This is a genomic window from Clostridium sp. NSJ-49 (assembly GCF_014287725.1).
Taxonomy (GTDB): domain Bacteria; phylum Bacillota; class Clostridia; order Clostridiales; family Clostridiaceae; genus Clostridium; species Clostridium disporicum_B.
The window spans coordinates 1-57,671 of the sequence record NZ_JACOOP010000010.1 but is presented as its reverse complement, the minus strand read 5'-3'; the positions used below and the strand labels follow the sequence as shown (position 1 = coordinate 57,671).

Below are 57,671 nucleotides of genomic sequence, written 5' to 3'. Positions count from 1 at the left end.
GTATGGTTTATAATAGTAGGTTATAAGTGCCTGAATAGATATAAGATTCAGGCACTGATTTTAACTATTATAAAAGTGAATTTCAAAAATTAATATCATAGATAAATATAAATTACATATTTATACTCACATAGACTAAGAATCTATATGAGGTATATTTTTTTAAATTAATCTCATAAAAACGTCAGGGGTAACAATTCTCACTTTAGAATTTTTGTTTAATTTACTTATTACATCATTAACATTATCCATAGTATTACTCCAAACATGTACGTAAACAAAAGTATATGAATTAGGGTTTTTAATATCGGTATATCCTAAATTTACTCGTGTATTAATGTTATTAATAAGTTCAATTTCATCTTCTAAACCTCCCCAAAGTAAATCACGACAAGAGACTACAGGTTTATTATTTGACCAGACTATTTTTCCTTCATAACTATTGTTCTTATAATAATTAAGGTATAAAAGTCCATTTATATTAGAGTTATTTGTATATTTATCCCATAAATCTTTCTTGTAAAAAGCGTCATCATCAAGTATTAGAAGATAATGTTGATCTACTATAGCCATATACTCGTTTAATCTTTTTGTATAATCATCAAGTTTTTCAAAAGGGAATTTACTAGGGTACATGTAGCCATTACCAGAAGCAGGAACAACAAAATTATCGGAATACTTTGAATGACTAGCAGATTTATAATATTTATCAAAAACTGTAGGAGCTAAATAATAAATTGAAGGACTAATTGACCATCCTAAATTGAAATTACCTCTATATGGAGAGCCGAACCAATTCTTTACACTATAATTGCTACCAAGTAGCCATTGTTGATTATCACCATCAGACATAATGAATGTAACATAGTGAACACCATCTTCATCAATAAACTCAGTATTTGATTTTTGAGTTTTAGGAGTGGAAGGATAAGAACTTAGAACAGAAAGGTTGTAAGACCAGTCTGCAGCTATAATATCTACTCCATACTTTGATGCAATTGATACATTGGTGTATTCATCAGGGCCCCATCCTAAGATATGACCACCATCATCCATAGAATTAAAGATAGTTTCTCTTAATGATGTATCACTTAAATTATCCTCATAAAAAATGAGGGATTTTGACATAATAGCATAATCTCTTAAAGATGTAAATTTATCGGATGGAAGTTCTATTACGATAGAATGATTTAAACCTGAATTCCATAAATTATTATATGCCCAATACTTATCTGTATTTATACAATCTTGTATTAAATTGGTTATTCCGTGTTTATTAATAATAGACTCAATAGATTCTTCAATAGCAACAGAATTTTTTAGCGAGGCTAGTGTACAAGCGTTATTTATTGATGGGGATTTTACATTACTATAAAGTACATATCCATCAATATAAGAGTTAAATATATCTATTAGTTTCCATGGATCCTTGATAGTTTTATATTTTACATTATATATAGTCTTTAAATCTTTTAGCCAAATTTCGTAATCAGGTTCACTTGGACTAAGAATGTAAATTTGTTTTTCAGATTTATTGGATATAAGACCTTGAAGTGTTGCAATCATGGTCTTTTCTTCATTCGTCATATTATCTTCAGATATAACATAAAGGTATTTAGGCATTTTATAATTTTTAATATAAGTATCAGTAATTGAATCATTACAAAAATTATTACCAGAAATATTTAAATTACTTGAGCTATATAAATTTAAATATTTAATATTTTCAATACAACTTATATCACTAGTTTTACGGAAGTTTCTTGGAAGTGTTTTTGTATTTACCGAATCTTCTATAATATTGACATCTGACATAACAGTAGGAGAATATGTAAATAGTGTAAAAGAAAATAGAAAAGATATGAAGAGTAAAAAAGTTTTTTTAAACGACTTTATCATTTGTAAGGCCTCCATATTAATATGTTAACAATTATTATCGTTAATCAATATAGGATAATTTATTCAAAAAATTATAAATAAGTAATAGATACTTCGTGGTTATGCTAAATAGAATGTTTTGATATAAAATAAATATAGTACTCTAAGTAGAGAGATAGTCATATTATATAATGATAATATTTTTAGAAAGAGTTGGAGTATATGGATAAAGAGCATGAAGCAAATCTAAGTTATACTATATGTTATGCTTTGCGACATGAGCCGTGGAGATTTAACTTAGAATTAGATGAAAATGGTTTTTGCGAAGTGAATGATTTATTAAATAGTCTAAAGCTTTATTATGATGACATTACTATTTTAGATATTAAATATGTTGTTGAAAATGATCCTAAGGGAAGATTTGAATTAATAGAAAATAAAATAAGAGCTGTTTATGGACATTCATTTGAAAGAAAAATTATTTATAATGAGATTATTCCACCAGATATTTTATATCATGGAACAACTTTAGAAGTATATAATGAATTTATTTCAAAAGAAGGATTAAAGCATCAAAAAAGACAATACGTACACTTATCATCTACAGTAGAAACAGCTATTATGGTAGCGAGACGTAGAAAGAATAAAACTCATATAGTTTTAGAAATAAATGCTAGGGAAGCATATAAAGATGGAGTGAAATTTTATAAAGCAAGTGATGATATATATCTTTCAAATGATATTCCAGCTATATATTTAAAAATTAAAAATATATAAAATGAAGCCAATAGAATTTTTAGGAGTTTTATTGGCTTTAATTATAATATAATTTTATCATTATACTGTGGTTTAGGATTGCAATAAAAACAAAATAATATAAAACACATATAATATATAAGATTAATTATTTTAGGAACTATTATATGAAAAAGTCTAAAAGAGTTAAAAATAATTGTAAAGATAGTAGAAATTTAAATAGAAAATTAGCTAATGAAAAGAATGATTATAGTAAAGAAAAATCTTCCAGTAGTGACACCTCATCAAGTTCTACAGAAAGTAAAGTGAATTATGAAGAGTTAATTGCACAAATAAATCAATTAAACTTATCATTTGATACATTATTAATTATATTAACAGCTATATTGTTAAATATATATTATGTTTATTATACTAGAACACAAGCTTTAGATACGCTTAATAATACTAAATACGCAGATTTGTTGATAGATGGTACAAAGTTACCAAGAATAACTAATGCGATGTTTCTGTATGCAACAGCAATTTTTTTAGAAATTAATTATAGTAATTATGAAAACTTAAATTCAGTACAAGGTGAAGAAAGAAATTGCAAGGAAATAAATAAAGCATATAGAACATTTTTTTCGACACTTCTAGTTCTTATAGCAACAGCAATGAGCAGAAGTAATTTAGAGGTTTAAAAAACCTCTATTTTTAATTTATATACGTAATGTAAATAATGTTAAAGAATATTTAAGATATTTACTATACTTAAGCTCATTAATTTAGATTAATATGATTTAATTTGATGTTTTAAGGAATAATTATTATAGAGAGGATTTACTTGGAGGTTTTATATGGAATGGAATAATATTAAGACAAAGGATGATATATATAAGTTAATGAATGTGTTTGGAAACTTTCATGATAGCTGTATAAAGGAAATACATTATGTTAGTGGAGCTTATGTAAATGAAAATTTAGAGATGAATCCTATAAATAAAAGGCGCAATGTTACTGTAGTATTTCAGAGACAATTAAGTAACCCATCAGAAATTGAGGTTGTTTTTGAGAAAATAAGCAAGCTAAATTTGGCACCTGTAAATGAAAGATATGATTGTATAATTTTAGATTCATTCATGGATATTTTTGAAGGGGAAATATATTGGGCTGATAGTAAAAGTTTTGATATACATGATATAAGAGATTATGATGATTTTACATGGATATGTTCAGAAAATGTTAAATGGAGATGTATAAATTAGAGTATTTATATTAAAGAATTAATTTATATAAATAAATAAGTTTTTTATGAATAAGATTACTACAAAGAAATATGACTTATGCAAAGATTACGAATAAATGCAGAAGTCATATTTTTTATTTTTATGAAGGAATATTTTAAAATAAACTAAGTCTATAGACTAAAAATCTTTCTCTAGAGTCCTTAATAAAAAGTTCATCTATTTTAACTTCTTTAATAAGTGTGAAAGCTGTACAGCTTTCTAAGTAATATATGTAATCATCAGAAGGATAATATAAAACTATATCTACTACTCTATTACATTTTTCAATAGACTCTAAAATATTATCAACTATTTTCATAAATATTTGTATTGAAAAAGGGTTAAAGAAGTAAAATTTATTATCTTTTTCAGACACTATATAGTTTTCAGCAAAATCATTTACAAAATTAATTTTACCTATAGATTTTTTGTGATTAAGTAAATAAGAGTTTGTATTTGATAAACAATCATTATAGAAATTCTTATCCATTTCTACACCTGTAACATTAGAATTAAAAAAATGATTTATATAAAATAATAATCTGCCTTTTCCACAACCATAATCAACAATATAATCAGAGTCACATACTTTATACTCTTTAAATAAAAGTTCAAGTGCTGAATATGGTGTTGCCTCGTATCTATTATAGTGAAGTGATTGGTGAAAATTCTTTTGTTCTTTCTTTGTTTCGATATTTAATAATCTTTCGTAATCCTGTTCTATCATAGTATTTCCTTTCGTAATAGTAGTTTTTCTACTGTTTATATAATGAAAATAACCATATATATAATAACATTAGAATAAGGTAAATATAAATAGTATATTTAATTCTGTGAATATAATTTGAAAAATATGAATTACTAGATATACAATAATTTATTATATATTGCAATATAATTTCAGTAATGGAAAATTAAATAAAAAACAAACAATATTAAGGTTATGTGGTATAATTTATAAGATAAGAACTCAAAAGGAGAAAGATATGAGAAGTGAAAAATCTTATAAATGGACAATTATAGCTTGTTATATAGGATATTTTGTACAAGCTACAGTAATAAATTTAGTACCAATATTGTTTGTAACGTTAAGAGAAGGTTATGGGTTATCTTATTCTCAGTTAGGTGCGTTAGTACTTATAAATTTTGTTACCCAAGTAATATTTGATGTAGTATTTAGTAGGCCTGTTGATAAATATGGGTTTAGACCATTTGTTGTAGTTGCTCATGGAATATGTGCATTAGGGTTAATATTATTTTCTATAACTCCAAGGGTATTTAGTGAAAATATTTTCGCAGGCTTTGTGCTTTCTACTATAATATTTTCAGGAGGGGGAGGACTTTTAGAACTAGTTATTAGTCCGATTATTGATTCTATACCATCAGATGATAAGGCAACGGCAATGAGTTTGTTACATTCATTCTATGCATGGGGACAAGTAACGGTTGTTGTTATAACATCTATTTTTTTATTTTCTTTTGGAAAAGAAAAATGGTGGATTATTATGATGATTTGGGCAATAGTTCCTATAGTAAATTTCTTTATATTTATGAGAGTGCCATTAACTCAAAAATTACACGAATCTAAAATTATGAAGATAAGAGAACTTATAAAAAATCCTATTTTTATAGTTGCTTTTTTTGCAATAATGTTAGGTGCTGCATCAGAAGTTAGTATGAATCAGTGGGCAGCGACTTATATGGAAAGAGGACTTTTAATACCTAAGTTTGTAGGAGATATGTTAGGTATGTGCTTCTTTGCAATTATGTTAGGAATAGGTAGAGCTATATATGGAGTATATGGTTCTAGAATAAATATAAATAAGGTGATGATTTGGGGATCGCTAGGAGCAGCGATATGTTATTTAGTAGTAGCTATATCACCGTATAATTGGTTATCTATTATAGCCTGTGGAATTTGTGGAATATTTGTAAGTTTATTATGGCCAGGAACATTAGTAGTGGCATCAAGTAGGTTACCATTAGCTGGAGCTTCCATGTTTGCATTACTTGCTGCGGCAGGAGATGTTGGAGCAGCTATAGGGCCTTGGCTTATTGGTAGAGTTACTGATTTTACAACTAGTAATTGGACATCTTTTGCTAGTTATTCAATTAATTCTGAACAATTTGGATTAAGAGTAGCTATACTTTTAGCTGCAGTGTTTCCAATATTGACAATGATTTTTCACAGTATATTAAAGAATATTAAAGTAAAACAGAAAAGTTATGAATGTGAGAAGATAAGTTACGGAGAATAAATGAGCGATTAAGCTAAAAAGCTACAAATAATAATTTAATGTGATTTAAAACACTCTAAATATGATATTTAAAAAGTTATCTTATTAGTTCAAGATAACTTTTTATTTTTAAAAATAAAATATTTGATTATCAAAATAAATTTTGATATTATATCTGTATTGTAATTTTTACATAAGCTATAAAGAACCTCATTAATGGGGTTACTTATATTGAAGGGTGGTAAAAAAGATGAGAAACAAAGGAATTATTTTATTTTTATCAATTATTTTATCAATTGTCTTAGGAATTACTTCGTTATATACTCCAAGACCTAAAAGTGAAGATAGTGGATTTTCTACAGAAATTGCAAAGGAGCATATAAAAGAGATTTCTAAGGAAGTTCATAGTATACAAGAACCAGAGGCCCTAGGAAGAGTTAGGGAGTATATATTAAATGAGTTAAAAGAATTGGGATTAGAACCAGAAGTATTTACATATGAAGATGTAGAAAGTTCTAAAGGTGGTATATATGATATAAATAATATATATGCTAAAATTGATGGAAAAAATGGAGAAGATGGAAGTTATATTATGCTAGCATCTCACTATGATTCATCGCCTAAGAAGAGGTCAGGAGAGGATGGAGAGTCAAAAGGAGCAGCAGATGCCGGATATGGTGTATCTACTATCTTAGAAATAGTTAGAATTATAAAAGAAAGTGGACAAGAATTAGAAAATGGTATAAAGATATTAATTACTGATGGTGAAGAAATGGGGCTTATGGGGGCAAAGGAAGAGATGAATAATAACTTTGACCTATATGAGAATGTTAACTTTGTAGTTAATTTAGAAGCACGTGGAATTAAAGGACCAGCTTTGATGTTTGAAACTAGTAACAATAATAAAAAGGTTATAGATTTATACAAGAAGGCTAATTTACCAGTATCATACTCTTTAGCTGCTGATGTATATAATAAGATGCCTAACGGTTCAGACTTTACAGAGTTTAAAGATGCAGGTTTACCTGGAATAAATTTTGCTGTATTGAATGACTTAGATTATTATCATACAAAGAATGATAATTACGATAATATAAGTGATACATCTATCCAACATTATGGAGAACAAGTACTACCTATAGTACAAGAATATGTATACAACGCAAAATATGGACAAGCTGATTATTTTCAATCTAATCAAAATAGTGTGTTCTTTACCTTATTACCAAATGTATTTATAAATTATACTTCACTTATAGCTACTATACTTGCGGTAATTTCATTAATAGCCTTAGTAGTTATTATGAGAAACTTAAAAGTAAACGCTAAGATGGTAGTAAAATGGATAGCTGTTTGGACAGGATTAGCATTAGCTAGTACAGCAATAGGTATAGCAATATCTTACATAATTTCAATGGTAAGTGGTATTGAATTTAAAATAACGTATATGCCTAGAATTACAGGTTCAGATTTCATTGTTTTAATGGCTGTAATTTTAACTTCTGTTTTAGTGGCACTATTATCAAAGAAATTAGCTAAAAATAGAGAAGATTTAGAGTCTATGCTGTTTGGGGGACTTTGGTTTAATGAGTTTTTATTAGTAATATTTATGATAGCCCTTCCAGGGGGAAGCTACTTGTTCTTATGGCCAGTAATTATGACTCTTATCTCTATAATTTTAACTAAGAAATTTAAAAATCAAAATATGTTATTAATAGCTACTATGTTTACTATAGTTATGTATGTACCTGTAATTTACAATATTTACATTGCGTTAACTATTGGGGCATTAGGAGTAGTCATGTTATTAACATTAATGTCTCTATCAACTATAGTACCGTTAGTTCTTAATGTATCTATGGAGAATGAGAATGTTATTAGAAATATATATAGAAAAGTTGCATAGATAAAATATAGATGGGTATGTATCAAAATAATTTTTGATACATACCCATTAAAATTTAATTTAGCCTACAGAAACTTCATTTTTAGAATCAATATACTTTAAATTATCTGAAGTTTTTAATTTTCTCATTTCAATGTTATATAACATATTTACATCTTAGTATGAAATATATGCAACTTAGTATAAAAGCATTGTAGTGTAATAATAGAAGTCATATACTTAAAATATGGAAAAATTATAGAGGGGGCTTTAAATGAGAATAATTATAAATGAATCGGAAGATATAGAGGAATTAGAAATAGTAGTTAATTGTAAGAGAGTAGATGAAAATTTGCTTAAAATGATAGCTACAATTAGAGCCTTCGATAGAAAGATAACTGGAACAAAGGATGGGAAGTTATTCATTTTAGATGTAGATCACATTTACTATTTTGAATCAGTTGATAAAAAGACTTTTATTTATCTTCATAAAGATGTTTATGAGAGTAGTTTAAGATTATATGAATTATAGGATAAGTTTGCCAATTCGGATTTCTTTAGAGCATCTAAATCAACTATTATAAATCTTTCTAAAATAAAAGTTATTACTACTGTATTTGGAGGAAAGCTAGAAGTGATTTTGGAAAATAACGAAAAATTAGTAGTATCAAGGCAATATGTGCCTTTATTAAAGAGAAAGCTTAATTTTTAAGGAGGTGTATTATTATGAGAACATTCTTCATTAATAGTTATGAGATAAAGAAGTTATGCTGTTTGTTTTTTGCAGGTGAAGTTATAATGTATGCTTTAATAGGACCATTTATTGGTGCTGATAGTATATCGTTTTCTCTTATATGGCAAATGGCTGCAATATCAATATTGTTAACTATGCTGCAATATGTATTATATACTTTTAATTTTATGAATAAGGTAAAAAGGGAAGTTAAAGTATTAATTCATTATCTTATATTAATAGGATTAGGATATGGATTCGCAAAAGTTTTTAATTGGTTTAATTTAAATGATTTAAATAATATCATTATAGCAGTTAGTATTTTTACTGTATGCTTTATAATAACAGCTGGCTCTATTTACATTTATACAAAGCTTACTGGTGAAAGATTTAATGAAAGGTTGAAGGTATATAAGGAATTAAAAAAAAGTAATGAAGGTGAGGGAAATTAGATGTATGCTATTGAAACGAAAAGTTTAACAAAAAGTTATGGGAAAAGTAGAGGTATAGTAGATGTTAATTTAAAAGTTAAAGAAGGAGAAATTTTTGGATTTGTAGGACCTAATGGAGCGGGTAAATCTACTACTATAAGAACATTATTAAATTTTATCTTTCCAACATCAGGAGAAGGTAAAATTTTAGGGAAAGATATTGTAAAGGAAAGTTCAGAAATAAAAAAGATTCTAGGATATGTACCTAGTGAAGTTAAGTTTTATGACGATATAAAGGTTAAAGATATAATAAAGTACTCATCAAGCTTTTATAATTCTTGTAGTAAGGAATAAATAACTAGGCTTTGTGAAAATCTTGAGGTAGAAGTTGAAAAGAAAATGGGAGAGTTAAGTTTAGGCAATAAAAAGAAGGTTGCTATAGTACAAGCTCTTATTCATAACCCTAAATTACTTATATTAGATGAACCGACAAATGGATTAGATCCACTTATTCAAAAAAAGCTATTTGAAATTTTATTAGAACAAAATAAGAAGGGAACTACAGTATTTTTATCTTCTCATAATTTAGTAGAGGTTGAAAACTTCTGTCACCGAGTTGCAGTTATTAAAGAAGGTAGAATTATTGATACTATTGAGATAGATAAGCTAACTAAAAATCTAGGATTGAAAGTTACTATAGAAGCGAAAGAAATAAAGAGAGAAGATATAGAAAGCTTAGGAGGAGAAGTTATATCTTTAAAAGGTACTGAATTTATATTTAATTATTCAAATGGTGCAGATGATCTTATAAAAGCCTTATCAAAATTTTATATAAATAAGATTTTAATTCATGAACAAAGTCTTGAAGATACTTTTATGAACTATTATGAAAATGAAGGGGGAAAATAACCATGAATATTTTTAAATTTGAATTTAAGAGGCAATTTAAATCTCTTATAATTTGGTCTATTGTATGTAGTGCATTAGTTATAATGTTTATGGCTCTTTTTCCTAGTATGAAGGATATGGGAATGCAAGAACTTGTCGGAGATAAGCTAGGTGCGATGCCTTCTACTCTATTGGAAGCTTTTAATATAGATGAAATGATGGATTTTTCAAATATTAAAGATTATATGGGGTATTGTCTTCAATATATAGTGATGGCAGCAGGAATATATGGGTTAATATTAGGAGCATCAGCTTTAAGTAAGGAAGAAAAAGATGGGACAATAGAATTCCTTTATTCAAAACCTATAACTAGAAATAAAATAGTTACCTCAAAGCTTTTAGCATCTATAGTAATTATCTTTATATTCATTTTTATAATTGGATTAGTAACGATGGCAATAGGTATAATAGTAAAACCAGAGGATATAAAGACTATAGATTTATTAATGGATATTAAGATTATGTATATTGGAATGGCTATGCTTTCTTATACATTTATGTCAATAGGATTTTTATTATCAATGATAATAAAAGCAAGAACTAATGTTACAGCAGTAGCTTTAGGAGTGTTTTTTGCAAGTTACTTTGTAGGTGTATTAGGAAAGTTAAAGGAGTCTTTTGAATGGCTAATATATTTTTCTCCTACAGATTATTTTATACCAGCTAAGATATTTAAAGATGGATTTGAACTTAGATATGTAATTGTAGCAACTGTTTTAATATTAGTGAGTATTGTTGGAACTTATATAATTTATAATAAGAAGGATTTAGGCTAAGTAGTAAAATTAATAGCTACGATATAAAATCTAAAAGTTTTTAAAATGTAATAATAAAAATTTAAATATTAACTAAAAAATTATATCCCAATGATATGCAAAAAAATACGTATCATTGGGGTATGTTATTTTAAGGAAATTTTAAGAATTTCGATAGCCTATATTTAAGATTTTATATTTATAATCATTATTATCATGAAAAATGGAGGAAAAGTAATGAAGGTTTTAGAGGTAAATAATTTAAAAAAGACCATTGGCAAGAGAGAAATCATTAAAGGTGTAAGCTTTGAGATAAATTCAGGAGAAATTTTTGGCTTCTTAGGTCCTAATGGGGCTGGTAAGACTACTACAATAAGAATGCTTGTAGGTTTAATTAAACCTACAGATGGAGAAATTAAAATATGTGGATATGATTTAAAAAGGGATACAAGCAAGGCATTAAAAGAAGTTGGAGCTGTAGTTGAAAATCCTGAGTTATATAAATATTTATCAGGAAGAGAAAATTTAATGCAGATAGCAAGAATAAGAAAAATATCTAAGGAGCAAGTAGAGGAAACTATAAAACTTGTTGGACTTGAAAATAGGATAGATGATAAAGTAAGAAAGTATTCATTAGGTATGAAGCAAAGATTAGGATTAGCAGCTTCACTTTTATCAAGACCTAAGCTTCTAATTTTAGATGAGCCTACAAATGGATTAGACCCTTCAGGAATATTAGATTTTAGAGAGGTAGTTCAAAAGGCTGCTAGAGAAATAGATATGGCTGTATTTGTATCTTCTCATATTTTATCTGAAGTTCAGAATCTTTGTGATAAGGTTGCTTTTATTAATGATGGTGTGATTAAAGCTGTAGAGGATATTAATAAAGAAAGCAATACAATGGAAACAGATAGTGATGTAGTATGTTTAGTTTCTAATGATGATAACAATATTTTAGTTAAGGAAATAAGCAAGTTATCTTATATTTCATCATGTAATGAAAGTGATAAAGGATTAAAGATAATAATGGAATGTAACTCCACTCCTAAACTAGTTAAACATTTAGCTATGAATAACTTTAGTATTGAAGAAATTTATAAAGAAAGAAAAGGACTAGAGCAGAGATATATGGAACTAGTAGAGGGAGGTATAAGATAATGTTACTTACACTTATTAAAAATGAACTTATTAAATTATTAAAAAAGGGAAAGACATGGATAGTATTTGTGCTGTTTGCTTTGTTTATAGGAATTACAATCTTTGGGCAATATAGCTCAGATAAGAATATGAGGATGTGGCAGTCTCCAGAGAAACAATTGGAGATGGCAAAAGAGAACTTAGATTACTACAAAGAGGAGCTTGAATTAAATAAAAATTCTGATGTAAATCCAGAGTATATAGCATCTTTAGAGGAATCAATAGAATATTCTAAAGAGCAGATAAAGAGTTATGAAGATATAATTAAAAATGGTGTAAATGAAGATGAATGGAAAAAGCAATTAGATGAAGAAATAGAATATGCCAAAGAATCTATAATAAGATATGAGAAGTATGATGATGAATGGTCAAAACAGTATGCTATGGAATCAAAAGAAAGATTAGAGCAATTAACGTATCTTAGAGATAATAATATTAAACCACTTTATGGATGGGAATATGATGCATATAATTATATGAGTTCACTAATGCAGTTTTTAGGAATGGCTATATTAGTAGCTGGTATAGCTGTATTTATGAGTGATATAGTATCAGGAGAATGTACTCCTGCAACATTAAAGTTTTTACTAATTCAGCCTGTAACTAGAGGAAAAGTGTTATTATCAAAATTTATAGCAGTTACTATAACTGTTCTTACGATGATTTTAGGAGCAGAAATTGTAGGATTCTTATTTGTTAATATAACTAGTGGAGTTAATAATTCTGCATACCCAGTAAGTATTGGAACAGTTTATGAAAAGATAATAAATGCTGATGGAACAACTATATTATCAAAAGTTGTAGGTTCAGGACATATGGGAACAAACTTAGAGTTATTTACAAAAGCTATGTTATTCCAAGCCTTATTTATAATAACAGCGTGTGCAGTTATCTTTATGATTTCTACATTAATAAAAAGTAGTATGATAACTATGGCGATTTCAGTAGTAGTTACAGTATTCTTAACTATAGGAAGTTATAACCTGTCAGCATTAAGAAAAATGGCACATTTAGTATTTTTAAACTTTGGGGACTCAATAAGTGTATTCACAGGAAGCAGTGCTATGATGATGCAAAATCCAAATATGACAGTAACAAATGGAGTAATAGTAATGATAGTAACAACATTAGTTGCATATTTAATAGCACATATTAATTTTAGTAAAAAAGATATATTAATATAGTAATAAGGAGTTGTTTTGAGACAACTCCTTTAGTTTTGGTTAAATGTGGAGTATGTTTGAAATTATTGTGTATATAGTTGAAAATAGGAATTTTTATAGTAGAATAAAATGTAGAGTTTTTTAGGGGTAGGAGGTGAGAAATTATAAGTTTTTTTAGATTTAATAAAAAGATAATAGCGTTGCTATTGGCTTTTTATTTGATTATTAATATTTTTACCAATATACAGTACTCAATATTAAATGAAAATCACAATTGCTTAAGAGGTCACTGTGAAATTTGTATTAATATTGAAAAGAGTGCAGAAAATTTGCAGCATTTTGGATCAGCACTTATAATCTTCTCTCTTATGAAATCTATAGGATTAGATTTTATCCAATATCTTGTAAGAAAAACTAAATATTTTCTTAATAGTATCACATTAATTAGTTTGAAGGTGAGGCTTGATATTTAAATCTCTAGATAATGATTTTAAATATTTAATACATTAAAAGGAGATTATAATGATAGAAATAAGAGACGTTTATAAAGAGTTTTCAAATGAGAGAATTAATTTTAGTAATATAAAATTTGAAGATAATAAATCATATGTTATATTAGGACCTTCTGGATGTGGTAAGTCGACATTACTAAATATTATTAGTGGAAATATAAAAGCTGATGGAGGAACTATTACTATAGATATTGATAATTCTATATATAATTTAGAAAAATTATCAAGTGAAGAACTTCAAAAATATAGACGAGATAATATAAGTTATGTATCTCAAGAATTTAATCTTTTTAATGATTTTACGGTTAAAGATAATTTAAAGTTAATTGAAAAAGTTAAAGGGAAGAGGATATCTATAGAGGAAGCTTTAGATGTTGTAAGTTTAAAAAATAAAGTAAATCAGAAAGTAAAAACTTTGTCTGGAGGAGAAAAGCAAAGAGTTTGTATAGCAAGAGCATTGCTTCAAGAAGGAAAGATACTTTTATGTGATGAGCCAACTGGTTCATTAAATCAAGCTTTAGCTAACGACATTATAAAATCTTTAATAGATGTTCATAAGAAAAATAAAAATATTTTAATAGTAGTTACTCATGATGATAGATTAATAGAGAACTTTGATTGTGTAATAAAATACGATGACTTTATAAAGATGAATATTGGAGGTGCTAATTAATGTTTAGATATTCAATAAAATCTTTATTAAGCAAGAAAACAGTAAGTATATTATTTATTATATCAATATGTATAGCAATTTCTATAAGTATGTTATCTATAAATATTAGTTCACAAATAGATGAAGGATTTTATCAGGTAGATAAAAAATACGATATTATAGTTGGACCTAAAGGTAGTAGTACTCAATTAGTAATGTCTAGTTTGTTTTTCTCAGATGACCCATTAGGAACTATAGATACGGATTATTTAGATAATATAATGGATGAATATGAGGTAACTACTATAGTTCCATTAGCTATGGCTGATTCATATAAAGGAAATAGAATAGTAGGAACTACAACTGATTTGCTAAATGATTATAGCTTGAAATCAGGAGAATTATTTAAAGAAGATTATGAAGTTGTTGTAGGATATAACATTGCTACTAGCTATAATCTTTCTATAGGAGATGAAATTACTACATCTCATGGGACAAGTAACTATGCAGAAGAACACACAAGTTCACCATATATTTTAGTTGGTATCTTAGATAAGACTAATACATCATATGATAACACTCTTTTTACAAGTATAAATAGTGTATGGAATGCACACGATGAAGAACACATTCATTCAGAAGAAGAAGAGTATTCTCATGAAGGGGATGATCATAATATGGGTTATACATCTATACTTGTTAAAACAGGAAGTTTGGCAACAGCAAATAAAATAGAAACTTCTTTAAGTGAAGATGTTGATGTACAAGCTGTAAACACTACAAAGATATTAAGAAAGCTAGTTGGTAATATTGATATGAGTAAGCAGGTTGCTTTATTGCTTTGTGGAATAATAGTAGTGTTAGCATCACTATTAACTTGTGTAATGAGCTTTTTAATGCTTGTTAATTCTAAGAATGATATTAAGTTACTTAAGTTTTTAGGAATGAATAAGAGTAAAATATATAGCTACGTTTTAGGACAAGTAATAATATTAATAGCTGTAAGTATAACTATTTCTTTATTAATTAATAGGGTAGCTTTAAGTCTAGTAAATAATATATCATCATCTTTAGGAATAGTACTTGACTTAACAAAGGTATATCCAACAGAGTTTTATATTGTATTCATATATGTTGGAGTTATTATAGTATCAACCCTTATATATTCTTACATTAGAGTAAAAAAGGAGAAGTAGTAATGAAAAAGCTAGTTTTTATATTATTTATAATACCTATGATAATGATTGGATGTGTGGCATCAGGTGAAAAAGATAATAATGAAATAACAGAAGTAAAATTTAAAGATATGATAGATATAAAGGAATTAGAAAAGTTAGATGGAAAGAAGATAAAAATGGTTGGATTCTTTGCACAGAGCTCTCCGTTAGATGGATCAATGGCGTATTTAATGAATATGCCTTATCAGAATTGTGCATATTGTCTACCTAATACAAATCAACTTATGAATACTATGGCGGTATATCCTAAGAAAGGTAAACAAATAGAATTTACAGACCTACCAGTAGAAATTATAGGAACTATAAAGTTTGAAAATATAACTGATCAAATGGGATATTCATATAATTATAGAATAGTTGATGCTGAAATATCTTTAGCAGATGTTGATTCTATGAGTGATGATGTGAAAATATATACTGATTTAGTTGATAGGGGGTTTCCTGATAAAATAAGCAATATAATATTACTTATAAATAATATACAGTCAATTAGAGTTGAGGGAGAAAATTTAGAGTCTGTAGAATTAATTCCAGATGAATTAGTAGAAGAGGTATATGAATTATTTAACGGATTAGATAAAGATAAGTATATTGATGTCCTAGCAATAGTTGATGAGGTAAAAATATTAGTAGATAAAGTTAATAATTCATTAATAACTAAAGATTATGATAGTATGGATGAGTATATAGATAATGAAGTTGAAATTTTTTATAAAGTATATGAATGGTTAATGAAGCCACAAGTATAATTAAATATATATATTTATATAATATTAAACACATTTTCAAATGTAGAATCAACTAAAAATATAATATTTTATTGTTAATTAAGAAAAGCTTGGACATAAAATGTCCAAGCTTTTAACTTTATATCTGCCATAAGGCATCTTTATATTAAACTAAGTTAAATATGATTCATTTGCCATAAATACAAACCTAGTTTACCATTCTCCTGGATAGGCAAGAATAGTAACTTCTACTTGTCTACGTCCCCAGCTAACACACTCACTATGTGTGTTAAAATATACATCTACTATGTTTCCTTTTATAGCACCACCTGTATCTGATGCTATTGCAACTCCATAACCTGATACATGAACCTTTGAACCTAAAGGAATAACATTTGGATCAACTGCAACGGTACTTATTCCATTTGGATTATGTATTGGCTTTAGCCCAATAGCTGTTATGCCACCACCAGTATAAGCTGTTGATTCCATTTGATATGTTGCTTTACCATCTTCATCTAATGATGGAGGGGCAACAGGTGGAGTGTTTGCCTCTTCAATTATAACATTACCTTGATAAATTCCATCTTGAGCTAGTCCAATTACATAAGAGCTAGTTAATTGAGGGAGTAATCCTTCAAGTGTATTAACTGCATCTTGAATTTGTGATATTGAAGAGGTAGAAGAGTTAATAATTGATAATGGGTGCTCAACAAGAGTTTTTTCATTAGCTTCAATTATTGCAAAAACCTCATTTTTTTGTTCGTTAAGTTCATTTAAAGCTGATTGCTGTTCAGACTTCTTACTTTCAACTTCAGCTAAATCTTTAGATATTTCTTCATTTAGTGAATTCAATTCATCTTCATTCTTTTTTAGTGATTCAGAAGTTTGTTCAAGTTTTTCTTTCTTTTCATCTATATCCTTCATAAGTTCTTTATCAAGAGATATTATTTTTGATACAGAATGTATTCTGTTAAATAAATCTGAAAAACTTTCTGAATTAAGAACAAATAATATAATATTAGAAGTAAGGTTGCTTTTATACAGGGAACGAACTCTAATATTAAGTTTATTTTGTGCTTCATCCATTTCTTTTTCATTTTGGATTAATAGGTTTTTAGTGTTTTCTATCTCTATTTTTGTATCTTCAATTTTTCTGTTATTTTCCTCTAGATTTTGATTTATTTCTTCAATTTCTACATCTAAGCTAGAGATCTTTTCACTTATTTGTTTAATTTCCGTGTTAAGTTCTTGGTACTTAACTTTATGTTGATCAATAGATGTATTTTCAGGAGCTGCCATTACAGGAAAAGAAACATTAAAAGTAACACATAGTGCTAAAGCGCTAGCTATTAATTTTAATTCTTTATTCAAAATATACCTCCTAGTATCTAATGGTTACATATCTAGTATATAACATAAACATAAGAAGATGCAAATTTACTCTAGCAAAAGGAATATATGTAAAAAATACACAGTAATGATATAATGGTTATAGTGCATATATTTTGTTATATAAAGATAAGAATAACATGAATATATATTTAGGAGAATAATAATGAGTAATACAAGTAGTATAAATAAAACAATATCTGAAATAATTAAGGAAAGAACCTCAGTAAGGACATATGAAGAATGTGAAATTGATGAAGATAAGATAGTAAAAATTGAAGAGTATATTAATAATTTGAAGGGGCCCTTTAATGAAAAAGTAAGATTTAAGTTAATAAACTCAAAGGAACCTTTAAAGGGAGAAAAGATAGGTACTTATGGAATTATAAAAGGTGCTAATAATTTTATTTCAGTTGCTTATGAAAATGGTGAAATGGCATTAGAAGAAGTTGGGTATGAAATGGAAAAAGTAATTCTTTATATAACCTCTCTTGGATTAGGAACTTGTTGGATTGGAGGTACTTTTAATAAGGGAGAGTTTTCGAAGTCTATGGAATTAAAGGAAGATGAAGTTTTACCTATAGTAACTCCTTTTGGTAAGAGTGGAGAGAATAAGCGTTTTATAGAAAAGGCTATGAAGTTTTTGACTAAATCAAAAAAGAGAAAAGAATGGTACGAAATTTTTTTCTTAAGAGATTTTTCTGTACCATTGACACCAGTAATTAATTTAGGTTACTTTAAAGAGGTACTTGAAAATGTTAGATTGGCTCCATCGGCACTTAATAAGCAACCTTGGAGAATAGTTAAAGATGGTAATAAATTTCATTTCTATATTAACTCATCTAAGAAGAAAAATGATAAGTTAACATTTGATATTCATAGAATTGATATGGGAATAGCTATGTGTCATTTCGATTTAACATGCAAGGAATTAGGATTAGAAGGAAGGTTTATTAAATGTAATCCAGAGATAACAGATATACCTAAAAATGTTAGTTATATTATTACTTGGGTCCATGAGAGTGTTTAAGTTAGGTATATATAGATACTTTTTATGGATAAATTATTAAATATGTGGATTTCTAATTTTGAAAATATAAGTGTATTATAATTACTTATGAGAAAGTTTGTCTTATGACAATATAATGGAGGAAAAAGTAAATGGAAAAGTTATACTATTTAGATAGATATATTAAGGAGTTTACAGCTGAGGTTGTAGAGGTTAAAGAGATAGATGGAATGTATCATGTAGCTTTAGATAAAAGTGCATTTTTCCCAGGTGGAGGTGGTCAACCTGGAGATACTGGATTTATTGAAAGTAGTAAAGTAATAGATGTATATGAAGATAATGGAGTAGTTTATCATGTTCTTGAAAAGAAACCATTAAAAATACATAGAGTAAAATGTAAAATTGATTGGGAAAAAAGATATGATGGAATGCAACAACATTTAGGACAGCATGTCTTATCAGGGTGCTTTTACTCATTGTTTAATGCTAATACTGTAAGCTTCCATATGGGAAGTGAAAGTAGTACTGTAGATATTGAGGGATTCTTAGAGGAAGATAAAATAAGAGAAGCTGAAAGATTTGCAAATGAAATAATTAATCAAAATATAGAAGTTGAATTTTTTACGCCAAGTAAATCAGAGCTTAAAAAGATAAAAATAAGAAGAGCTTTACCGAAAACTGATGATGCGATTACTATAGTAAAAATAGGAGATCTTGATATAAATGCTTGTTGTGGAGTGCATCCTAAATCAACTTTAGATTTAAGAATGATTAAGATTAAAAGATGGGAAAAACATAAAGGCGCAACTAGAATAGAATTTTTAGCAGGGAAAAGAGCTATAGATGATAGCTTAAGGAGAGATAGTATAATTGCGACTATTTGTAAGTCAATGAAATGTGGAGAAAGTGAAATACTGAACATAATAAGTAAATCAGCAGAGGAAATTAGAGAATATCAAAATGAAAATAGAATGTTAAAATTAGAACTAAGTAAATATGAGATAAAGGAAATGATAGAATCTGCAGATAAGATTGGAGATATATCTATTATTAAGAAGATTTATGAAAAGTCGGATTTAAAGCATATTGGGAAGCTTGCAGAAAAGTTAGTAGAAAATAAAAAAACAATAGCGTTGTTTGCTGTAAAATATGATGATAAGTCAAATCTAATCTTTGCATCGTCAAAAGACAATGATATATCTATGAATGAGTTATTAAAGGATGCAATTACCTTAATTGATGGTAGAGGTGGAGGAAGTAAATTTTTAGCTCAAGGTGGAGGGAAAAAATCAAATAATTTAGAAGCCACTATAGATTACGCCTTTATGAAGATAAAAAATAGCCAAAATTAATATACAAACATTTAACATATTCATCCATAATGCATATAATGTAGTATAAAATTAACTATACAAAGGAGATAGGAATTATGGACAAAAGATGTTTTAATGATTTTGATGATTTTGATGATTTTGATTTGAATGAATTTGATTTGGATGAATTTGACCTTGATGATGAAGAAAATATAGAATGTGACAGAGATAGATTTCGTAGAGAAAGAGAATGTGATGAAAATTTTGTAAGCGAATTTGATGAAGATACTTTTACAGAAGGCATAGAAAATAGTAATTGTAATTCTAGAAATGGACAATGTATTAATGCCATTAATGCAGCTTTTTGTGCTGGAAAAGAGCAAGGATTTAGACAAGGTAGAGCTGTTGGCTTACGAGAAGGTAGAAGAGAAGGCTTTAGAGCTGGATTCAGAAAAGGATTCGAAGAAGGAAGAAGAGTTGGCTTTAGAGAAGGCTGTGAAGCCGGAAAACGTCAAGGATTTAGAAATGGTTTTGAAGAAGGAAGAGAAGTAGGACGTCAAGAAGGTAGAGAGGCAGGAGTAAGACAAGGATTTAGAGAAGGATTCAGAGCTGGGTTTAATGAAGGCTTTAGAAGAGGTAGAGATTGCGTTATAAAGAAAGTATTAGAAAGCTGTAACAATTGTAGAAACATTAGAAACGGTAGAAACTGTTAGTTATTATAGGTTGTATCAAATTTTGATACAACCTTTTTTGTATCTATTACTTCTATTACATATTTATTATTAATTAGAGTGTTATTTATATTTTGTAATAATTAAAGTATTTAGTGAAATAATAAAATTAGCGGTTGTAATAAATATTACAAAATTTAAAATTAGACTTTAGGAGGATAAAATATGAAAACAAAGTCATTAGTATTAGCGTTATTTTTAGGAGTAGCCTTATTAGTTGGTTGTGGCAATAATGGTACTACAAATGATACAACTAATAAAGGAGCAACTACTGAAGAAAAAGAAAATACAAATACAAATAATCCTGGAGATGCAGATGTAGTAAGTTCAGCATCTTTAGCAAGTGATGAAGAAACACTTAAAAAAGCTTTAAAAGATAGTTGGATAGTATTATTAAAGAATGATATAACTACAAGTAAAGATTTAGTAGTAGAAGGAGACTTTACTAAACCGGATAAAAATGATTCTTCAAAGATGGTTCCTGCTGGTCGTACAATAGCTCTTTATGAAAATGATGATAATAATACAACTAAATCTTATACATTAACAACACCAAAAATTACTGTTAAGAGTAAGGATACAAAAATAGAAGGTGGAACAATAATTGGAGATGTATATGTAGAAGCTGAAGGATTTGAACTTGAAAATGCTAAGATTGAAGGTAATGTGTATTTCTCAAAACAAGAATATAAAGATTCATTTGAAATGGATGATAAGAGCACAGTTACTGGAGTTCAAGAAGTAAAGTAAATTAAGAATAAAAGATAAATATTTAAATAATAATAGTTAATAATAATTTATGGGAGGCATTTAATATGCCTCCTTTTATTTTATTAATTATTACTGTAGTTTAATTAAGTTTATAAATAATGGAAGATCAGAATGATTAGAAAGTAGAATATATTAAATTATATTTAAAAGAAGAAAAAATACTTAGAGTCACTTTGTATATTGACAATGAAAAAGATGTAAACTATATTGAATACATAGATAAGTATCTATATAGGAGGAAAGATGAAAGATAAATATGAAGTAAATGCAAAAATATTTAAAGCTCTTAGCGATCAGAATAGATTGAAGATTATTCATATATTATCAGATGGTGAAAGATGTGCTTGTGAGCTATTAAATTATTTTAATTTCACTCAACCAACATTATCACATCATATGAAAGTATTAATCGACTGTGAATTAGTTACTTCAAGGAAAGAAGGCACTTGGAACCATTATAGTTTAGTAGAAGAAAATGCTAAAGAATTAGTTGATTTTTTGAATGAAATAATATATCCAGAGAGAGAGTAATATGTAGTTACAGGTAGTAAATAAATATATAAAAATTAATCATGGAGGAAAAATGAAAAAAGTTGATTTAACTAAAGGTAAAGTTTTAACAGTGCTTACAGCTTTAGCAGTACCTATAATGGGAAGTTCTTTATTACAATTTACATATAACCTTGTTGATATGCTTTGGGTTGGGGGGCTAGGGAGTGATGCGGTAGCAAGCGTTGGTTCATCAAGTTTTTTTATTGGATTAGGATATTCAATAAATTCTTTAGTTGTTATAGGAGCAGGAATAAAGATATCTCATGCTATAGGTGGAAAAGATAATAATAATGTAAAAGAGTATATAAATACAGGAATAGCTATCAACTTTTTTATAGCAATTGTATATGCTCTAATTCTTATTTTTTTAGGAAAGAATTTTATAGGATTTTTAAATCTAGGTAATCCTATAGTAGAAAGGGATTCATATTATTATCTTGCAATAAATGGACCAATATTGTATTTTTCATTTTTTAATTTTCTTTATTCAAGGATTTTTGGAAGCTTTGGAAATAATAGCGATGCTTTAAAGATTAATGCGATAGGGATAGCAGTAAATATAATTTTAGACCCTATATTCATTTATATCTTTAAATTTGGAGTTATTGGAGCAGCATTAGCTACATTGATAGCTAATGTAATAATGTATGTATTGTATAAGGTGAAATCTAAAGGTTTATTAAAGTATGATAGAAGTTTAAATGTAAATTACGAAAAAGTAAAAGAAGTAGCTAAGTTAGGGTTTCCTATGGCATTTCAAAGAGTGTTATTTACTCTGGTAAATATAGTTCTAGCAAGAATTATTGCAATTTTTGGTACCAATGCTATTGCAGCTCAAAAGATAGGATTACAGATTGAATCTATAACATATATGGTTATAGGCGGTTTAAATGGAGCTATATCAAGCTTTACAGGACAAAATTTTGGGGCCAAGAAGTTTAAAAGAATTAATGATGGATATAATACTGCACTAGCAATTGGAATATCGTATTCTATATTAATGTCCTTAATATTTATATTTTTTAAGGAACCAATAATAAAATTATTTATAAGAGATGTAGATACAAGTTTAATAGCTTATGGATATTTACAAGCAGTAGCTTATTCACAAGCTTTTAGTACAATAGAAATGGTATCTAATGGACTTTTTACAGGACTGGGAAAGCCCAAAATACCTGCGACTATAAGTATAATATTTACTGTATTAAGAATTCCAATGGCATTAGTACTTATTAAGTATTATGGAATAAATGGGATATGGTGGAGCATTGCCATATCAAGTGTTTTAAAAGGAGTAGCAGCTTATTTAATATATAAATTGAAGGTAAGCAAGGAGTATAAAATATGTTAGATAAAATTAAAGATATAATTATAAATAATAAATCAATAGGTAGTTATGGTATTGAAAGGGAAGGACTAAGAGTAACTAATGAAGGAAAGCTAGCCTTAACGCCTCATCCAAAGGTTTTTGAGAAAAAGATATGCAATCCGTATATAACAACAGATTTTTCAGAAAGCCAAATTGAGGTAATTACACCAACATTCAATTCAGTAGAAGAATGTTATAATTTTACAAATGTACTTTATGATATTGTAGCTCAAGAAATTGGAGATGAATACTTATGGCCAATTTCAATGCCCTGTATCTTACCAGAAGATAAGGATATTCCAATAGCTGAATTCTGCGAGTGTCCTATGGGAATAAATGCAAGAAGGTATAGAGAGCAATTAATGAAAAAATATGGAGGCAAGAGACAATTAATATCTGGAATTCATTATAATTTTTCATTTCAAGATGACTTTTTAAAGGAGCTTCATAAAAAGGTAGGTGAAGGAACGTCATTTAGGGAGTTTAAGGATAATGTTTATTTAAAACTTGTAAGAAATTATTTAAGATATAGATGGCTTATAATATATCTTTTATGTGGTTCAAATGTTATTCATGATAGTTTTGAAAAAGAATACATAGAAAGCTTAAATAAGATAAATGAAGATACATATCATAATGAAAGTGCTTTATCTTATAGAAACAGTCAATATGGTTATAAAAATAATATAGATCTTTATCCAAATTATGACTCTGTTAAAGCTTATGTAGATAGTATGAACAATTTTGTTAAGGATAAGGTTTTAGAAAGTCATAAAGAATTATATAGTCAAGTAAGATTAAAAGCAGCAGATATAGATAATTTTTTAGAATCTTTAGAGAAAGATGGAATAAAGTATTTAGAATATAGGAGCTTAGATATCAATCCTTTTGAAAAAGGAGGAATCTCTTTAAATGATTTAAAATTCTTAGAAGTATTTAATATTTTCTTATTGGTTAAAGAAGAAAGTGATTATGAAAAGTGGCAAGAGGAAGCATTAGATAATCAAAAGCTAATTGCAGAGCAAGGATTAAGCAATGTAAATTTAAAGAGAGATGGGAAAAATATTTCTAAAGAAGAATGGGGATTAGAATTATTAAGATATATTAAAAATATTAATGATGAATTAAATTTAGTATCCAATGAAATTATTTTAGAGATGATTGATAAAATTAAAGACTTTAAGATTACTTATGCTTATAAGATGCTTAAAAAAGTAAAATCAGAAGGTTTTGTAGAGGCAAATTTAAGCTTAGCTAAGAAATATAAAGAAAGTGCATATAAAAATAGATTTAAGCTTGAAGGATATGAAGAATTAGAATTATCAACTCAAATTTTAATGAAAGAAGCTATTAAAAGAGGTATAAAAGTTGATGTATTAGATAGAAGTGAAAATTTTATATCATTAAAGAAATGTGATAAAAAAGAGTATGTGGTTCAAGCAACAAAAACTTCTAAAGATAATTATGCAACTATACTAATTATGGAAAATAAGGTAGTTACAAAGAAAGTTTTAGAAGATAATAATATTAGAGTACCTAAAGGTGAAGAATATACTTCTATAGAAGAAGCAAAGGTTAAGAGTGATAAATTTATAGGAAAACCAATAGTAATTAAACCTAAGTCAACAAATTTTGGCATAGGTATTAGTATATTCACTGAAGGTGCAAGTAAAGATGATATGATAAAAGCCTTTGAAATAGCTTTTGAGAATGATAAAACTGTTTTAATTGAAGAATTTATAAAAGGAAAAGAGTATAGATTTTTAGTTATAGGAGACAAGGTTGCCGGAATACTTCATAGAGTACCAGCTAATGTTATAGGTGATGGAAAGAGCACTATAGCAGAACTTGTAGAAATTAAAAATCAAGATTCTTTAAGAGGAAAAGGATATAAAACACCGTTAGAAAAGATTATACTTGATAAAAATGCAGAACTTTTCTTAAAACAAAGAGGACTAGATTTTAATTATATTCCTAAATGTGATGAGATAGTTTATTTAAGAGAAAATTCTAATATAAGCACAGGCGGAGATAGTATAGATTATACTGATGATATTCCGCAAAAATTCAAAGATATAGCAGTAAAGGCGACTAAGGCAGTAAAGGCAAAAATATGTGGAGTAGATATGATGATAGAAGATTATAAAGAAGAAAATTCACCATATGCAATAATAGAATTAAACTTTAACCCTGCAATTCATATCCACTCATATCCATATAAAGGTAAAGAACGAAAGATTGCCGTTGAAGTACTTAAGTTATTGAATCTTATTGATTTAGGTGATAATCATAAATAAATATTCATGTGCATAAAAAGAGAACTTTTAATTAGTTAAGTATTATATATAGAATAAAAACTCTGCTAAATTATATATTTAGTGGAGTTTTTTAGTAAGAGTTTACTCTTTTCTATTTTATATTTAGCTAATCAGTTAATAAATGTTGTGCAATCTTCTTTTTAAATTCACTTTAAATGCAGGGTGTAAATGTTTAAAAATATTAGATTTAGGTATTAACTATGAAAAAAAACAATATTATTTAATATAGTAAATAGTTAATTAGAGTGGGAAAGTAATAGGGGTTAAGGAGTTGAGTAAACATTATGGGATTAACATTAAAAGAGGTACTTTATACATTTGAGAAAATAGAAAAGAAAATTACTTATTATAAACAGTTTTTAAATGAGCTTGATGCTATTATTGGAGATGGAGATCATGGAACAAATTTAAGCAAGGGATTTAAAGTTGCAAAAGAAAAAGTTAAAGATAAAGAGTTTAAAGATTGGGGAGATATATTTAGAACAGTAGGTATGGCTATTTTGTCTAATGTTGGAGGAGCGTCAGGACCACTGTATGGAACTGCATTTATGAAAGCATCTATGATTGGAAAAGAAAAAGTTGAAATTAATATTGAAGATTTTAGAGATATATTAAAGGTTTCAATAGATGGAATTAAGATGCGGGGAAAAAGTGAAAAAGGAGATAAGACTATGTTAGATGCATTAATTCCAGCTTATGAAGAAATTAATTATGGAATAGAAAATAAATTATCTGTATTAAATACGCTTAAGAATTCAGTTGAAGCAGCTAGAAATGGTGTTGAATATACTAAGCTTATAGTTGCTAGTAAAGGAAGAGCACTTTATTTAGGGGATAAGAGCATTGGACATCAAGATCCAGGAGCAACTTCGTCTTTAATTATTTTAGAAGTAATATTTGATACAGTAAATGAATTAAGGAATTAAAATTGGGGTTTTAAGAGGACCTTGTGATAGAATATGTGAAAATGTTTTCGGAAAATTGCATTTATTAAAATATAAAAAAGTACGGAAAGATGTATTTAAAGACATTTCGTACTTTTTTATATTTATTAAATTAATTTATTCGATTACTGTAGTTATAGAATTTATCCAATCATTCTTCAAGACATTTATATCTTTTCCTGTAATATCTTTTAAAGCTTCTTTTGTATTTAATGATTTATAGATTTTAATTAAATTATCTTTGCCAATAGAATATTCTAAATACTTAACAAAGGATGCAGAGTAGATATAAAAGATTGGTTCACTATTATAATCAATATAATTAGGTACACCATTTTCTCCAACTAAATCAAAAGCTGTTAAACTTTCTAACGTTCCACTATTATAAAATTCAAGAGAGAGTTTATCAATGTCACAGCCATTATTAGGATAAGTAGGATCTCCATTAAGTTTATCATTTAAATATACAGCCAAACCTTCTTTAATCCATAAGGAACTACAATCCCAAGCTATTATATGAGTTAATTCATGGATATAGGAGCTAGTGTTTTCCATTACATTATCTACTGATATTAAAGCAGTATGTTCTATATTAATATTTTCATTGTTAAACTCAGGATCGTCCATAGACCAATCTATACTAACAAAAACTCTAGAATTAATATAGTGATCAGAATTTAGATTAATCCCCAAATAATTTTCTATAGCTATAATTCCATTATCAATTTTTTTTGCAAATTCTATCAATTCATCTTCAGTTAAATAATCAGCTCTAGAATATAAAATGGCATATTCTGTGCAATATCGTATATAATCCTTTTTATAATCATAATCAAAAGTATATAATTCATCTAAGTCAAGTTCTTCTTGTAATTCTGTATCTATAGTATCATCTTCGGCTACTATTGGATCAGCATAATTATTAATGCTGTAAAGAGCGTTAGAACATATGATTATAACAATAATAATAAAAGTTAAAATTACAAATCTTATTTTCCTCATAAAATAATAACCTCCATTAAAGTTATAGTATTATATATTCTTAATAATTAATAAAAAGTATAGGAATTTAAAACTTTATTAATATATGAGGAAGTATAGGGAAATGTTCTATTGTATAAATTCATTTTTTTATGGTAATGTAATAACTATAGATTTAATTGATAGAGGTAGACTAATGAAAAGATTTAAAAAGGTTTATATAGAAACAACCAATATTTGTAATTTAAGTTGTAATTTTTGCCCTAAAACTAGTAGAGAGTTAAGGTTTATGGAAGTGGATAGCTTTAAAAAAATAATTGATGATGTAAAACAATATAGTGATTATGTATATTTTCATCTTATGGGAGAGCCATTTTTGAATAAAAATTTAGAGGAATTTTTAGAAATATGCAAAGAGGCTGAGTTAAAGGTTAATATTACGACTAATGGAACTTTAATAAATAATGTTAAGGAAATTTTACTAAAAAGCAAAGCTTTAAGACAAGTTAATATTTCACTTCATAGTTTTGAAGCAAATGATAGTAAAGTGACTTTAGAAGAATATATAACTAATATTACTAGCTTTATAAATGAAGCTAATGAAAATTCCAATATAATCTGTTCAATAAGGTTATGGAACATGGATACTGAAGAGTTAAAGGCTTGTAATAGCTTAAATAGCAATATATTGAGAATTCTTGAAGAAGAGCTTAATATAGAATTTAGTTTAGGTGAAAGATTACAAGAAAAGTCAGGAATAAAGGTAAGAAAAAATTTATATGTAAATATGGCAGAAAAATTTGAGTGGCCTAATATAAATCTAGTAAATGAAGAAGCTGAAGTGTTTTGTTATGGATTAAGAGACCAGATTGGTATATTAGTTGATGGAACAGTAGTTCCTTGTTGTTTAGATAGCGAAGGAAATATTCCGTTAGGAAACATATTCAAAACTCCACTAGGAGATATAATAACATCAAAAAGAGCACTTGATATATATGATGGTTTTTCTAATAGAAAAGCCGTTGAAGAGCTTTGTAAAAGATGTGGATATGCTAAGAGATACTAATTGAAAGAAAGTGCGAAGCACTTTGGTGAGAAGTTTAACTTCGTCAAAGGGGAAAAGTCAGCTAAAGCTGAGGAGAAAATAGTGCCTATGTCAATAGGGAAAAGATATCTAATGAGATAAAATGCTTTTCTTTGCTACTTATAGTAGCATTTTTCCCTTAACGTAGTTAACTTTTCCACGCTACGTAGTAGCCTTTCACTTCGACAAAGTCGACTTTTCACTTGCGAGCCTTAGCTCGCACTTTATTTATTAGAGTAGCTTTCTCCTTCAACTCTATCGTAGGTTAACACATCTAATATAGCATCTCTATCACTAATACTTTGAATATTAGGAGAGTATATTGGTGTTGTTTCCATATGATTTATCATAGTTGATGAAAATTTATCTAAAGGTGTTCCTAACGACTCTATAACTACATATGGAAGATAAAATGTAGATATTTTCGTATCATTCAAATATGAAAAATCTTTATCATAATTATTATATATTAGGTATTTTTGATTATATAAGTTTTCTGTGTTACTAGAGTCTATTCCAAATTGACTATATATATCAGATGTAGGGGTAAAGAATGGATAATGATCCCCAACAAATACTAATATTACATCTTCCTCGAAATTATTTAACCATTCTAAAAACGACTTCAAGTCATCAGAAGTTTTCTTAATACCTTCAAGGTAGTATTTAAGTTCATTTAGGTCAGATGTACCATCTGTAATATTGTCATCATCGTAATACGGTTGATGATTTTGCATAGTAGTAGTAAATATATAACTTGGACTATCATCTTGCTCTAATTGTTGTTTTATTTTCTCAAAAACAGAATAATCATCTATATATCTTCTGAATCTAGTACTATCGTTAATCATATCTTCTTCAAAGAAAAGATTATTAAATCCATAACCACCATAGATAGAGTTTCTACTATAAAAAGAACCGCTAAAAGGATGAATATAAGTTGTATTATATCCTAAATCCTTAAAATAAGATGGTATAGAGTTAGTTAGATTATCATCAGTTAATAGATTATGAGGTATTGATGGTGTATTAAGAGAATACACTGGTAGTCCAAATAGTAATTCAAATTCTGTTCTTGGAGTGTAACCTCCAAAAGTTGGAACAACACAATTACCTATAAAATTATCTTTTGAAATTTCATCAAAGCTTTCGTAGTAAGATGATAAATCTAAAGAAGATTCAAGACTTCTAAAATCACCAAATGATTCAGACATAATAAATATTACATTAGGTTTTTTATAATCATCAGAAGTTTCATTTATTTCAGATAAACTGTTATTTACAAGATCTTCAGAATAATTTTCAGGTTTACGTAATCTCGAAGTAAATTTATTAGATGTTGTTTGAGATAAAAATCCTATAAGACCGTTTGACTCGAAGCTCTCGTTTATAGCAAATATATTTGTTGATGTTTCGTTATCTAAATTAAAAGTTGCATAAATATTTGTTGAAGGTTTAGGAAGAAGTATACCTAAAAGTAATGTGCAAATGCAAATGAAGCTTGTTAAAAATCTTCTTTTGAAAGTAAAAGGAAGATTAAAGGTATATTTCTTGCACAATACTATATAACCAATAATTAATATTAAGCATATTATTAAAGGCCAAGTGAAGTTTAGTTTTGCAAACTTTCCTACGTCTCCTATATTTCGAGTCATAACTAAATCACTTAAAGTTAGATGAGTTCCACTAGTTGTATATTTAAAATACTCTACTGTGGAAAGTATATACAAGGTTATACTTAGAATTCCTACTGCTATATGACTCTTTTTTGTAAAAAAGAGTATTGCAAAAAAGAGAACTGAAATTAATAATACGCTATATAAAAATGCTGGAAATTTACTAGTTACAAAACCTAGTAGTTTATTGAAGCTTTGCATATGATTAAATTCAGTAATTAATACAATAAAAATAGGAAAAAAGCAGTAAGTAATAATTTTAATTAGTTTATTATCCTTTAATTTCATATTAACCACCTATATTATAAAAATTTAGTATATATTTTATTATAATACTATATTTTACAAATAAAGCAATTGATAAAAACTTAAATAATTCTTAAATATTCTGTAAATATTACCCTATCTTTTGCTTTTTGATAAATCTTCAAAAATTTCAAACTTATCAGTTAAAGGTTCTATTATAAAAAATAATATAAAAAATAAAATGAATGCTAAAAGATATTTTATCCAAGATTCGATATTTATATAAGCGGAGTTAGTTATGATTGCCCAAAAGATAAAGGTTAATAGCATTATTACACTAAAAATAAATTTAGATTTTATTGATGCGATAAGCTTATTTTGGCATTGAGGACAAGTTATATATTGTGAATGTTTTCTGATAAAGATATCTTTAGTAGAAAATTTATAATTACAATGAGGACATATTTTCTTAAGCATTTTGATACCTCCTAAAATTTACAAATATAATACTATGTATTATAAAATTTTTATAAATATTACAGCTAAACTTATTATATTAAATAAAATATTGTTAAAGGATAATACTATAATTATAAATTCATCACAAATTATAGAAGGAGTAATTATATGTATTATAGAAAAGAATATTCTGATGTAATAAAAGAATTAAAAAGTGATGCTGAAGGTATAACAAGTAGCGAAGCCAAAGATAGACTAGAAAGAGATGGATACAATGAGTTAAGAGAAGGATCTAAAGTTCCTATATGGAAAATGTTTTTAGAAAGTTTTAAAGATCTATTAGTTATAGTATTACTTATAGCAGCTATAGTACAGATATTTTTAGGTGAAGTAGTAGAATCGCTTATTATATTTTTAGTAGTAATATTGAATTCAGTGTTAGGTGTTACTCAAACAAGGAAAGCAGAAAGTTCATTAGATAGTTTAAAAAAGTTATCAGCACCAAGTGCTAAGGTACTAAGGGATGGAAAAAAGATAACTATTCCTGTTAAAGAGATTGTAGTTGGTGATGTTGTATTTTTAGAAGCAGGAGACTATATACCAGCAGATGGTAGACTTATAGAAGCTCAAACATTAAAAGTAGTAGAAGGGATGCTAACTGGAGAGGCTGAAGCAGTCTTAAAGCATACAGATAAAATAGAGGAAGAAGTAGGAATAGGTGATAGGAAAAACATGGTATTTAGTGGTGCTACTGTTGTTTATGGAAGAGGCAAGCTAGTAGTTACCCAGACTGGTATGAACACTGAAATGGGAAAAGTTGCATCACTTTTAGAAACAGCAGGAAATAAACGAACACCTCTTCAACAAAAGCTTGATGATTTTGGCAAGAAGTTAGGAATAATGATAATGCTTTTAGCAGCAGCTATATTTGCTATTCAAGTTATAAGAGGATATTTAAGCGGAAGCGATTTAAAAGCATTAATTTTTGATTCATTTATGTTTGCCATTGCTGTGGCAGTAGCAGCTATTCCTGAAGCTTTATCTTCAATAGTAACTATAGTATTAGCTGTTGGAACTAAAGATATGGCAAAGAAGCAAGCTATAATAAGAAAGCTTCCAGCAGTTGAAACTCTAGGATCTACTAGTGTTATTTGTACTGATAAAACAGGAACATTAACTCAGAATAAGATGACAGTTGTAGATTTCTTTATGTATGGTATTACAAAAGAAGAAGTTAAAGCAGAAAGTGATTCTTCAGAACAAGTTGAAGCCATGAATTTAAGTTCTACGTTATGTAACGATGCAGATATTACAGAAGATGGAGTTGAACTTGGAGATCCAACTGAGGTAGCACTTTTAAGATTTGCAAATAAAAGAGGGATAGATTATAAAGAGTTAAGAGAAAAATATGATAGATTGAGTGAAATTCCTTTTGATTCTGATAGAAAGTTAATGTCTACTGTAAATTCAATAAATGGAAATGCTATAATGTTTACTAAAGGTGGACCGGATGTAGTATTTAGTCGTGTGACAAAAGCATTAGATGATGGTGAAGAAGTAGATATTTCAGAAGAAATATTAGATAAGTATAGAAAACAAAACGAATATTTTTCTAATAGAGCATTAAGAGTATTAGCTTTTGCTTTAAAAGATGTACCAGATGAGGATTTTGTACCAGCATTAGAGGATGAGGTAGATATGACTTTAGTTGGATTGATGGCAATGATAGATCCACCTAGAGACGAAGTATTTGGGGCTGTAGCTGAAGCAAGTGGAGCAGGTATAAAAACAGTTATGATAACTGGTGACCATAAAACTACAGCAGCAGCTATAGCAAAAGAAATTGGAATTATGAAAGATGGAGATATAGCTTTAACTGGCCAAGAATTAGATGCATTAAGTGAAGCGGAATTGAAAGAAAAACTTGAACATATAACTGTTTATGCAAGAGTTTCACCAGAGAATAAGATTCGAATAGTAAAGGCATGGCAAGAAAAAGGTTATATAACAGCTATGACTGGAGATGGGGTAAATGATGCACCAGCTCTGAAACAGGCTGATATAGGAATAGGAATGGGAAGTGGAACAGATGTAGCTAAGGATGCTGCAGCTATGATATTAACAGATGATAATTTTAAGACTATAGTTTCAGCTGTTGAAGTAGGAAGAACTGTATATAGTAATATAAAAAAATCTATTACCTATCTTTTCGCAGGGAATTTAGGTGCTATAATAGCTATTCTATTTGCAGTATTTGTAGGATGGCCCAATCCATTTACAGCATTACAACTATTATTTATAAATTTAATAAATGATTCTCTTCCAGCAATAGCTTTGGGGCTTGAACCAGCAGAAAAAAATATTATGAGCGAAAAGCCAAGGAATATTAATGAAGGAATATTACAAGGTGGAACATGGCAATCAGTACTCATTAGAGGTATTATAATAGGAGTTGTAGTTATATTAGCTCAGTATGTTGGAAATAGAGTATCACCAGAACTAGGCGCTGCTATGGCATTTTCAACAGTAACAATATCAAGAATATTTCAAACTTTGCCAGCTAGATCAGATAAAGTTACAACATTTAAATTGGGTATATTTAAAAATATATATGCTATTGGCGCTATAATAATATGTCTTTTATTATATTGTATAGTGCTTATTCCAGGAGTTAGAAGCATATTTGATATACCAGATAGCTTTGGAATGTTTAATTTCCTAATTTGCTTAGGATTTGGATTACTCGCAGCACTAATTATGGATATAAGTAAATTGTTTAATAAAAGAAAAGTTTAAAAAGAATTATTATATAGTATGCATCGTATTTCTTTAAAGTTAGTAATTAACATGTTGTTATTTTATTGAAGTACGATGTATTTTTGTTCAATAAAATATTTATTAAGATAGATGATATAGGGTGTAAATGTTACTTAACTAAATTATAATTAGATGTTTAGTAGGAAGTAAAATAATATGCTATAATATTAGGATAAGAAAATGTATGAGGAGATAGGGTATGGTATTAGTAAGTTGTCCATTAAAGCAAGATGATATAGTTAAATTAATAGAAGAGCATAGAATAAATGGCGAAAAGGTATTTGCTTTACATAATAGAAAAGGAGTAAATCTTTATTTCGATTCTAAAATTGAAAATGATGAAGAAGCATCTTTAATAATTAAAAAAATAATAAAGTCTTATAAATATAGTAGTGCATTAATGTATAATGTTGTAACTTGTGATGGAGAAAAAATAAATTGGTATAAATAGATAGAATCAAATTTAGGATATCTTAAGAATATATTAAGATATATTTAAAGAAAAATAGGGGATTAAGGTGATATAATAGGTTATGGTATTATCATAGATAATAGAGCTATGTATGAAATGCGTAGTAAAGTTATTAAAAATGATATATAATATACAAACGAATATTTATCACAATTAAAAGTATACAAAATTGATAAATACATAATTTTAGAAATGTATTTAGATATTAGAAGAGGGAGCATGCAAAAAATGAATATACTGATTTTATCAGCATCCACTGGTGGAGGCCATATGAGAGCTTCAAGAGCTATAGAAAATTACATGAGTGAGCATGATAAAAGTGCAAATGTTAAAATCGTAGATAGTTTATTATATATTAATCCAATATTGAATAAAACAGTAACAAGTGGATATGTATATTTGGCAACAAAGACACCAAAAATATATGGTAAAATTTATGAACTAACAAATAAAGAAGATCGTTGGATTAGTTTTGTCAATAGATTAAATTATTTATTTGCAAATAAATTGTTACCGTTAATTGATGAATTTAAACCGGATGTTATAATTACAACACATCCATTTCCAACAGAGATGGTATCAATACTTAAAGCAAAAGAACTTGTAAATATACCATTAGTATGTATAATGACAGATTATGCGCCACATAAAACGTGGGTAAACCAAAAAGTTGATGCATATATAGTTTCAAATGATGATATGGTTAAAGAAATGAGCAAAATAGGTGTTAGGGAAGAGGTCATATATCCATATGGTATTCCTATAGAGCAAGTTTTTTTTGAAAAAAAAGATAAGGATTTAGTATTAAATGAGTTAGAGTTAAATCCAAATCTACCAACAATATTAATGATGGCAGGAAGCTTTGGAGTAACAAACGTTTTTAAAATATATGAAGATATAATTAATATAGATAGAGAATTTCAGGTAATTGTTATTACTGGAAAAAATCAAAAGTTGTATGATGAATTTGCTAAAGTAATAAATAAGAGTGAAAAGCATACAAAATTAATATATTTTACTGATGAAGTTAACAAGTTTATGCAAGCAGCTGATATTATAATAACTAAGCCAGGTGGTTTAACAATTACTGAAGCTTTAGCATCTAATATACCTATGGCAATATTTGATGCTATACCAGGACAAGAAGAGGAAAATGCAGAATTTTTAATAAATCACAATATGGCAATTAAATTAGAAAAAAATCAAAGCTGTGATAAGCTAATAGAAGAATTATTAATGAACAAAGAAAAATTAAATAATATGAAAGAAGCTTGTAGATCTTTTGATAAAAATGATTCATCTAAAAATATTTGTGCATTAATAAATGAATTAGTTGAAAATAGTAAAATGTAGTATTAATAGATAGGTGGTGTAATATATATAGTATTGGTTAATTGATTTTAATGGGGGTTATTAAATGACAAAAACGAATGCTATTTACAAGTGTAATATATGCGGAAATATAGTTGAGGTATTACAAGAAGCTCCAGGAATGCTAGTATGTTGTGGGAAGCCAATGCTTTTAAAGGATGAAAGAACAAAGGAAGGTGTTGGAGAGAAACATATACCAGTAGTAGAAAAGAAAGATGCTGGAGTATTTGTTAAGGTTGGAGAAGTTGAGCATCCAATGCTTCAAGAGCATCATATTCAGTGGATAGAAGTTTTAACTGATACAGAAATTTATAGATTAAATTTAAAACCAGGAGATAAACCAGAAGGATTATTTAATGTAGATTACGATAATATAGTTTCAGTAAGGGAATATTGTAATTTACATGGTTTATGGTCTATTAATTTAAAATAAAGCAACAATTGTGTACTTAGAATAACTAGGTACACTTATTTTTTTGATTAAAGTAAAGATAAAATGTTAATATATAATAAGTATAATTTTAATTTAAAGAGGTATAAGAATGAGAAGTATTAAAATTTTTATGATATCTGCATTTATGATATTATTAATGGCAGGCTGTGGGGGAGATAGTATAAAGGAAGAGAGTAGTAATGAATATAATACTGAAAAACATACTGAAGAAACTAAAGAATTAGATAAAATAAAGGAAAAGATAAATTCTATGACGCTAGAACAGAAAATTGGCCAACTTTTTATAGTAGGTTTTGAAGGAGATATAATAAATGATGAAATTATAGATCTTGTAAAGAATCAAGAAGTTGGAGGGCTTATATATTTTTCAAGGAATGTTGTAGATTCAAATCAAATAATAACTTTAAATAATGAAATAAAAGCTATAAAAAAAGATATTCCTTTATTTATATCTGTAGATGAAGAAGGAGGAGTTGTTTCAAGAGTTCCAGATGAATTCCTAAAACTTCCTTCAAGTGGATACATAGGTAAATTTGATGATGAGAATTTAAGTTATAATATAGGGAGTATTATTGCAAAAGAATTAAAGAATCTTGGATTTAATATGGATTTTGCTCCAGTACTAGATATTGATAGCAATCCAAATAACACAGTAATAGGGGAAAGAGCTTTTGGTAATAATGCAGATATCGTTTTAAAATTAGGAATAAAAACTATGGAAGGGTTAAGAGATGGTGGAATAATTCCCGTAGTAAAACATTTTCCAGGTCATGGTAACACAGATATTGATTCGCATTATGGATTACCTATAGTTACAAAAACATTAGAAGAGCTTAATAACTTAGAGTTTATTCCGTTTAAAAATGCTATAGAAAATGGTGCAGATGTAGTTATGGTTTCAAGTATAATATTATCAAGTATAGATAGTGAATATCCAGCAACTATGTCAAAGAAAGTTACAACTGATATTTTAAGAAATAAGTTAAATTTTGATGGAGTAATAGCGACAGATGATATGACTATGGGGGCTATCATGGATAATTATAATTTGACAGATGCTGTCATCATGGCTATAAATGCAGGAAATGATTTAATACTTGTTTGCCATGGATATGATGATATTATAAAATCAATATCAGCTGTTAAAGATGCTGTTAGTAGTAATATTATATCAGAAGAAAGAATAGATGAAAGTGTATATAGAATCTTAAAATTGAAAGAAAAATATAGAGTAAATGATGATATAATAAGTAATGAAATTGATATTGAAGGTATAAACTTAGAAATAAATTCTTTACTTAACTAAGAAAGATTATAGATATATTGATTTGGAAGTAATTGTTATTGAAAAAAATTCTTTTTTAAATTAATGTATAAAAGAAAGCTATTAATAATAGGCGAAGAATTAAATTATAGTTAAAAGTAGCAAATGAAAAATGGAGGAAGTATGACGATGCAGTTAGAAAAAATATTGGACTTTTCAGTTAATTGGATTTTGACTGAAGGAGTTAAGATAGGAATAGGTCTTTTAGTATTATCTATTGGATGGAAGTTAATAAAAAAATTTAAAAAGTTTATAAATTCATTAATGGATAAAAAAAATGTAGATAAGACTTTAGGAAATTTTTTAGATACTTTTATAGAAGTTGTATTAAAGATTTTATTGATAATGATCGTTATGGAAATTGTAGGACTTAAAGCAACAGGATTAGCAGCACTGTTTGCATCAGCAGGATTAGCTATAGGGCTTGCACTTCAAGGAAGTTTATCAAACTTTGCTGGAGGAGTAATAATTCTTTTAATAAGACCTTTTAATGTAGGTGATTATATTGAAGGAGCAGGACATTCAGGAATAGTTGAAAAGATAAGTATATTTTATACTTGTTTAGTTACTCCAGATAATAAACAAATATTAATTCCAAATGGAGCCTTAGCTAATGATAGTATAGTAAATTATTCTTCTAAAGATACAAGAAGAGTAGATTTGGTTTTCAGTGTATCTTATGATGATGACATATTTAAGGTAAAAAGAATTCTTACACAAGTTGTAGAAGCTAATGAATTGATATTTAAAAATCCAGAGCCATTTATATCAATAAATGAACATGGTGAAAGTTCTATAAATTTTGTTGTAAGAGCATGGTGTAAAACATCTGATTATTGGACAGTTCATTTTGATTTGTTAGAGAAGGTTATGGTTAAATTTAATGAAGAGAATATAAGTATACCTTACCCACAAATGGATTTACATTTAAAAGATGGGAAAATACAAGGAAATTAATGATATATAATTAAAGAAAAGATTATTGCATAACTATAAAATGCAATAATCTTTTTTTATTATATTATAAAAGTGCAAAAGTTATAATTTAAGGAATTATATAATATAAAAAAACATAATAATTAACATTATATAATTTATATTTATAAGATATATGTTTTTATAAAAAATGAAATAAATTAACTATGGGGTGAATTGAGAAATGAAAACTTTAATTATATATGGGAGTAACCATGGATGCGCAAAAAAATGTGCAGAGCTTTTAGAAGAGAACTTAAAAGGTGAAGTAGATATTGTTGATATAAGAAAAGATATAACTCTTGATTTAAATAATTATGATAAAGTTGTAATTGGTGGATCTATTTATATGGGAAAAATTCAGAAAGAGATAGAAGAAGTGTGTGAAAGTTATTGCGATAATCTTAAAGAGAAAAAATTAGGATTATTTATTTGCTGTATGAATGAAGAGAATGTTGAAAAACAAATTAAAGATAATTTTCCGGAAAAGTTGATATTATCTGCAAAAGTTCAAGGGTACTTTGGAGGGGCTTTTAATTTTAAAGATATGAACTTTTTTGAAAGGTTTATAATTAGAAAAGTATTTAAATCGTTAGCAAATACTAATGATAAATTTAAAGGGATTGATATGAAAAAGTTTGTTGACATGATTGAAAGAGAAAATATCGAGAACTTTGCAAAAGCAATGAACGAGATTTAAATATAGGAAGATAAGTTATGTATAATAAAAGATAAATTTCATATAATAACAATATAGCCAACTAACTTTTGCTTTTAAAGTTATAGGTGGTTATGGGGCGTTGCAGGACAAAATGCAACGTCTTTTAATTTGCTTAAAAAAATGGTAGCACATACATAAATCTAAACGTATTATAACAGTAAAAGGTATAAAGTGGAGGAATGTATGGACGCTTATCAATTAATAGGACTTCTTCAAAGAAAAATGCAAGATCCTAGGTTTGCAAGTAAATTCAATCAATTAGCAGATGAATTAAATTCTATACCAGGTTTACAACAAAAAGTAATGCAAATTGTTCAAATCGATAATGAAAAAAAGAGACAAAAAGAACTAGATAAATTACCGGCTAGAGCAAAAGCTATTGTTAAAGAGTTATTAGAAATGTTAAGATAATTACTTAAAATAATAAGTAAAAAAAGTGTGAATCACTTTTTGAGTTAAGAGTGAAGAGTTAAAAGTGAAAAGAGTTTAGGATGAAACTGCTATGCAGTTTCTAAATTTTAAAGTCAGATGTGTTAACTTTATTCCTAAACCATTAACTCTACACTCTTAACTTTTAATCAAAAAAAATGTAAAGCAATTTAAATTTTTTGTACATTTATGGCCATAGGACCTTTTTCTCCTTCACCAATTGAAAAAGATACATTTTCTCCTTCATGTAAATCTTTATCTGTTCCTTTTTCTTTTACTTGAGAATGATGTACAAAAACATCTTGACCATCATTTGCAGAAATAAATCCATATCCTTTCTCTTGATTAAACCATTTTACAGTACCTGTGTAGCTTGACATAAAATCTCTCCTTATTGTATAAAAAATATAATGAATCATTAAATAGTGTTTGATTTAAAGATATTAATTATACGTAAAGATAAAAGTGTAAAGTTAATGTGTTGGATTTATTCTTAAAGATGATATAATAAATTTAAAAATCATATAGAAATATTAGGAGGATAAAATTTGAGTAGTCACGTATTAGAAGAAGCTAGAAAGTGTCTTGGATGTAAGAAGCCGAGATGTACGGCAGCATGTCCAGTAAGTACAGAGATACCAGAGGTAATAAGATTATTATTAAGTGGAGATATAGATTCAGCAGGAGAAAAATTATTTAATAATAATCCGTTATCGGTAATTTGTTCACTTGTGTGCCCTCATGAAAAACAATGTGAAGGTAATTGTGTTTTAAATGCAAAAAATAATCCAGTACATTTTGGAGATGTAGAAAATTATATATCTGATTTTTATATACATAAAGCTTTTACTAAGTCAAAAATAGATAAAGAAAAGAGAGTAGCCATTATAGGATCGGGCCCTGCAGGAATAACAATTTCAATATTATTAGCTCAAAAAGGTTATAATGTAACAATTTTTGAAGCTCATGATAAGATAGGTGGAGTTTTAAGATATGGTATACCAGAATTTAGATTATCAAGAGATATATTAGATAATATAAAAGAAAAACTTGTAGAGATGGGAGTTAAAATACGTCCAAATACTATGATAGGGCCGTATATAACAATTGATGATTTATTTAGAGATGGATATAAAGCTATTTTTATAGGAACGGGTGTATGGAATCCTAGAACATTAAATGTTAAAGGGGAAACACTTGGACATGTTCACTATGGAATAGATTATTTAAAAAATCCCGATGTTTATGATTTAGGGGATAGAGTTACTATTATAGGAGCTGGAAATGCTGCTATGGATGTAGCTAGAACAGCTATAAGAAAAGGCGCAAAAGAAGTATATGTAATGTATAGAAAAGGTGAGATAGATGCTCCAGCTGAGAAATTAGAAGTAGAATATGCAAAGCTTGATGGAGTAAAATTCCTTTATTATAAAAATCCTTTAGAAATTTTAGATGAAGGAATAAGATATATAGAAACTAAAGAAGTTTTTGATGCTGAAGGAAATAGAAGTGTAATTGAAGATAAAGGTAAAGAAGGCGTATTTAATACTAATTCAGTAATAATTGCAGTAAGTCAAGGGCCAAGAAGTAACATCGTCTCAACAACTAAGGGGATAAATACATTACCTTCAGGATTAGTACATGTGGATGAATATGGCAGAACATCTAGAGACGGGGTTTTTGCTAGTGGAGATGTAGTTACAGGGGCAAAAACTGTAGTAGAAGCGGTAAGATTATCTAAGAAAGTTGCGGAAGCTATTGAAGAATATGTAACTTCAAATTAATATTTAGTATGAAAATTTATAAGATAATTAAATGTATTTGAGAAAATTAAATAAAGGAATATATTTTTAGTTAAATATATGTTATAATTCGTTTATAATATGAAGCTCGTATAAATTCGGTAATTGGTCCGAAAGTTTCTACCTGCTAACCGTAATTGGCAGACTACGAGGTATGTTATTTTAGTGTATAAATTTCTATTTATTATAGATTTTTGACTTAAATTAACCACCTCAAGTTTTTTTGAGGTGGTTTTTTCATTACTTTAATAATTAAATTAAAGTATACAGGTTTTTCTGTTTTTTTATTTATAAAAATATAGAAATTTATTTTAAGGTTTAAATATTTATAAGTATTATAGTTAGATATGTTTAAAGAATGAATTTATATGATACGTGATTATTTCTTTAGCAGTATTAAGAATTAATTGTAGTAGCTCTAATACTTAAATTTAACATTGACTTAAGAAAAAATAGAAATTGGAAGGTGTATATTATGAAAAATTTGCGTAGAAAGATATTAAAAGAAGGACAAGCGTTGAGCGAAAATGTTCTTAAGGTTGATTCGTTTTTGAATCATGGAGTTGACCCAGAACTTATGTATGAGATTGGAACTCATTTTAAAGATTATTTTATGCAGAAGAATATAACTAAAATATTTACAATTGAAAGCTCAGGAATTGCTCCAACGGTGATGACAGCATTACAAATGGGAATACCAATGGTAACTTTAAAGAAGCAAAGTTCAAAGATACTAAATGGTGAAGTATATCAAACTTTAGTACATTCTTTTACAAAAGGTAGTGATTATGAGTTAACTCTTTCAAAAAAATATATAAGTGAAGATGATAATATATTAATTATAGATGATTTTTTAGCAAATGGAGAGGCTGCATTAGGAGCTGCAAGATTAGTAGAAATGGCAGGAGCGAAGGTTGCAGGAATAGGAATAGTTATAGAGAAATCTTTCCAACCAGGAAGAGAAATGTTAAATAAAAAAGGGTATGATGTATATTCATTAGCTAGAGTAGCTAAGTTAGGTAAAGGAATTATCGAGTTTATAGAAGAGTAGAAAATAATATAAAGATGTCTCAAAATAAATTATACTAAGATAGTTAAATTTATTTTGAGACATTTTTTTAAATATAAGTAATATACAATCAAAACTTTATTTGTAAAAATATTATTTTGATTTATTTGATGAAGGTCTTGGTTTAGAGTTTCTTTTATTTATAAGAGAAGAAATAGCAAAGCCTATAAATAGAGTTATTAGAGGAAGTACCATCCAAAACATATTATCCGTTAAAATAAATAATATGAAGGCTATTATTACACCAATTGTAAGACCTGATACAATTCCATAGTATAATATTTTTTCAGCTTGCTCATTGCGTTTTGATTGTTTATTTTTCTTTTTACCCATAAATACTCTCTCCTTTTATTACATAATATACCATATTTTAATTATAATATATTACAAATCCTTTTAAAACATTAATAAGTTAAATTGTTATATTGATATAGAGCATTTGATATATTGGCAATTTTTTCTTCTGCATCTTCAAGATCATGTGTGTATAAAATAATTATGTAAGGACTATTATCAAATACAATGCCAACATCATGTATGTATGTATCATAAGTTCCAATTTTATGTGCAACGATATTTTCATCTATGTATTTAGTTAGTCGGTCATTATATTCTGATTGAGTTAAGACTGACAACATATGTTTAAAGTTTGGATAATAACTATATTCATAGATACATTTCAATATTTCATATTCAATAGCAGGAGTTATTATATTTTCAGATGAATTAAAGTCTATTTTAAGTAATTTATATAAATTTTTACGAACTTCTTCATGACCACCAAGATAACGACCAAGCATATTTGTAGCAATATTATCAGAATATATAAGTGATAGGTCAAGTAATTCTTGAATGCTATAAGAATCAATGTAATATTCATATTGTAAAATGCCTGTACCTTCTTCATAATCTTCAGGTAAATATTCAATATATTCATTTAAATCTAATTGACCAATTGAGTTTAAGTAGTAAGCGTATAAATTCAAACCAACTTTGTATGTGCTTGCTGCAATAAATTCCATATTATCATTTATATTGATACAAGTATTATTTTCCAAATTATAATAAATTAATCCAATATTATCTATTTCATCACCAAGATATATTTTTATTCTATCATCAATTAAATAATTGTTATTAAAGAGTATACCTAATCTTTCAGAATAAGATAAAGATGTATAATCTAAACTAGATATAGACAGTGTAGTTACACTATCAGAGTCAGGTGAGTTAGAAGAAATAATTCTAGAAGATATATTATCTTCTATTGTAGAATTTACTTCACTTATATTATTTTGAGATGATAAAAAGCTATAGATAAAAAAAGACGATAGTAAGAGTATAGTAAATAATATAGTTAATGTAGATATTTTTCTTTTATGATTTCTCTTTATTTTCAAATTTGTCACCCTTCCTAAAGTGGTATGTTTGTATTTTAATAAATTTATGTAGATAAAAAATGAATTGTATTATAAAGATAAATGAATAAAAGTGAAAAATATATTGATTAAATTCAGATAAATTTCAGATTGAGGTGATAAACTAGCGCAATTAGATATTATAAAATTTAGGTGAATTAGATTAAAGATAAGACCTATATGATAAAATAGTACTTAATGTAAAAAAGTTTTGTGGAGGAAAGTCATGAATAGTAGAATTTTAGTAGTAGAAGATGATAATCAAATACAGGAATTAATAGTAGAGTTTTTATCATCACAAGACTATATTGTAGATACGGCATCAGATGGAATTGAAGGATATGAAAAGTTTAAAAATGGAAATTATGATTTAGTTATTTTAGATGTAATGATGCCAAAGCTTGATGGATATGGATTATGCAAAATGATAAAAAGGTTAGATGAAAATGTTCCTATAATATTTTTAACTGCTTTAGGTGATGAGGAAAGTGAAGTGAGAGGGTTTGAGCTTAAAGCTGATGATTATATTTCAAAACCATTTTCTTTTAATATATTAATAAAAAGAGTAGAAGCTGTTTTAAGAAGAAATAAGAAAGAAAAAAATGAAAGCGATATTTTAGAATTTGAAAAGCTAAGATTAGAATTGCAAACATTTAAAGCCTATGTTAATAATGAGGAAATTGAGCTTACCTTAAAGGAATTTAATATATTAGCTTTAATGATTAATAGCTATCCAATGGTAGTATCAAGAGAGATGTTAATAGAAAAAATATGGGGTTATGATTACTTCGGAGATACAAGAGTTATTGATGCTCATATGAAAAATATAAGAAAAAAAATACAAAAGGATTATATAAAGACTATAAAGGGTGTAGGATATGTTCTTGAAAAACAAGTGGAATAATCTAAGTATAAAGAAAAAAAACTTTATATGGAGTGTTCTCATTATAATTATTTCGTTTACTTTGCTATATGGTGGGATATATTTATTTATGCCTAAGGTATATGAAAATTATAAATTAAATAAGATTTATAGCAGTATAGAGGAACTAAAAACCACTTTAGAGGAAACTGAAGATTTAGATTTATCAGTTACATTAGATAAGTTTTCATATGACAATAATTTAGACTTAATTCTTGTTAAAAAGGATAAAGAAAATAGGATAGTTTCAATTGTGTATAGTTCATTTAGAGAATGGATAAATGATCCAGGAAAAATACCATTCTTAAAAGAAGAGGAATTACCACCTCATATTTTGAAACGTTTTAAATTAAGCCAAGATGAAGTAAATGAGGCAGTATATAAACCTATAAATAAAAAAGGAAGTTTAAATATTGAAAATGATATAACAATACGTAGTTTAAAAGGAAAGTATTCTCTAATAGTTCATGTAGCTGTAAGTCCTATTGATGAAGCAGCTACAATTGTTGCATTATTCTTCCCATTTGCAATAATAACAATAATTGTTATAGCAATTGCTATCTCAACATTTTATTCTATACAGATAAGTAAGCCATTAATAAAAATAAATGATGTAGCTAAAAAAATGTCTAACCTTGATTTTGATAATGTAATAGAGATTAAAGGGGATGATGAAATAGGGCAATTATCAAAAAGCTTAAACTTAATGAATGAAAACTTAAAAAATTCTTTTAAAGAGTTAGAGCATGTTAATTCTAAGCTTACTGAAGAAATAGAGTTAGAGAGAAAAATAGAAAAGCAAAGAAGGGAATTTATTGCAACAATATCTCATGAACTTAAATCACCTATTACAATTATTAGTGGACAAATAGAAGGAATGATTTATAAAATTGGAAAATATAAAGATAGAGATAAATACCTTAAAGAATCTTATGATGTAGTACAAAAGATGAGAGAGCTTGTACAAGAATTGCTAGATATGAGTAGGAGAGAAGACCAAAAGTTAAAGTGTATTTTTGTTAATATGAATTTATCGATGTTAGTTGAAGATATATTAAATGATTTATATTATTTTTGTGAAGATAAAAATATAACTTTAGAAAAGCATATTGAAGAGAGCGTTTATATAAATGGGGATATAAATTTATTAACAAGAGCAATAACAAATATAATAAAAAATAGTATTGTACACTCACCTATAAATGAAAAAGTTATTATTAGCTTAAATAAGAAAGAATTAGCAGTTCAAAATACAGGTGTAAATATACCTGAAAATGAAATTGAAAATATTTTTGAAGCATTTTATAGAGTTGATAAATCTAGAAATAGAAAAACTGGTGGTACTGGATTAGGGCTATATATTGTTAAAAGTATATTAGATCAACATAAAAATATAAAATATTCAATATACAATAAAGATAATTCGGTTGTGTTTTATATGAGATTCGATGATAATAATTAATAAATTATATGATATAATACATTCTAAGTGATAATAGATTATATTTTAATTAAGGATGGTATTATTAATGATAAAAAGTATTATATTTGATTTAGATGGAACATTATTAAATACAATAGAGGATTTAGCAAATGCTTGTAATTATGTATTAACTACTTTAGGATATAAGACTCACGAAGTAGAGAAGTATAAAACTTTTGTTGGAAATGGAAGATATAAGCTTGTAGAAAGAATGTTGCCAGAAGATAGAAGAGATATGGAGAATATAGAGAAGGCATTAAAATTATTTGATACTTATTACGAAAAACATATGATAGATATGACAAAGCCATATGATGGTATCATGGAAATGTTAGATAGTTTAATTAATAGAGGAATTAATATAGCTGTAGTTTCTAATAAACCTCATGAATTTACAACAGAAGTTGTTAAGAATTATTTTGGAGATAGATTTAAGGTTGTATATGGACATAAGAAAAATACTAAAGAAAAGCCAGATCCTTGGGCTGTACTTGAAGTGATTGAAGAGTTTAATGTGAATAAAGACGAGTGTCTTTACATAGGTGATTCTGAAATTGATATAAATACAGCTAAAAATGCAGGTGTTAAATCTGTTGGTGTTGAATGGGGATTTAGAGGAAAGGGAGAACTTGAAGCCGCGGGGGCAAATTATATAGTGAACAAACCAGAACAAATACTAGAGATACTGTAAAAAGTATCTCTTCTTTTATGTTTAGGTATTTATATTTTTACTAAAAAGCAATATAATATAAGATAGTTAAATAAAGTAATACTTGGCAGCGGGGTTATGCTCATGGAAGATATTGAATGGAGAGTTAGAAGATGAAGACAGTTAAGGAAAAGAAGAAAAAAAGAGTTGTAAAAAGTAATGCAATGAATAGGTTAGCGGGTATTGGTACTTTAATATGTTTAATTTTCTTACTTTTAGTTATAAGGTTAGGTTACATAGTATTTGTTAAGGGAAATGAATATAAAGATAGAGCTGATACTCAATGGAATCAAGAGATACAAGTAACAGCCAAAAGAGGAAATATATTAGATAGAAATGGAAAGTACATTGCTGCATCTGCAACAGTATATAGAGTTGACTTTGATATAGAAGCTCTTTTAACTGAAGCAACAGAAGAAGAGATAGATGTAAAAGAAATTGCTCAAAGTTTAGCTGATACATTAGATATGACTAGAGATGAGGTTCTAGAAATAATTGAAAGCGGACAACCTTATCCAAATTTAATTAGAGGAATTGAGCAAAGTAAAGCAGATGAAGTTAAATCTCTTAATATATATGGAGTAACAGTTAGTAATGATGTAAAAAGATATTATCCTAATGGACATTATTTAGCACAAGCTTTAGGAAGTGTAAATACAGATGGACAAGGATTAACTGGAATTGAATTACAATACGATAATTATCTTTCAGGTGTTCCAGGGTTAAAGATTGAGGGGGTAGATAGTAATCAAAATACTATGCCTTTCGTACCATATAAATTTACACCGGCCATTGATGGAAAGGATGTTGTCCTTACTATAGATGAAAATATTCAGTATTTTGCTGAAAAAATAGCTCAAAAAGGTTTAGATGAAAATAAAGCTAAAGGGGCTTCGGTAGTAGTAATGAATCCAAACACAGGAGAGATTTTAGCAATGGCTAGCAAGCCAGATTATGATCCGAATGAACCTCTAGAAGGATATGATAGTTTTGAGGGAACAGATGACAATGAAAAAATACAATCAATGTGGAGAAACAATATTGTAAGTAATGCATATGAACCAGGATCTACATTTAAAGTTATAACTATGATAGCGGCTATGGAGGAAGGAGTTGTTTCTGAAAATGATACCTTTAACTGTACAGGAAGTGTAAATTTTGGTGGAACAGTAGTACATTGTTGGGATTTAAATGGACATGGAGTACAAACTTTGCCAGAAATATTGAAGAATTCTTGTAATCCAGGGTTTATGGCATTAGGGGAGAAGTTAGGAAAAGTAAAATTAAATGAATATATAAAAAAATTAGGATTTGGTACAGAGACTGGAGTAGATTTGCCAGGAGAAGCTGTAGGTATAGTAAAAGCTACAGAGGAGATTTCAGAGATAGATTTAGGAACAATAGCTTTTGGACAAACAAACTCCGTAACAATAATTCAGCTGATGACCGCTTTTAATGCTATAGCTAATGGTGGAGATTTGATTCAACCACATATAGTGAAGGAAATATCACATACAGATAATAATGGAAATACAATCGTTGATGAAGTTATTGAGCCTACAATAAAGAGAAATGTCTTATCTGAAGAAAAAACATCCATACTTAGAGGGTATTTAGAAAGAACTGCCACTCAAGACGGAGAGCCTGGTTCTTTCGTACAAGGATATGATATTGGGGCTAAGAGTGGAACTGCAGAAAAGTATGATGCAGCTATAGGAGGATATTCTAATACTAAATATATTGCATCAATGATAGCATTAGCACCAGTTGAGAATCCGGAAATTACTGTTTTTATATCTGTAGATGAGCCTAGTACAGGAAAATATTATGGTGGACAAGTAGCTGCTCCGTTGGTTAAAGAATTATTTAAAATGATTTTTGATTATATAGAATCACCTCTTGCTAACAATGAATATAGCTTAGCTAGAGATATAATAGTTCCAGATGTAAGAGGAATGAATAAAGTTGAAGCAGAAAAAGTTCTTGAAGATAATGGGTTAACTATTAAGATAAATGGTAAGGGAGATAGTATTGTATCTATGGATCCTTATCCAGGAACAACAGTTAAAGAGGGTGCAGAGATAGAACTTTCAACACGAGGAAGTAATATTGATAAAAAAGTTGTAGTTCCTGATTTAAAAGGTAAAACTAGAGAAAATGCAAAGGCTCTTTTGGAAAATTTAGGTTTAACATGTACTTTTGAAGGGGAAGGCGATGTGTATTATCAGAATACACCTAAAGGTACCGTGGTAGAAAAGGGTTCTTTAATAAAGTTAACTCTTAAAAAAGAATCAGAGTATTAAGAGGTGTAATTATGAGTACTATAGATTTGCAAAAAAGAATTAAATATAATAAGAGTAAAAAAAAGAAGAAAAAGAAGACTAAAATAACTATTGATAGAGATAATGGAGTATACGTAGCGGTAATATTATTAGTTTTAATTGGATTACTTCTAGTATTTACATCCAGTTCTTATTATGCATTATATGAACAAGGTGATTTGTATTTCTTTATAAAAAAGCAAGCAATTTGGGCTGTGATAGGTCTTGGCTTTATGAGCTTTTTTGCTAGAGTTGATTATCATTTTTTAAGAAAGTTAACTTGGCCTTTAGCTATTGGTACATTAGGATTGCTTGTATTAGTATTAGCTATAGGTAAAGAGATAAACGGAGCTAAAAGATGGCTTGAGTTTGGAGGATTATCAATACAACCATCAGAAATAGCAAAATATGCAGTAGTATTTGTTTTAGCTCATGTCATTGTGAAGATGGGAAAAGAAATTAAAACTATAAGCAAAGGGATTGTTTTACCACTAGCAATTGGAGCAGCTTTTGCTGTATTAGTTTTAGCTGAGAAAAACTTGAGTATTACTGTGGTTATAACCCTGGTTACTTATTTTATGATAATGGTTGGTGGAGCTAATATTAGAGTATTGATAGGGTTAATACCAGTCGGATTTTTAGCAGGACTTGGATTAATTGTAATTGAGCCATATAGATTAGAAAGATTAACTACTTATTTAAATCCATGGGCAGACCAATCAGATTCTGGGTACCAATTAGTTCATTCACTTATGGCTATAGGATCAGGTGGTGTAACTGGACAAGGGTTAGGTAATTCAATGCAAAAGGCTTTATATATGCCTGAACCTCATAATGACTTTATATTTGCAATTCTTGCAGAAGAGTTCGGATTATTAGGATGCATATTTGTAATAGGATTATTTATATTTTTTATAATTTCAGCAATAAAAGTTGCTATGAGAGCAAAAGATATTTATGGTAGATTACTTGCTATAGGGATAACTTTAGTTATAGCTATTCAAGCAATAATTAATATTGCTGTTGTAACAGGGTCGATACCTGTAACTGGAGTACCGCTTCCTTTTATTAGTACAGGAGGTACATCATTACTTATAAATTTAGTAGCTATGGGAGTGCTTTTAAATATAGCAAAGCAAGGAAAGAAGAGTAAAGTAGATGCTGAAGATAAGATAAGAACAATAAAATAGAGCAAATTTTGATTGATTAAAGAATAAAATCTTTAATCAATCATTTTTTATAAAAAATTTCCTAGGAAATTAAATAAAAGTAGATTTTAAATAGTCTAGATAGTGAATTAGTAAATAGGCTTATTAAGCTGATTTAAAATAGGAGGATAAAATTAGTCCTTTTGATATTGATTTAATTAAATAACATAATATAAATTTAAAGATTATGTAAATATATATTGAATAACCTATTTTTGTGAATTTTACCTGATAAAAGTATAAAATTTATTTGATGGATTAACATAATAAGTTATAATACTAATATAAATATTTAGGGAGTGATTTTTTGTTTGGATATGTAACTCCACTTAAGCCAGAGATGAAAATAAGAGAGTATGAAACTTTCAGAGCATACTATTGTGGTGTATGTATGCATATTAAAGAGAATTTTGGAAATATACCAAGAATGACTTTAAATTATGATATGACTTTTTTAGCCATGCTTTTAGATGCACTTCATAATGAAGGACCAAAGTTTGAAATGAAAAGATGTATAGCTCATCCTCATAATAAAAAGCCTATGGCCATAAAAGGGGAAGCTTTGTCATATGCTGCAGCTATGAATGTTAGCTTAATTTATTATAAGCTTATAGATGATATAAATGATGATAAGAGTATTAAGAGTAAGATAGGAGCAATGGTTTTATCTCCTTATAAAAAGAAATTTAACAGAAATGTTACAAGGGTAAATGATATAATAGAAGAAAATTTAAATAAACTATCTCTATTAGAAAAAGAGAAAAATTTTAATTCTATAGATGAAATATGTGATCCTTTTAGCTTAATAGTAGCTAATATACTAAAGTTTTATCCAGAAGAAATAGATAATGATTCTGAAGAGCTAAGAGATAATCTTTATAGTTTAGGTTATGCTATAGGAAAATGGATTTATGTAATAGATGCTTTAGATGATTTAGAAGAGGATATTAATAATGATAAGTTTAATCCTATAAATTACTTATATAATAAGGAGAATAAGCCATATAAAGAATTTATTCAAGAAATAAAACCGAGAATAGAATTTACAATATTAAATTGTGGCTATAACTGTAAAGAGTCTTTAGAAAGATTACCATTAAAGAGAAATAAAGAAATACTAGAAAATATAATTAGTCTTGGTATGATGGATAAGTATACTAAGATAGTTGAGAATTGTAATTGTAAAAGTAGCAAGAAAAGAGGTATATAAAATGAATCCATATGAGGTACTAGGGGTAAAGCAAGGAGCTTCCCAAGAAGAAATTAAGGCAGCTTACAGAAAGTTAGTTAAGCAGTATCATCCAGATCAATATGGAGATAATCCACTTAAGGATTTAGCGCAAGAGAAATTAACAGAAGTTAATAAAGCTTACGATATGCTGAAAAATGGTGGAGGAAGTACTGGAAGTAGCTATAACTCAAACTATAATAATAATTCAAATTCAAGTTACAGTGGGGGATATAGCAATAATGTAGCTGATTATGCTGAAATAAGAAGACTTATTCAGATGAGAAATAATATTGAGGCAGAGAGAAGATTAAATGCTATGGCTAATAGAGATGCAGAATGGCATTTCTTATATGGAGCAGTTCAGCTTAATAAAGGATGGTTTGATTCAGCTCTTAGCAATATTGAAAAAGCATGTCAGATGGACCCTAATAACTTTGAATATAGACAAAGTTTAAATCAGTTAAAGATGAGAGGTGGAGGATATGCAAATCCTTATAGAACTTCACAAGGAGGAGTAGATGCATGTACTTGCTGTAATAACCTTATATGTGCTGACTGCCTTTGTGAGATGATGGGTGGAGATTTAATAGGGTGTTGTTAAAGCGTGAAAAAACCAATTTATATAGTAGTTATTGATAAGTAAAAATAGTAAATATAAATTAGAAGGTTTGAGTTAATGAAAGGAGAGTGTATTAAATGAAATCTAAAGAAATAACATTAGGAGGAATAATGGTTGCATTAACTAGCATTATTCTATATTTAACTTCATTGATACCAATCAATACATTAACTATATTAACAGTAGCTTCAGCGATAATACCAATATGTATTATAAGAAGTGATGTTAAGACTGCTATTTTTGTATATATAGCTTCAGCGTTAATAGCGTTTTTCATTGTACCAATTAATATAAGCATGCTTTATGCCATATTTTTTGGTATATATGGTATTATAAAATTTTTCGCGGAAAGAAATAGGAGTAAGTTTGAAGCTTTATATAAAATAGGCTTTTTTAATATAGCATTTATAGTGGGATTTATCTTATTTCAAAATGTATTAGGAATAAATATTTTAAAGGGTGTAGAAGAAATACTTTCAAGATTTATAAATGGAGATATTAAGGTTATAACTTTTGCATTATTTTTAATAGTGGCCAATTTAGCTTTTTTAGTGTTTGATTATGCATTAACACTTATAATAAGTTTTTATATGGAGAGAATTCACAAAAAAAGCAGGTAGAAATAGTAATTGTCAAAAAATTAATATGGTTAATTTGAATTTAATATGATATATTTATGATATCGTTTAAAGTAGGGGGAAGTAATTTGCAAAAGATAGCTATAATAACTGATAGTGGATGTGACTTAAGTCAAGAAACTATTAAAGAGAATAACATACATGTACTACCATTTAGAATAATCTATAGTGATAGAGAGTTCTTAGATAAAGTGACAATAAGTGAAGAGAAAGTATATGAAGACTTAGCAAATGGAATTATTCCAACAACTTCATTACCAGATTTACAATATACAGAAAATATTATTGAAAAGCTAAAAAATGAAGGATATACTCATGCCGTGGTAGTTACTGTATCAAGTAATTTATCAGGTACATTTAATAGTATACAGCTACTTTGTGAAGAACACCCTGAGCTTACATATCATTTCTTTGATACAAAAACTTTGGGATTCCCCGTTGGAGCTATGGCTTTAGAGGTGGCTAAACTTATAAAAGAAAAAGCTTCTTTTAAAGAAATTGTAGACAAGCTACCAAGTATAAAGGAAAATGTAAGTGCTTATGTTACATTTAATACATTAGAGTTTTTAAAAAGAGGCGGAAGAATAGGAAAGGTGGCAGGAACTGTAGGAGAAATTCTCCACTTAAAACCTATTATTTCATCAGATGATGAAGGACAACTTTATCCATTTTGTAAAGTAAGAGGGAGAAAGAAATCTATATCTAAATTAAAAGAGATATTAAACTCTTATTTAGATGAAGGTAAGTGTAGAGTTTGGGTACTAAATGGTGCAGCTCTAGAGGAAGCCAGAGCATTTTTTGAAGAAATTAAGAATTACCATAATATTAGCAAAATCTCGTTTGAAACTATAGGTGCAGCTATGGGAGTGCATACATGTCCAGGTGCAATTGGATTATGTATAAAAAAAGAATATTAATACATATAAGTAATAAAAATTAATAGTATATACATAGAAAAGCGTGAAAATGAAAAGTTCACGCTTTTTATTAATTTAATCTCTTAAATTAATTTGTTTATATATATAAGAGATAAGTAGTTTAATAAAATAATATAAAAGTTATATGAATATTGTAAAAAGGAAAAACTACAATTATAGAATAATAGGAAATTATGAGGTGATGTTTTGAAAGTTCTAGTGTTAGTGATTAAGTTAAGAGCATCTTGGGTACATTCATTAAAAGAAAAACGTATGATACTTTTAAGTATAACTAAAAGATTAAAAAATAAATATAATGTATCTGTAGGGGAAGTAGGAGAACAAGATACACATAAAATTATTCAAATTGGAATTTCTCAAGTAGCAACTTCTAAAGATGTGCTATATGCTTCAAAAGAAGATATAATCACATTTATAGAAGAGAATTGTGAGGCAGAAATAATTGATATTGAAGAAGAAATTATAGATTTTTAAAAAAATGCAAGTTAAAGCTTTGGAAATATATTGACATCAAGGGAAATAAAGTATATATTTATAATATCAAATAAATTAAAATTAAATATTTTTCTTATCAAGAGTGGTGGAGGGACTGGCCCTGTGAAACCCGGCAACCTGTTAATAGTTAACAGTTATTAGTTAATAGTGAAGAGTTTAGTAATAATTATAGAAAGTTATTATTAAGAAATTACGAAAATATTTCATATAAAACTCTAAATTTTAAACTTTTAATTTTTAACTGTATTCGTGGTGCTAATTCCAGCAGCTGTAGAGCTGATAGATGAGAGGGTAAATTAATAGTGACTTATTTCGCACTTGAGTTTATTCTCAAGTGCTTTTTTAATGTTTTAAAACTAAGTTTTACAATAATGGAATGGTGTTATTCTAAAAAGAGGTGATATGAATGATTAAAATAAGCAATATAGAAAAAAACTTTGGAGATACGAAAGTTCTTAGGGGGATTACTTTAAATATTAATGAAGGTGAGATTTATGGACTTATTGGACATAGTGGAGCTGGTAAATCAACATTGCTTAGATGTATTAATGGATTGGAAAACTATAATGACGGTTCAGTAATTGTTATGGGGAAAGAGGTAAAGGATCTTAAAGAAAAAGATAAAAGAGAGTTTCGAAAAGATTTAGGAATGATTTTTCAAGGTTTTAATCTTCTTAAAAGAAAAACTGTATTTGAGAATATTTCATTACCTCTAGAAGTTTGGGGATATAAAAAAGATTATATTAAAAAAAGAGTGGACGAGCTTTTGGAACTTGTTGGATTAAGTGATAAATCTAAAAGTAAGCCATCAGAACTAAGCGGTGGGCAAAAACAAAGAGTAGCTATAGCAAGAGCCTTAGCTTTGGAGCCTAAAATTCTTTTGTGCGATGAAGCTACATCAGCATTAGATCCTAAAACTACTAAAGATATTTTATCGCTTTTAAATGATATAAATAAAAAATTAGGAATTACTATAGTAGTTGTTACTCATCAGATGGAGGTTATAAAGCAGATATGTGAAAAGGTAGCTCTAATTGATGGTGGGGTATTAGTAGCAGAGGGAAAAGCTGATGATATATTCTTAAAACCAGGTATCTCACTAAAGAAATTCTTAGGAGAAGATGATGATGATACTTTATCTCATGAAGGAGTAAATATAAAATTATTCTTTCCAAGTAAATCTTCAGAAAATGCTCTTATAACAAAGATGGCAAGAGAACTTAATATAGATTTCTCAATAGTTGGTGGAAAGCTTGAAAAGTTTAGAGATGAAGTTTTAGGAACTTTAACTATAAATATTAATAAAGAAGATAGAGAAGCTGTTATGAGCTATTTATCAAATAAAGATATTATATTGGAGGTGTTATAGGGTGGATGCAAAAATGGTAAATATAATAATAAAGGAATTAGGTGCAACAGTATATATGGTGTTTTTCTCAACATTATTTGCAACTATTCTAGGATTTGTTTTTGGAATAATAGCAGCTATTACTTCCCCAAGTGGATTAAAGCCGAACAGAATAGTGTACAAGATTCTTGATACTATAATTAATGTACTAAGAAGTTTTCCTTTTATTATTTTAATAGTTTTTATAATACCGTTGACAAGAGCTATAGTAGGAAAATCTATAGGAAATACTGCGGCTATAGTTCCTTTAACGATAGCTGCAGCACCGTTTGTAGCAAGAATAATTGAATCTTCATTAAAGGAAGTAGATCCAGGAGTAATAGAGGCAGCTAAATCTTTTGGAGCATCAGATAGTCAAATTATATTTAAAGTAATGCTTAAGGAAGCTGTTCCAAGTATTATTTCAGGATTAACTTTAACGATTATTAGTGTTATAGGATATTCGGCTATGGCTGGAAGTGTTGGAGCAGGGGGACTTGGAAAGGTTGCAATAACATATGGTTATCAGGGATTCCGAACAGACTATATGGTAACAACAGTAATCATTCTGATAATAATAGTTCAAAGCTTACAAAGCTTAGGAAATTATTTATATAAGAAATTAAATTAGAATTAAAAAATATTGAGGGGGCAAACAAATATGAAAAGAAAATCAATTTTATCATTAGTATTAACAGGAGTATTAGCTATATCACTTATAGGATGTGGAGGAAGCAATTCATCATCAAGTGATGATAAAACTATAAGAATTGGAGTATCACCAGTTCCGCATAAGGAGATTGTTGAACAAGCTGTAGAAGAATTAGAAGATAAAGGGTATACAGTAGAAATAGTTGAATTTGATGATTATGTATTGCCAAATACAGCAGTGGAAGAAGGAGAATTAGATGCGAATTATTTCCAACATATTGCATATTTAAATACGTTTAATGAAGAAAATGGAACACATCTTACGTATACAGCTGAGATTCATTTAGAACCAATGGGGGCATTTTCTAATAAGTATAAGTCTGTAGATGAAATTGAAGATGGAGCAACAGTAGCAGTTCCAGATGATTCTAGTAATGAAACAAGAGCTTTAAGAGTTTTAGAGGCTGCAGGACTTATAGAACTTGCGGAAGGTGATATATTAAAGGTTACTGATATAGTTTCTAATCCAAAGAACCTACAATTTAATGAGTTAACTGCAGCAAGTTTACCAAGAGTATTAGAAGAGGTAGATATAGCTGTAATAAATGGTAACTATGCTTTAGAAGCTGGATTAGATGTGAATGAAAATGCATTTTATTCAGAGGATAAAGATAAAGATTCATTAAAGGAAAGAAGAAACGTATTAGCTGTTAAAGAAGGTACTGAGAATAGTCAAAAAATAAAAGATTTAACAGAAGCGCTTACTTCTGATAAAGTTAGAGATTTTATAAATGAAAAATATAAAGGGGCAGTTGTTCCAGTATTTTAATAATTAAAAATGATAAATGGCAAGGGGCTGTATCAAAAAAAATTTGATATTTGCCGATAAAGAAAAGGAAGTTCGAATTTGAACTTCCTTTTTTGCGCATAGTAATAATATGAAAAACTTCACAAAAAATGTGATTCCTATGCAACAAATAGGATTTGCATT

The 57,671-nt window shown here is 27.7% G+C and carries 53 protein-coding genes, 2 pseudogenes and 2 riboswitches; of the genes and pseudogenes, 46 read left to right on the top strand and 9 right to left on the bottom strand.

Annotation, left to right across the window (positions count from 1 at the left end; genetic code table 11):
• Positions 1 to 162: 162 nt before the first annotated feature.
• Positions 163 to 1,899, bottom strand: coding sequence for a GxGYxYP domain-containing protein (locus tag H8S10_RS05390; RefSeq protein ID WP_243175833.1), 1,737 nt, complete (start codon positions 1,897 to 1,899; stop codon positions 163 to 165).
• A gap of 201 nt (positions 1,900 to 2,100) precedes the next feature.
• On the opposite strand from H8S10_RS05390, the gene H8S10_RS05385 reads away from it, so the two are divergent.
• The 3 genes from H8S10_RS05385 (at position 2,101) to H8S10_RS05375 (ending at position 3,881) form a co-directional block, all read left to right on the top strand.
• A complete protein-coding gene (locus tag H8S10_RS05385; RefSeq protein WP_055264677.1) occupies positions 2,101 to 2,655 on the top strand; it encodes an RNA 2'-phosphotransferase in 555 nt (184 codons plus the stop codon).
• Positions 2,656 to 2,801: 146 nt separating this feature from the next.
• Positions 2,802 to 3,317 (top strand): hypothetical protein, encoded by a 516-nt coding sequence (locus tag H8S10_RS05380; protein ID WP_186838157.1) that lies wholly within the window; start codon positions 2,802 to 2,804, stop codon positions 3,315 to 3,317.
• Between the two features lie 156 nt (positions 3,318 to 3,473).
• Entirely contained in the window at positions 3,474 to 3,881 is a 408-nt protein-coding gene (locus tag H8S10_RS05375; RefSeq protein ID WP_055264679.1) for a hypothetical protein, read from the top strand.
• A 136-nt stretch (positions 3,882 to 4,017) separates the two neighbouring features.
• On the opposite strand, the gene H8S10_RS05370 is transcribed toward H8S10_RS05375, so the two are convergent.
• Positions 4,018 to 4,629, bottom strand: coding sequence for a class I SAM-dependent methyltransferase (locus tag H8S10_RS05370; protein WP_055264680.1), 612 nt, complete (start codon positions 4,627 to 4,629; stop codon positions 4,018 to 4,020).
• Positions 4,630 to 4,888: 259 nt separating this feature from the next.
• On the opposite strand from H8S10_RS05370, the gene H8S10_RS05365 reads away from it, so the two are divergent.
• The 11 genes and pseudogenes from H8S10_RS05365 to H8S10_RS05315 all read left to right on the top strand — a co-directional run bounded on the left by H8S10_RS05365 (position 4,889) and on the right by H8S10_RS05315 (position 16,402).
• Positions 4,889 to 6,160 carry an MFS transporter gene (locus tag H8S10_RS05365; RefSeq protein WP_186838156.1) on the top strand — a complete coding sequence of 424 codons (1,272 nt, stop codon included), beginning with the start codon at positions 4,889 to 4,891 and terminating at the stop codon, positions 6,158 to 6,160.
• Between the two features lie 229 nt (positions 6,161 to 6,389).
• A complete protein-coding gene (locus H8S10_RS05360; protein ID WP_186838155.1) occupies positions 6,390 to 8,045 on the top strand; it encodes a M28 family peptidase in 1,656 nt (551 codons plus the stop codon).
• Positions 8,046 to 8,298: 253 nt separating this feature from the next.
• Positions 8,299 to 8,736, top strand: a pseudogene (locus H8S10_RS18340) (LytTR family DNA-binding domain-containing protein).
• 14 nt (positions 8,737 to 8,750) lie between these two features.
• Positions 8,751 to 9,209, top strand: a complete 459-nt coding sequence (locus tag H8S10_RS05350) for a DUF3021 family protein (RefSeq protein WP_186838154.1) — start codon at positions 8,751 to 8,753, stop codon at positions 9,207 to 9,209.
• A pseudogene (locus H8S10_RS05345) lies at positions 9,210 to 10,097 on the top strand (ABC transporter ATP-binding protein).
• 2 nt (positions 10,098 to 10,099) lie between these two features.
• Entirely contained in the window at positions 10,100 to 10,912 is an 813-nt protein-coding gene (locus H8S10_RS05340; RefSeq protein WP_055264686.1) for an ABC transporter permease subunit, read from the top strand.
• Between the two features lie 216 nt (positions 10,913 to 11,128).
• Complete coding sequence (locus H8S10_RS05335; RefSeq protein ID WP_186838153.1) at positions 11,129 to 12,049, top strand: ABC transporter ATP-binding protein; 921 nt, start codon at positions 11,129 to 11,131, stop codon at positions 12,047 to 12,049.
• On the top strand, positions 12,049 to 13,272 hold the full coding sequence (locus tag H8S10_RS05330; RefSeq protein WP_186838152.1) for an ABC transporter permease subunit: 1,224 nt from the start codon (positions 12,049 to 12,051) through the stop codon (positions 13,270 to 13,272). The genes H8S10_RS05335 and H8S10_RS05330 overlap by 1 nt, the downstream gene beginning before the upstream one ends.
• A 501-nt stretch (positions 13,273 to 13,773) precedes the next feature.
• Positions 13,774 to 14,436 carry an ABC transporter ATP-binding protein gene (locus H8S10_RS05325; RefSeq protein WP_186838151.1) on the top strand — a complete coding sequence of 221 codons (663 nt, stop codon included), beginning with the start codon at positions 13,774 to 13,776 and terminating at the stop codon, positions 14,434 to 14,436.
• Entirely contained in the window at positions 14,436 to 15,611 is a 1,176-nt protein-coding gene (locus tag H8S10_RS05320) for an ABC transporter permease (RefSeq protein ID WP_186838150.1), read from the top strand. Before H8S10_RS05325 ends, H8S10_RS05320 begins: the two co-directional genes overlap by 1 nt.
• A 2-nt stretch (positions 15,612 to 15,613) precedes the next feature.
• Positions 15,614 to 16,402: a hypothetical protein gene (locus H8S10_RS05315; protein ID WP_055264691.1), complete on the top strand. Its 789-nt coding sequence runs from the start codon at positions 15,614 to 15,616 to the stop codon at positions 16,400 to 16,402.
• Positions 16,403 to 16,594: 192 nt separating this feature from the next.
• Here H8S10_RS05315 and H8S10_RS05310 read toward each other — a convergent pair whose 3' ends face one another.
• On the bottom strand, positions 16,595 to 17,755 hold the full coding sequence (locus H8S10_RS05310) for a 3D domain-containing protein (protein ID WP_243175831.1): 1,161 nt from the start codon (positions 17,753 to 17,755) through the stop codon (positions 16,595 to 16,597).
• A 184-nt stretch (positions 17,756 to 17,939) separates the two neighbouring features.
• Between H8S10_RS05310 and H8S10_RS05305 the strand changes: the two genes are divergently transcribed.
• The 8 genes from H8S10_RS05305 to dhaL all read left to right on the top strand — a co-directional run bounded on the left by H8S10_RS05305 (position 17,940) and on the right by dhaL (position 26,762).
• Entirely contained in the window at positions 17,940 to 18,803 is an 864-nt protein-coding gene (locus tag H8S10_RS05305; RefSeq protein ID WP_186838149.1) for a nitroreductase family protein, read from the top strand.
• A gap of 131 nt (positions 18,804 to 18,934) precedes the next feature.
• On the top strand, positions 18,935 to 20,134 hold the full coding sequence (locus H8S10_RS05300; protein ID WP_055264693.1) for a DHHA1 domain-containing protein: 1,200 nt from the start codon (positions 18,935 to 18,937) through the stop codon (positions 20,132 to 20,134).
• A 77-nt stretch (positions 20,135 to 20,211) separates the two neighbouring features.
• Positions 20,212 to 20,808: a Yae1 family protein gene (locus tag H8S10_RS05295; protein WP_186838148.1), complete on the top strand. Its 597-nt coding sequence runs from the start codon at positions 20,212 to 20,214 to the stop codon at positions 20,806 to 20,808.
• Between the two features lie 183 nt (positions 20,809 to 20,991).
• Entirely contained in the window at positions 20,992 to 21,576 is a 585-nt protein-coding gene (locus tag H8S10_RS05290; RefSeq protein WP_055264695.1) for a hypothetical protein, read from the top strand.
• A 264-nt stretch (positions 21,577 to 21,840) separates the two neighbouring features.
• Positions 21,841 to 22,128, top strand: coding sequence for a metalloregulator ArsR/SmtB family transcription factor (locus H8S10_RS05285; protein WP_055264696.1), 288 nt, complete (start codon positions 21,841 to 21,843; stop codon positions 22,126 to 22,128).
• A 52-nt stretch (positions 22,129 to 22,180) separates the two neighbouring features.
• Positions 22,181 to 23,500, top strand: a complete 1,320-nt coding sequence (locus H8S10_RS05280) for an MATE family efflux transporter (RefSeq protein WP_186838147.1) — start codon at positions 22,181 to 22,183, stop codon at positions 23,498 to 23,500.
• Positions 23,494 to 25,815, top strand: coding sequence for a bifunctional glutamate--cysteine ligase GshA/glutathione synthetase GshB (gene gshAB, locus H8S10_RS05275; protein ID WP_186838146.1), 2,322 nt, complete (start codon positions 23,494 to 23,496; stop codon positions 25,813 to 25,815). Before H8S10_RS05280 ends, gshAB begins: the two co-directional genes overlap by 7 nt.
• A gap of 305 nt (positions 25,816 to 26,120) precedes the next feature.
• Entirely contained in the window at positions 26,121 to 26,762 is a 642-nt protein-coding gene (dhaL, locus tag H8S10_RS05270; RefSeq protein WP_186838145.1) for a dihydroxyacetone kinase subunit DhaL, read from the top strand.
• A 135-nt stretch (positions 26,763 to 26,897) separates the two neighbouring features.
• Here dhaL and H8S10_RS05265 read toward each other — a convergent pair whose 3' ends face one another.
• Positions 26,898 to 27,782 carry a hypothetical protein gene (locus H8S10_RS05265; protein ID WP_186838144.1) on the bottom strand — a complete coding sequence of 295 codons (885 nt, stop codon included), beginning with the start codon at positions 27,780 to 27,782 and terminating at the stop codon, positions 26,898 to 26,900.
• Between the two features lie 175 nt (positions 27,783 to 27,957).
• On the opposite strand from H8S10_RS05265, the gene H8S10_RS05260 reads away from it, so the two are divergent.
• Positions 27,958 to 28,827, top strand: a complete 870-nt coding sequence (locus H8S10_RS05260) for a radical SAM protein (protein ID WP_186838177.1) — start codon at positions 27,958 to 27,960, stop codon at positions 28,825 to 28,827.
• A 242-nt stretch (positions 28,828 to 29,069) separates the two neighbouring features.
• On the opposite strand, the gene H8S10_RS05255 is transcribed toward H8S10_RS05260, so the two are convergent.
• Positions 29,070 to 30,809: an LTA synthase family protein gene (locus H8S10_RS05255; protein WP_186838143.1), complete on the bottom strand. Its 1,740-nt coding sequence runs from the start codon at positions 30,807 to 30,809 to the stop codon at positions 29,070 to 29,072.
• A 114-nt stretch (positions 30,810 to 30,923) separates the two neighbouring features.
• Complete coding sequence (locus tag H8S10_RS05250) at positions 30,924 to 31,244, bottom strand: TIGR04104 family putative zinc finger protein (protein ID WP_186838142.1); 321 nt, start codon at positions 31,242 to 31,244, stop codon at positions 30,924 to 30,926.
• A 150-nt stretch (positions 31,245 to 31,394) separates the two neighbouring features.
• Here H8S10_RS05250 and H8S10_RS05245 point away from each other — a divergent pair, with 150 nt between their 5' ends.
• The 8 genes from H8S10_RS05245 to H8S10_RS05210 all read left to right on the top strand — a co-directional run bounded on the left by H8S10_RS05245 (position 31,395) and on the right by H8S10_RS05210 (position 39,771).
• Entirely contained in the window at positions 31,395 to 34,022 is a 2,628-nt protein-coding gene (locus H8S10_RS05245; protein WP_186838141.1) for a cation-translocating P-type ATPase, read from the top strand.
• 220 nt (positions 34,023 to 34,242) lie between these two features.
• Complete coding sequence (locus H8S10_RS05240; protein ID WP_186838140.1) at positions 34,243 to 34,494, top strand: hypothetical protein; 252 nt, start codon at positions 34,243 to 34,245, stop codon at positions 34,492 to 34,494.
• Between the two features lie 249 nt (positions 34,495 to 34,743).
• Positions 34,744 to 35,868, top strand: a complete 1,125-nt coding sequence (locus H8S10_RS05235; protein WP_055264721.1) for a glycosyltransferase — start codon at positions 34,744 to 34,746, stop codon at positions 35,866 to 35,868.
• A 64-nt stretch (positions 35,869 to 35,932) separates the two neighbouring features.
• Positions 35,933 to 36,319 carry a desulfoferrodoxin gene (locus H8S10_RS05230; protein WP_186838139.1) on the top strand — a complete coding sequence of 129 codons (387 nt, stop codon included), beginning with the start codon at positions 35,933 to 35,935 and terminating at the stop codon, positions 36,317 to 36,319.
• A gap of 109 nt (positions 36,320 to 36,428) precedes the next feature.
• Positions 36,429 to 37,646 (top strand): beta-N-acetylhexosaminidase, encoded by a 1,218-nt coding sequence (gene nagZ, locus H8S10_RS05225; protein WP_186838138.1) that lies wholly within the window; start codon positions 36,429 to 36,431, stop codon positions 37,644 to 37,646.
• Positions 37,647 to 37,787: 141 nt separating this feature from the next.
• Complete coding sequence (locus tag H8S10_RS05220; RefSeq protein ID WP_186838137.1) at positions 37,788 to 38,621, top strand: mechanosensitive ion channel domain-containing protein; 834 nt, start codon at positions 37,788 to 37,790, stop codon at positions 38,619 to 38,621.
• A gap of 202 nt (positions 38,622 to 38,823) precedes the next feature.
• The gene (locus H8S10_RS05215; RefSeq protein ID WP_055264708.1) at positions 38,824 to 39,339 is read left to right on the top strand and encodes a flavodoxin domain-containing protein; all 516 of its coding nucleotides are present in this window, start codon (positions 38,824 to 38,826) and stop codon (positions 39,337 to 39,339) included.
• 204 nt (positions 39,340 to 39,543) lie between these two features.
• On the top strand, positions 39,544 to 39,771 hold the full coding sequence (locus H8S10_RS05210) for a hypothetical protein (RefSeq protein ID WP_055264709.1): 228 nt from the start codon (positions 39,544 to 39,546) through the stop codon (positions 39,769 to 39,771).
• A 188-nt stretch (positions 39,772 to 39,959) separates the two neighbouring features.
• Here H8S10_RS05210 and H8S10_RS05205 read toward each other — a convergent pair whose 3' ends face one another.
• The gene (locus tag H8S10_RS05205) at positions 39,960 to 40,169 is read right to left on the bottom strand and encodes a cold-shock protein (RefSeq protein ID WP_055264710.1); all 210 of its coding nucleotides are present in this window, start codon (positions 40,167 to 40,169) and stop codon (positions 39,960 to 39,962) included.
• A 168-nt stretch (positions 40,170 to 40,337) separates the two neighbouring features.
• Here H8S10_RS05205 and H8S10_RS05200 point away from each other — a divergent pair, with 168 nt between their 5' ends.
• Both H8S10_RS05200 and H8S10_RS05195 read left to right on the top strand, forming a co-directional pair.
• Positions 40,338 to 41,573, top strand: coding sequence for an NAD(P)-dependent oxidoreductase (locus H8S10_RS05200; RefSeq protein WP_186838136.1), 1,236 nt, complete (start codon positions 40,338 to 40,340; stop codon positions 41,571 to 41,573).
• 86 nt (positions 41,574 to 41,659) lie between these two features.
• A riboswitch (purine riboswitch) is annotated at positions 41,660 to 41,759 on the top strand.
• Positions 41,760 to 42,066: 307 nt separating this feature from the next.
• The gene (locus H8S10_RS05195) at positions 42,067 to 42,642 is read left to right on the top strand and encodes a xanthine phosphoribosyltransferase (protein ID WP_186838135.1); all 576 of its coding nucleotides are present in this window, start codon (positions 42,067 to 42,069) and stop codon (positions 42,640 to 42,642) included.
• 111 nt (positions 42,643 to 42,753) lie between these two features.
• On the opposite strand, the gene H8S10_RS05190 is transcribed toward H8S10_RS05195, so the two are convergent.
• A complete protein-coding gene (locus H8S10_RS05190) occupies positions 42,754 to 42,993 on the bottom strand; it encodes a hypothetical protein (RefSeq protein ID WP_055268307.1) in 240 nt (79 codons plus the stop codon).
• A 71-nt stretch (positions 42,994 to 43,064) separates the two neighbouring features.
• On the bottom strand, positions 43,065 to 44,060 hold the full coding sequence (locus H8S10_RS05185) for a serine hydrolase (protein ID WP_186838134.1): 996 nt from the start codon (positions 44,058 to 44,060) through the stop codon (positions 43,065 to 43,067).
• Positions 44,061 to 44,304: 244 nt separating this feature from the next.
• Between H8S10_RS05185 and H8S10_RS05180 the strand changes: the two genes are divergently transcribed.
• The 13 genes from H8S10_RS05180 (at position 44,305) to H8S10_RS05120 (ending at position 57,509) form a co-directional block, all read left to right on the top strand.
• A complete protein-coding gene (locus H8S10_RS05180; protein ID WP_186838133.1) occupies positions 44,305 to 44,982 on the top strand; it encodes a response regulator transcription factor in 678 nt (225 codons plus the stop codon).
• A gap of 88 nt (positions 44,983 to 45,070) precedes the next feature.
• Entirely contained in the window at positions 45,071 to 46,462 is a 1,392-nt protein-coding gene (locus H8S10_RS05175; protein ID WP_055268313.1) for a HAMP domain-containing sensor histidine kinase, read from the top strand.
• A 67-nt stretch (positions 46,463 to 46,529) separates the two neighbouring features.
• On the top strand, positions 46,530 to 47,174 hold the full coding sequence (locus H8S10_RS05170) for an HAD family hydrolase (protein WP_186838132.1): 645 nt from the start codon (positions 46,530 to 46,532) through the stop codon (positions 47,172 to 47,174).
• A 131-nt stretch (positions 47,175 to 47,305) separates the two neighbouring features.
• Positions 47,306 to 49,495 (top strand): stage V sporulation protein D, encoded by a 2,190-nt coding sequence (locus H8S10_RS05165; protein ID WP_055268317.1) that lies wholly within the window; start codon positions 47,306 to 47,308, stop codon positions 49,493 to 49,495.
• Positions 49,496 to 49,506: 11 nt separating this feature from the next.
• A complete protein-coding gene (gene ftsW / locus H8S10_RS05160) occupies positions 49,507 to 50,703 on the top strand; it encodes a putative lipid II flippase FtsW (protein ID WP_186838131.1) in 1,197 nt (398 codons plus the stop codon).
• Between the two features lie 325 nt (positions 50,704 to 51,028).
• Positions 51,029 to 51,931, top strand: coding sequence for a DUF5685 family protein (locus H8S10_RS05155; protein WP_055268322.1), 903 nt, complete (start codon positions 51,029 to 51,031; stop codon positions 51,929 to 51,931).
• A gap of 1 nt (position 51,932) precedes the next feature.
• Positions 51,933 to 52,553, top strand: coding sequence for a J domain-containing protein (locus H8S10_RS05150; protein WP_055268324.1), 621 nt, complete (start codon positions 51,933 to 51,935; stop codon positions 52,551 to 52,553).
• 95 nt (positions 52,554 to 52,648) lie between these two features.
• Positions 52,649 to 53,191, top strand: a complete 543-nt coding sequence (locus tag H8S10_RS05145) for a DUF2232 domain-containing protein (RefSeq protein WP_186838130.1) — start codon at positions 52,649 to 52,651, stop codon at positions 53,189 to 53,191.
• 86 nt (positions 53,192 to 53,277) lie between these two features.
• Positions 53,278 to 54,126 (top strand): DegV family protein, encoded by an 849-nt coding sequence (locus H8S10_RS05140; protein ID WP_186838129.1) that lies wholly within the window; start codon positions 53,278 to 53,280, stop codon positions 54,124 to 54,126.
• Between the two features lie 207 nt (positions 54,127 to 54,333).
• Entirely contained in the window at positions 54,334 to 54,621 is a 288-nt protein-coding gene (locus H8S10_RS05135) for a DUF503 domain-containing protein (protein ID WP_055268330.1), read from the top strand.
• Positions 54,622 to 54,712: 91 nt separating this feature from the next.
• A riboswitch (SAM riboswitch) is annotated at positions 54,713 to 54,932 on the top strand.
• A gap of 116 nt (positions 54,933 to 55,048) precedes the next feature.
• Complete coding sequence (locus H8S10_RS05130) at positions 55,049 to 56,011, top strand: methionine ABC transporter ATP-binding protein (RefSeq protein WP_186838128.1); 963 nt, start codon at positions 55,049 to 55,051, stop codon at positions 56,009 to 56,011.
• A gap of 13 nt (positions 56,012 to 56,024) precedes the next feature.
• Positions 56,025 to 56,660 (top strand): methionine ABC transporter permease, encoded by a 636-nt coding sequence (locus H8S10_RS05125; RefSeq protein ID WP_055268346.1) that lies wholly within the window; start codon positions 56,025 to 56,027, stop codon positions 56,658 to 56,660.
• Positions 56,661 to 56,690: 30 nt separating this feature from the next.
• Positions 56,691 to 57,509: a MetQ/NlpA family ABC transporter substrate-binding protein gene (locus tag H8S10_RS05120; protein ID WP_055268334.1), complete on the top strand. Its 819-nt coding sequence runs from the start codon at positions 56,691 to 56,693 to the stop codon at positions 57,507 to 57,509.
• Positions 57,510 to 57,671: the final 162 nt, after the last annotated feature.

Excerpts from the sequence above, each read along its gene's own strand:
- H8S10_RS05390 (WP_243175833.1), bottom strand. The coding sequence starts at position 1,899 with ATGATAAAGTCGTTTAAAAAAACTTTTTTACTCTTCATATCTTTTCTA.
- H8S10_RS05385 (WP_055264677.1), top strand. The coding sequence starts at position 2,101 with ATGGATAAAGAGCATGAAGCAAATCTAAGTTATACTATATGTTATGCT.
- H8S10_RS05380 (WP_186838157.1), top strand. The coding sequence starts at position 2,802 with ATGAAAAAGTCTAAAAGAGTTAAAAATAATTGTAAAGATAGTAGAAAT.
- H8S10_RS05375 (WP_055264679.1), top strand. The coding sequence starts at position 3,474 with ATGGAATGGAATAATATTAAGACAAAGGATGATATATATAAGTTAATG.
- H8S10_RS05370 (WP_055264680.1), bottom strand. The coding sequence starts at position 4,629 with ATGATAGAACAGGATTACGAAAGATTATTAAATATCGAAACAAAGAAA.
- H8S10_RS05365 (WP_186838156.1), top strand. The coding sequence starts at position 4,889 with ATGAGAAGTGAAAAATCTTATAAATGGACAATTATAGCTTGTTATATA.
- H8S10_RS05360 (WP_186838155.1), top strand. The coding sequence starts at position 6,390 with ATGAGAAACAAAGGAATTATTTTATTTTTATCAATTATTTTATCAATT.
- H8S10_RS05350 (WP_186838154.1), top strand. The coding sequence starts at position 8,751 with ATGAGAACATTCTTCATTAATAGTTATGAGATAAAGAAGTTATGCTGT.
- H8S10_RS05340 (WP_055264686.1), top strand. The coding sequence starts at position 10,100 with ATGAATATTTTTAAATTTGAATTTAAGAGGCAATTTAAATCTCTTATA.
- H8S10_RS05335 (WP_186838153.1), top strand. The coding sequence starts at position 11,129 with ATGAAGGTTTTAGAGGTAAATAATTTAAAAAAGACCATTGGCAAGAGA.
- H8S10_RS05330 (WP_186838152.1), top strand. The coding sequence starts at position 12,049 with ATGTTACTTACACTTATTAAAAATGAACTTATTAAATTATTAAAAAAG.
- H8S10_RS05325 (WP_186838151.1), top strand. The coding sequence starts at position 13,774 with ATGATAGAAATAAGAGACGTTTATAAAGAGTTTTCAAATGAGAGAATT.
- H8S10_RS05320 (WP_186838150.1), top strand. The coding sequence starts at position 14,436 with ATGTTTAGATATTCAATAAAATCTTTATTAAGCAAGAAAACAGTAAGT.
- H8S10_RS05315 (WP_055264691.1), top strand. The coding sequence starts at position 15,614 with ATGAAAAAGCTAGTTTTTATATTATTTATAATACCTATGATAATGATT.
- H8S10_RS05305 (WP_186838149.1), top strand. The coding sequence starts at position 17,940 with ATGAGTAATACAAGTAGTATAAATAAAACAATATCTGAAATAATTAAG.
- H8S10_RS05300 (WP_055264693.1), top strand. The coding sequence starts at position 18,935 with ATGGAAAAGTTATACTATTTAGATAGATATATTAAGGAGTTTACAGCT.
- H8S10_RS05295 (WP_186838148.1), top strand. The coding sequence starts at position 20,212 with ATGGACAAAAGATGTTTTAATGATTTTGATGATTTTGATGATTTTGAT.
- H8S10_RS05290 (WP_055264695.1), top strand. The coding sequence starts at position 20,992 with ATGAAAACAAAGTCATTAGTATTAGCGTTATTTTTAGGAGTAGCCTTA.
- H8S10_RS05285 (WP_055264696.1), top strand. The coding sequence starts at position 21,841 with ATGAAAGATAAATATGAAGTAAATGCAAAAATATTTAAAGCTCTTAGC.
- H8S10_RS05280 (WP_186838147.1), top strand. The coding sequence starts at position 22,181 with ATGAAAAAAGTTGATTTAACTAAAGGTAAAGTTTTAACAGTGCTTACA.
- gshAB (WP_186838146.1), top strand. The coding sequence starts at position 23,494 with ATGTTAGATAAAATTAAAGATATAATTATAAATAATAAATCAATAGGT.
- dhaL (WP_186838145.1), top strand. The coding sequence starts at position 26,121 with ATGGGATTAACATTAAAAGAGGTACTTTATACATTTGAGAAAATAGAA.
- H8S10_RS05265 (WP_186838144.1), bottom strand. The coding sequence starts at position 27,782 with ATGAGGAAAATAAGATTTGTAATTTTAACTTTTATTATTATTGTTATA.
- H8S10_RS05260 (WP_186838177.1), top strand. The coding sequence starts at position 27,958 with ATGAAAAGATTTAAAAAGGTTTATATAGAAACAACCAATATTTGTAAT.
- H8S10_RS05255 (WP_186838143.1), bottom strand. The coding sequence starts at position 30,809 with ATGAAATTAAAGGATAATAAACTAATTAAAATTATTACTTACTGCTTT.
- H8S10_RS05250 (WP_186838142.1), bottom strand. The coding sequence starts at position 31,244 with ATGCTTAAGAAAATATGTCCTCATTGTAATTATAAATTTTCTACTAAA.
- H8S10_RS05245 (WP_186838141.1), top strand. The coding sequence starts at position 31,395 with ATGTATTATAGAAAAGAATATTCTGATGTAATAAAAGAATTAAAAAGT.
- H8S10_RS05240 (WP_186838140.1), top strand. The coding sequence starts at position 34,243 with ATGGTATTAGTAAGTTGTCCATTAAAGCAAGATGATATAGTTAAATTA.
- H8S10_RS05235 (WP_055264721.1), top strand. The coding sequence starts at position 34,744 with ATGAATATACTGATTTTATCAGCATCCACTGGTGGAGGCCATATGAGA.
- H8S10_RS05230 (WP_186838139.1), top strand. The coding sequence starts at position 35,933 with ATGACAAAAACGAATGCTATTTACAAGTGTAATATATGCGGAAATATA.
- nagZ (WP_186838138.1), top strand. The coding sequence starts at position 36,429 with ATGAGAAGTATTAAAATTTTTATGATATCTGCATTTATGATATTATTA.
- H8S10_RS05220 (WP_186838137.1), top strand. The coding sequence starts at position 37,788 with ATGACGATGCAGTTAGAAAAAATATTGGACTTTTCAGTTAATTGGATT.
- H8S10_RS05215 (WP_055264708.1), top strand. The coding sequence starts at position 38,824 with ATGAAAACTTTAATTATATATGGGAGTAACCATGGATGCGCAAAAAAA.
- H8S10_RS05210 (WP_055264709.1), top strand. The coding sequence starts at position 39,544 with ATGGACGCTTATCAATTAATAGGACTTCTTCAAAGAAAAATGCAAGAT.
- H8S10_RS05205 (WP_055264710.1), bottom strand. The coding sequence starts at position 40,169 with ATGTCAAGCTACACAGGTACTGTAAAATGGTTTAATCAAGAGAAAGGA.
- H8S10_RS05195 (WP_186838135.1), top strand. The coding sequence starts at position 42,067 with ATGAAAAATTTGCGTAGAAAGATATTAAAAGAAGGACAAGCGTTGAGC.
- H8S10_RS05190 (WP_055268307.1), bottom strand. The coding sequence starts at position 42,993 with ATGGGTAAAAAGAAAAATAAACAATCAAAACGCAATGAGCAAGCTGAA.
- H8S10_RS05180 (WP_186838133.1), top strand. The coding sequence starts at position 44,305 with ATGAATAGTAGAATTTTAGTAGTAGAAGATGATAATCAAATACAGGAA.
- H8S10_RS05175 (WP_055268313.1), top strand. The coding sequence starts at position 45,071 with ATGCCTAAGGTATATGAAAATTATAAATTAAATAAGATTTATAGCAGT.
- H8S10_RS05170 (WP_186838132.1), top strand. The coding sequence starts at position 46,530 with ATGATAAAAAGTATTATATTTGATTTAGATGGAACATTATTAAATACA.
- H8S10_RS05165 (WP_055268317.1), top strand. The coding sequence starts at position 47,306 with ATGAAGACAGTTAAGGAAAAGAAGAAAAAAAGAGTTGTAAAAAGTAAT.
- ftsW (WP_186838131.1), top strand. The coding sequence starts at position 49,507 with ATGAGTACTATAGATTTGCAAAAAAGAATTAAATATAATAAGAGTAAA.
- H8S10_RS05150 (WP_055268324.1), top strand. The coding sequence starts at position 51,933 with ATGAATCCATATGAGGTACTAGGGGTAAAGCAAGGAGCTTCCCAAGAA.
- H8S10_RS05145 (WP_186838130.1), top strand. The coding sequence starts at position 52,649 with ATGAAATCTAAAGAAATAACATTAGGAGGAATAATGGTTGCATTAACT.
- H8S10_RS05130 (WP_186838128.1), top strand. The coding sequence starts at position 55,049 with ATGATTAAAATAAGCAATATAGAAAAAAACTTTGGAGATACGAAAGTT.
- H8S10_RS05125 (WP_055268346.1), top strand. The coding sequence starts at position 56,025 with ATGGTAAATATAATAATAAAGGAATTAGGTGCAACAGTATATATGGTG.
- H8S10_RS05120 (WP_055268334.1), top strand. The coding sequence starts at position 56,691 with ATGAAAAGAAAATCAATTTTATCATTAGTATTAACAGGAGTATTAGCT.